We start from the raw sequence: 55,632 nt of genomic DNA on the forward strand, positions 1-55,632 counted from the left end.
TACGTGTTCGCCTATGTGCGTAGCCTCACCGTCGCCGTCACCGCGACCGCGCTGTTGCTTCTGATCGGCTATCCTATCGCCTACGGCATGGCGCGGCTGCCGGCGCGCTGGCAGGCCGTGGCGATGGTGCTGGTGATCGTGCCGTTCTGGACTTCGTTCCTGATCCGCATCTATGCCTGGATCAACATCCTCCAGCATGACGGGCTGCTCAACCAGATCCTGCTGGCGCTGCATCTGGTGAGTCAGCCGGTGGTGTGGCTCTCCACCGACAGCGCGATGTATATCGGCATCGTCTATTCCTACCTGCCGTTCATGATCCTGCCGCTCTACGCCACGCTGGCCAAAATGGAGCCGGTGCTGGAGGAGGCCGCCTCCGATCTCGGCGCACCGCGCTGGCAGGTGTTCTGGCTCGTCACCTTCCCGCTGTCGCTGCCCGGCGTCGGCGCCGGCGTGCTGCTGTGCTTCATCCCCATCGTCGGCGAGTTCGTCATTCCGGATCTCCTGGCCGGCTCCAATTCCCTGATGATCGGCCAGACCTTGTGGCTAGAATTCTTCACCAACAAGGACTGGCCGGTCGCCTCCGCCGCGGCCATCGTGCTGCTGGTGGTGCTGCTGGTCCCGCTGCTGCTGTATGAACGGCTGCAGAAGCGGCAGCTGGAACAGGGGCGGTGAGGCGATGCGCAAGGTCTCCCGCCTGTCCCGCTTCAACGTCGCCTCGCTCGCGCTGGGTCTGGCCTTCCTCTATCTGCCGATCCTGATCCTCGTCATCTATTCCTTCAATGCCTCGCGGCTGGTGACGGTGTGGGGCGGCTGGTCGCTGCGCTGGTATCACGAGTTCTTCAATGACCGCGCCATGATCGAGGCGGCCTGGATGAGCCTGCGCGTCGCGGTTTCGTCGGCGACCATTGCGACCCTGATCGGCACGCTCGCCGCATTGGCGCTGTCGCGCGGCGAGCGGTTTCGCGGCCGCACCCTGTTCTCCGGCATGCTCTACGCGCCATTGGTGATGCCGGAGGTGATTACCGGATTGTCGCTATTGCTGCTGTTCGTGGCGCTGAACGCCGAGCGGGGCTTCTGGACCGTGACGATCGCGCACACCACGCTGACGATGTGCTTCGTCGCCGTCGTCGTGCAGTCCCGCCTCGGTTCGCTCGACCGCTCCTTGGAAGAGGCCGCGATGGATCTCGGCTGCGATCCCGTGCGCGCGTTCGTGGCGGTGACGCTGCCGCTGATCGCGCCCGCGATCGTCGCGGGCTGGATGCTCGCCTTCACGCTGTCGCTGGACGATCTCGTGATCGCGAGCTTCACCACCGGCCCGGGCTCCGCGACGCTGCCGATCCGGATCTATTCAGAGGTACGGCTGGGGGTGAAGCCCGAGATCAACGCGATCTGCACGCTGGTGATCGCCTTGATCGCGGTCGTCATCGTGTTCGCCTCGCTCGCCTCGAAATTGTCGAGCTCGCAGGGCGAGAGCGCGGCGCCGTTGTGAGAAAGGCCTGCCTCTCAGAAAGCGGCCAACACCCATTTGGCTCCGTCGGCGCGCAAGATGTAGATTTTGCCGCGTGCCAACACGGTTTGGAAGTCGGTATTTCCCGTCCCAACGATGGCCTTGAGATCACCGTTGGCAGCGTCGACCGTCAGGACCTGGCGGGGCGCCAGTTCGATCCTCTGCGCAACGCCGCCGACAATGAACTGAAAGCCGAGCGGCTGACCGGCATCGTTGTAGAATCCGACGCTCGTTGCGCCGACTACGGGGTCGGCCAGCAGCCGAGACGGAAGAGACGCAGCGACATTCGTACCCATCGTGGCGCCGGGGGACGTGTGGCCCGGCGCCAAAGTCGGCAGATTGGGAGAGAATACGTGCGGCGCCAAATCAGGCCTGATCGCGTTTCTCTCAATCGTGGTCTGCAGATTGGGAGCACGCAAGCCGAGATTTCCGACTGACGGGGCCGATTGACCTGATGCGATCTGCGTCGACAGGATCAGAATGAGGCCGGCGGTTGTTATGGCGGTGCGTAAGCAGTCCATGACGATACCCTCTTGTCCGACGTTAACCTCTTGCTGCCGGCGCGGCGTTGCCGCCTGCCGGTGGTGCAGGTTGATTTGGAAGAGCCTCGTTGGCAGTATCTGGAGCCGGCGGACGGCTTGAGGATTCTTCGATCGCTCCCGGCGTCGACTTGCCGAAAATATATCCGACGATCGTGCCGAGAAGGCTGAATACGGGCGCTGTCTGCGTGTCGGTGTAACCGGCGACGATCAGGAACAGTGCGGCAAAAACCACGAGAAGGATCAGGAAGGCCTTGTAAAATTCCTGCGTGAGCTTGCTGATCGCCGCCATCACGCACAGCAGGATTGCCATGGCGACCACCAATGCGATCGCGAGGCCGGTTAACCAGAATTCATAGGGCGTCTTGTAGGTGACGTAGCCTTGAGGCTGCACGGTCTTGGCGGCCTCCGTTCCTGCGGATGATGATCCCGACGGTGGCGGTGCGTTGGTGATGCGCTCCTGGTTGAGGCCTGGAGCCGTCGCGGTGGCGCTTGGAGTCGGATTTTCAGGAAGCTGCTGCGCGTAGGCCAAGCTCCCGCCCGACAGAATCAGCACAATTGCGGCAAATCTCATCACTCTGCGAAGCAGCATTTCGCTATCCGTCAGGCAAATGGATGGGTAAATACGCGGTACCGACAATAGATAGAGAATATCGTGCGCGCACACTTAGGTTGTCAATCTGATTTTTATCGTTTCGCCTCGGTCAGGCATAGTGACGAAAGTCAATCATGAAGTTCGCGCTCGGCATCATCACTCATACGCCGCTCTGGGTCTTCGCATTGCTTGCCTATCTGGTCTGGCAGGGCATCAAGGCGATGCAGCCCCGCAGGGCGCCGATCTCGCGCGCGCTGATCGTGCCGGCCGTGTTCATCGTCTGGGGCGTCTCACGGATCGGCTTTGGACATCAGGACGGCACGTGGCCGCTGATCGCCTGGATCGCGGCGGCACTGGCGCTACTGCCGCTCGGCGTGCTGACGCCGCGTCCGTTCGATGTCGATCACACGACCGGGGAGATCATTCGTCCCGGCAGCGCGTTTGCGCTGGTCCGCAACCTCGTCGTGTTCTCCCTGCAGTACACGGTTGGCGTGATCTCGGCGATCGATGCGGGCGATCGCGCGGTGGCCTTCATCGCCGGCCGCGCCATTTCGGGCGCGACCGCCGGCTATTTCATCGGCTCGACGATCGCGCTTCTGATCGCGTATCGCCGCAAGAGCGCGGTGGGATGATCAATGTGACCGGGATGCGCGTTTCACAGCCTTGGTGCCTGTAGAACGCGATCGTGTCGCGGAAGCCGCGGCGGGCTCCGCGAATCGCGCGCGTACCGCGCCGTGGACGGCGGATCCAAGCTGCCGCAGCGCAAGGCTGTCGAGCGGAAATTCGAGCAGGATGTGGATCAGGCTCAGCGCCAGCAGGAAGGTGAAGCCGAAGGCGTAGTCGTAGAAGTACAGCGCGGTGGAGACGGCGCTGGCGCCGGCCATCGCCGCCAGCCGCGCCTTTGGCACAGCGGTCCAGCGGATCACGTCGGCTTTGATGAACCAGTTCAGATAATGATAGGTGTAGACGAAGGCGAGCAGGCTGGTCAGCCTGACGTCGAGGACGAGCCCGGGCACGCCGAACAGCCGGCCGAGGGCCGGACCGACATTGCCGAAGTAATCCTGTCCGACGCGGGCAAAGCTCGCGATCCGGATTTCGGCGGTGGGCGGCACCAGCAGGATCGTGGCGATCGCGACGAGGTAGACGGCCACCAGCGCGGCCTGCACGCGGCTGCCGGACCGGTAGGCACCGAGCACCATGAAGATCAGCGTGAACAGGCAGACGTGGATCAAGGTCGGAATCAGGATGCCGATGACCGCGAGTGACGACCCGCTCGAATACATGATCGCGGACAGCGCGATGGCCGCCATGAACAGCAGCATGCTTTCGATCGCCGAGGTGGTGGCTGCCAGCATGGCACATACGACCAGCGCGCCCCACATTGCGGAGCCGAACCATGACGCGTTGTCGATCAGGGCCGCGACCACGGCGACAATCGCCAGGACAGCGGCAATCCCGCGGTGAGGCAGATAGTAGCTGCGATCATGCAGCCACGAGATCTCGGTGAAATAATGCGCTGGGCCGAGCACGACATAGGCCAGCAGCAACAGCTCGAACGGCACCAGATAGGACGCGGCAAGCGCCCCGAGCATCAGGCCGAGATGGAGTGCATCGTTGCTGCGCATGATGAGCCCGCTGGCTTTGCGGGCTGCAAGTTAGAGCAGGCGCGGACAACTGGCAATTGTCCGCTAGTCTGCGCGAGCGCCGTGCTTGCGGCGTCCCGACCTGTCCTGCTGCGTCAGGACTTCACCGCACCCGCGGTGAGCCCGCCCACCATGTAGCGGCGGAAGGCGTAGTAGATCGCCGCCGGCGGCAGCGCGTAGATGAAGCCGGTCGTCATCAGCAGCTCCCACGGCGAGTCGTCGGCGGCCAGGAAGTTGCCGAGCGCGACGGGAAGGGTGAGCTCGCGGTCGTTCGAGAGCAGCAGGAACGCGTAGAGGTATTCGTTCCAGGCGAGCAGCACCGCATAGGTGCCGATCGCGACCAGCGAGGGCATCATCAGCGGCAAATAGACCAGGCGGAAGATCTGCAGGGTCGTCGCGCCGTCCATCACGGCGGCCTCGTCCAGTTCGACCGGCAGCTTGTCGGAGGCCTGCTTGAGCACCCAGATCGCATAAGGGCTGGCGATCGTCACCATGGCCAGGATCAGCGACCAATGATTGTTGAGCAGGCCGTAATTGCCCATGGTGCGATACATCGGCACCGCGAGGAACGCCGCCGGGATGAAATAGGTGAACAGCGCGAGGTTCATCACGATGCGCCCGCCGGGCACGCGCAGCCGCGAAATCGAGAACGCCGCGGCGGTCGCGATGACCAGCGTCAGCACGCCGACGGCCGCCGCGATCACCAGCGAATTCCAGAACTGCACGTAGAAGTCGCGCAGGAAATAATGCTGCTGCTTGAACACGATTTCGAAGTTGTGCAGTGTCGGATGATCCGGCCACAGCTTGCCCGAGAACGCGTCCTCCTTCGGCGAGATCGCAAACAGGAACATGTGATAGATCGGTATCATCGTCCAGAGCAGGACGGGAATGCCGATCAGGAGCAGCCGCGCCTCGGTCGCGACGTCACGGAGAGAGGGAAGCTTCATCGCGACAACCGTTTCATCATGAAGTACATCAGCGGCAGGACGAACGGTATCGCGCAGACGATGGAGGCCATCGCGAGCGAAAGCTGGTCGAGCCGAAGATAGCGGATGCCGAGCGTCGACAACACGTGCGTGAGGTCGGCCGGGCCGCCGCCGGTGAGCAGATAGACGCTGTTGAAGTCGCCGAGCGTCCAGATCATCGAGAGCAGCGTGCAGGTGATGTAGAGCATCTGCAGCGACGGCCAGGTGATGTAACGGAATTTCTGCCACCAGCTGGCGCCATCGACCTCGGCGGCCTCGAACAGATCTTGCGCGATCGCAAGCCGTCCGGTCATCAGGATCAGCGTCCAGAACGGCAGCGATTTCCAGATGTGGACGGCGATCGCCATGGTCAGCGCCACGGTCGGGTCGTTCAGCCAGTTCGGGCCGTCATCGCCGGTCAAGGAGAAGATGAAGTGGTTCACCATGCCCCATTCGGGGTTGAACATGAAGCGCACCGACAGGATGGTCGGGATCGACGGCACCGCCCAGGGCAGGATGAAAACCACCGAGAGCCATCTGATCCAGGTGCGCTGCTGCGCGAAGAAGCCGGACAGGAACAGCGCGATCAGCATCTTGATATTGATGCCGATGACCAGGAAGATAAGCGTGTTGACGGCGGCGCGCGCGAAGATCGGGTCGTTATAGAGCGCGACATAATTGGACGGAGCGCGCGCCAGCCATAGCCCGTAACAGACGGGGTAGACGACGAAGGCGAGGAAAACGAGCAAATAGGGTGCGAGCAGCACGATGCCCCAGATTTGCGTCGGGGTCAGCCGCGACGACAAGGGCGGTGCGGGGATCGACTGATCACCAGAGAGCGTAATCGCCATTCTTTTTGGACTCTTCAAAGAGTTGCCGGCCGCAAAACGCGGCCGGTACTGTTCTTATACCTTCACCCGCAGGGCGGGGCGAGGGGCGATGACTTAACCCGCGACCTGCTTGATGCGGGCGATCAGTTCGTCGACGGCCTTGTCGACCGGAACCTTCTCGCTGACCACCCGGTTCATCGCCTTGGCCCACACGTTCTCGTTGTTGAGAATCGTGAACTTCCAGTTCTTGGTGAAGTCGAACGGCGCGGTGCCGCCCGTGAACTGGGCGTAAACCGCCTTGCGGTGCTTGTCGGCCTGCCAGAACGGGCTGGCCTGGCTTTCCTTCGTCACCGGGAACCAGCGGCCGAGCGCGCCTTCGATATAGGGCCGCACGTTCTCTTCCTGGAGCAGGAAGCTGATGAACTGCTTGGCCTCGGCCTTGTTCTTGGCCACGCTGAACACCAGCCCGGTCTTGACGTCGGAGCGGTAGCGGATGGTCGACCCATCCGGCGCCTTCGGGAAGGACGCCGTGATGATGTCCTGTTCATAGGCTTTCTTGCCGGCGTCGCGCTGCTCTTGCGTGAGCGCCTGGTTCTGCGAGTCCTCGTACCACTTAGCCGCGATCGAGATCGTGAAGTTGTGGGTCATCACGATGGTCTTGTTGTGGAACGCGACGTTGTTGTCCGGATCCTTCCAGGTCGTGGAGGACGGCGGCGTGCAGCCCTTGATGTAGGTGTCGGTGTAGTCCTTCATGGCCTTGATCAGGTTCTCGCGGACCTTGGGATCGTCGACCGTGAGCTTGCCGTCGTCATCGACCAGCTTGACGTGGTAGGCGTCCATGAAGGTGTAGAACGACTGGAAGGCGTCGGTGGATTCCACGCCCATCGGCTGGCCGACGGCGTAGATGCGCTGGCCGGTGGCTTTGCGGATTCCGGGTTGCACCTTGTCGCACCAGAACGTCCAGTACCCCGCCCAGTCGGTCGGAATGTCGGCGAGCTTGAAGCCGGCCTTCTCCAGCATGTCGTTCCAGATCTGGACGTGCATGCTCTGCTGCTTCAGCGGGAAGCCGTAATAAGCTTTCTTCTTGGTGACGTCGTTGTAGAGGATCGAGGCGTCCAGCGTGTTCTGCACGAACCGGCCCTTGATCGGCTCCATGATATCCGAGAGGTCCTCGAGCTTGCCCTCGTAGGCCCACTTGCCCTGCGCCTGGACGTCATAGGAGTCGGAATAGGCGACGTCGGGCACGGTGCCGGCATCGAGCGCCGCGACCGTCTTCGGAATCATGTCCTGGATCGCGTACTGCGACAATTCGACCTTGATTCCCGTCTTGGCTTCGAACTTCTTGATCGTATCAAGCAGCGCGTCGTCTTCGGAGCGGTAGAAGCCCTTGCCCCACCAGACCGTAATCGTCTTCTGCTGCGCAAATGCGGGTGCAGCGGCTGCGAACAGCCCGGCCGCAGCGACCGCCAGTGATACTGCGCCAATAACCTTGGATTTCACGTTTTTCTCCCTCAAACGGCCGGTGTTTTTAACCGGTCGTATAAAACACTAGCGCATGGCCGTGGTACGATCTAGCGGCTTGTTGTCAGACATAGGTCGTGGGGGATCGCCCTGTGGAGATGCTTAATGTGCGCATCGATCTAAAGGCTGCATCAATTCGTGGCAATCAATTCGCTCTGGGCATCCCGGCTTCACCCCATCATCCGCCGGATTGCCGAAAGATCCGGCTATTGTAAGCGGTGTGACGGCCCAAGGCAACGCAACCGGCCGCGCCGCGGTGCTGCGGCGGTGATCCAGAAATGCCTTTGAGGACACGGCAGCGGCAGGAACAGTCTGGCAGCGCGCCGCGGGTGAGTTGTCAGCGTTTCCGCTTCAGGCCCGTCGAAGCAGCATTCGAGCTTGCCCCGGCGGTTCGGGCACGCGGCCTGCCTTGCCCGCTCGTTCCTAAGGGAGAGCGCCATGCCTCGAAAAGCATTTTGAGGAGCTGGCTTGCATGTGGAGATAGGGTCGCACCGTGCCTACGCACGATTCCGATCGTCCGCGATACCTCCGGCTCGACCAACGGAATGGTGTGGATGATCGGATGGCCGGCGGCTGGCGTCGCGAGCCTCGGTAGCACCGCGACGCCCAGTCCCGCTTCGACCAAGCCAAGCGAACCGGAGAGGTGAGCGACTTCGTAGGTCCAGTTGAGCTGCAAGCCGTGCCGCGCCATGGCGTTGTCGATCAACGCGCGATTGCCGCTGTTGCGGCCCACGGTGATGACACGGTGCGGCACTATCTCCGACCAGCTCACCTGCTTGCGCGATGCCAACGGATGATCATGGCGGCACGCCAGGACGAAAGGGTCTTCAACCAGTTTCTCAAACTCAATTTCGGCATGCGAAGCGCCGATGAAATTGATACCGAAGTCGGCCTCTCCGCGCGCGACCGCTTCCAATCCTTCATTGGCGCCGATGTCCAAAATCCGGATGCGAATGCGCGGATACGCTTCGGCGAATCGGCCGATCGCTCGTGGCAGGAAATAGAATACTGCTGTCGGGACCGCGGCCACCGACACAACACCTGAACTTCGCGCACCGATATCTTGGATGGCAAGCACCGACGTTTCGAACTCGTCGATGAGGCGGCGCACCTTTGGCAGGAAGTCGCGGCCGGTCATGGTGAGGTTGACGTGGCGCGTGGACCGTTCGAGCAACGGCGCGCCGAGGCTTTCTTCGAGTTTCTGAATGCGCCGGCTCAGCGCCGGTTGCGACAGGTTCAGCGCCTTCGCGGTGCGGACGAAGCTGCCCATCTCCGCCACGGTGATGAACGCCTTGAGGTCGAGCAGTTCTGCATTCATGGCAGACTCCGTTGTACCAATAACCGGAATAATACATCAGATATTTGCATTTCACAAAAGAGTTGGGCGGGTGGATGATCTCCTTCGAGCAAAGTTCCCGAACGGAAGAGCCTCATGAACGATCAGATCGCTATTCCATGCGTGGTAATGCGCGGGGGCACCTCGCGCGGGCCGTTTTTTCTGGCCAGCGATCTTCCAGCCGAACCCAGGCTGCGGGATGCGATCTTGTTGTCGGTGATGGGAGGGGGACACGATCTTGGGATTGACGGAATTGGCGGTGGCAACGCCGTCATCAACAAGGTTGCGATCGTCGGACCGGCATCCGTCGCGGGTGCCGATGTCGATTACCTCTTTGCCCAGGTACGGGTTCGTGAAGGGATCGTCGATACTTCGCCGAACTGCGGGAATATGCTGGCGGCGGTAGGGCCGTTCGCAATCGAAGCCGGATTGGTCGCCGCTACCGCAGATCGCACCCATGTGCGCATCCACAATGTCAATACCGGCAAGCTGATTGACGCGACGGTTGCCACTCCCGGTGGCCGCGTGACCTATGAGGGCGAAGCGCAGATCGACGGTGTACCGGGAACGGCCGCGCCTATCGAACTGTCATTCCCCAACGCAGCCGGCGCACGCACCGGCCGCCTGCTACCGACGGGACGTCCGGTCGACCGCATCGAAGGGGTGGACGTAACCTGCATCGACGCAGCCATGCCGGTCATGCTGGTCCGCGCGGCGGATATGGGATGGACCGGCCGTGAGGCACCCTCGGCGTTCGCCGACGGCGACTTCCGCGCGCGGCTCGAAAACCTGCGTATCGAGGCTGGACGCCGGATGGGTTTTCCGGATTCTCCGTCAATGGTGATTCCGAAGCCGGTCCTGATTTCGCCCGCGGTCGAGGCGACGTTGAACACCCGGTACTTCATGCCGCACGACTGCCATAGCGCACTCGCTGTGACCGGCGCTGTCGCGATCGCGACCGCGTGTGTGACGCCCGGAACGATCGCCGCAGAGATGGTCGGACTGCTGGCGCCGCCGGTGACGATCACACTTGCCCATCCATCCGGCCAACTCGTGGTTCGGCTGGAGCCTGGCCCAGTTGCCAAGGTGCAGCGGACAGCTCGGCGAATCTTCGAGGGCCACGTCTTCGCTCGCCGGTCGCACGTGCCTCTTTCAGTCATGGCGGCCTGAAGCTGGGCCGCCTCCGAAGCCATCGAGAAAAATCAGAGCCACAAATTCAGGGCCATAAACTCAGAGCCAAGGGAGCAACGAGAAATGCATAAGGAAGCGCTGGTCGGACACCCGAACATTCAGGTGCGAAAGCCATTCTACCGGGTTCTCTACGTCCAGGTCTTGATTGGCCTCATGCTGGGGATCCTCATGGGCCATTTCTGGCCCGAATTCGGCGCCGCGCTGAAGCCCCTCGGAGACGGCTTCGTCAAGCTGGTCAAGATGATGATCGCGCCGATCGTGTTCTGCACCATCGTGAGCGGCATCAACAGCATCAGCGATTCCCGCGAGGTTGCCCGCACGCTGGTGAAATCCATGGCGCTGTTTTACCTCTTGACCGCGCTCGCATTGCTGGCAGGCCTGATCGCCGTATCGTGGATCCAGCCGGGCGTGGGCATGCATGTTTCCCCCAGCACGTTGGATCCGTCGGTGGCCGCGAAATTCACCAAGCAAGCTGGCGTGTCCGGATTCGCGGACTTCGTGCTGCACATTATTCCGCATTCGTTCTTCGGAGCGTTTGCCGATGGTGAAGTTCTGCCGGTGCTGCTGGTCTCCGTCCTGGTCGCCTTTGGGCTGAGTCGCGCCGGCGACGGCGGTGCCGTCGTGACAAAGGCAATCGACTCGTTCTCACAGGTGCTGTTTGTGTGCTTCGGCTTCGTCATGAAGCTCGCTCCGCTCGGTGCCTTCGGCGCCATGGCTTTCACGGTCGGCCGCTACGGCGTCCGTTCGATCGGCTCGCTCGGACTGCTGATCCTGACATTCTATGTCGCCTGCTCGGTCTTTGTGATCGTCGTGCTCGGTACGCTGGCGCGGTTGAACGGTTTCAGCCTGTGGAAGACCATTCGCTACTTCAAGGAAGAACTGCTCATCGTGCTCGGCACGTCATCGTCGGAGCCGGCGCTCCCTGGGGCGCTGCGCAAGCTGGAGCAGCTCGGATGCCAAAAAGGCGTGTCCGGACTGGTATTGCCGATGGGCTATTCTTTCAACCTTGATGGCAGCGCCATTTATCTCACGTTGGCCTCCATCTTCATCGCGCAGGCCTGCGACATCCACCTGTCATGGGGGCAGATTGCGGCGATGCTCGGATTGATGCTGCTGACGTCGAAAGGCGCGGCCGGCGTTACCGGCAGCGGCTTCGTTGCCCTTGTCGCGACTCTCTCCGTCATGCCGGATCTGCCCGTGGCAGGCGTGGCGCTGCTTGTCGGCATCGACCGCTTCATGTCGGAAGCACGGGCGCTGACCAGCATGATCAGCAACTGCGTCGCGGCTATCACCGTTTCGCTGTGGGAGGGCGCTTGTGATCGCGAGGTGTTGGCACGCGAACTGGGACAGAGTGGCACTCTCAACGTCGCGGCCGGATCGAAGATCGGCGGGCGAGCAGTGGTGCAGGAGGACAAGGCGTGGATCTCGACGACGCAATCGGCCGCTTAACTCCACCTTTGGGATGAAATCGGCCGCAGTATTCAGTTGGCAAGCCGCTGGCAAGTCGAGCTTGTTGAGTGTGGGCTGCCGAAATCGGAAAGAGCGATGTCTATCAGCCTAGTTCGACTTCGCGCCTTGCTTGGCGTTCTCCGCCGTCGGCGATTCGGCCGGTGCGGGACGTTTCCCGGTGCCGGTGATGCGCTCGATCGCGGAGCGCACCGCGTCGCCCGGCTTGCGGTCTTTCAGCATGTCGAGCAGGGGCGCAGAGGCCGGCGAGCGGCGGATCAGGCTTTCCGGATCGGGAAAGACGAGGGGATCGTCCCAGGGGCCCTGCACCACGAAGGGCAATTCGAACCCCGACGCGCTGTTGAGGCTGGCCACGCCCTTCATGTCGTATTCGCGCGTCGGCACCGAGGCGGTGCCGGTCATCGTGATCTTCGCCGCCGGTCCTTCGACGCGGATGTCCTCGGCGGTGGCGACGCCATCGGAGAACTTCACCGCGATGGTGAGATTGTCGTAAGGGGTAGAGCCGTTGCGGAAATTGCCGCCGCCGGACAGCGGCCGCCGCTCGAGCCGCTTGAGGAGCTGCTCGGCATTGAAGCCCGAGATCGCGCCGTCATGCCCGGTCACGGTGGCGCTGCCGTCGAGCGACTGCACGAGGCCGAACGGGCTCGAGCCGGACGCGAGGAGCGAGACGTTGATGTTGCCGCGCCCGGACAGCTTGTTGATACCGAACAGCTCGGAGGCGCAGGCCTGAAGGTCGACGTCGGTGAACTGGAATTGCGCCTTGATGTCGGCGACGGTATCGGAGCGCGCGATGCCGAACGAGCCCTTGGCGATGCCGCCATAGACCTGGGCCTCGCCGACCGAGAGCGCCAGCGTGCCGTTGCGCAGATTCGCGCCGATCGCGGTGCGGCCGAGTTTCGACGCCCCGACCGTCAGCTTGGCGGCCGACAGGCGCATGTCGAGATCGGTGGTCGACAAGGCGTTGAGATCGAACAGCTGCCTGTTCCAGTCGCGCGCGCCGCTCGCGAGCAGGCGGAAGGTCGAGATATAGGGTGTGAAGTCGAGCGCGTCGGCCGCGAGCGTCGCCTGCAGCGTCTGCCGGCCGTTATTGGCGTAGGTCATCACGCCCTCGGCGGTGTTGCCGTCGAGCTCGACATTGACGTTGGTGAGCGCGATCGACGCGCCGACGACATTGGCCCGTGCCTTCAGCGCGAAGCGGCCGAAGCCGCCGCTGGCGGGCTGCGGTTGGCCGGTCCAGCGTAGCGCGTTGCGCAAGGACGGGCTGTCGATGGTGAGCGTGCCCTCCATCATCGGGCTGGTGCGGTTGGCGACGCTGCCGTCGAAGGCGAGCTTGAGCGGTGCGCTCGCGATCCGCGCCTTCAACCCCGAGCGCTCGCCGGAGAGCGCGGCGACGAAATCGGAAAAGCTGATCGAGCCGTCAACCCGTTCGCCGCGCCAGTCGAATTGTCCGGTCGCAGCGAAGGAGCGCGAGATCGAGGGCCAGGCCAGCGACAGGTCGATGTCCTCGAACTTCTCGGTGCCGTGTGTGGCAGCATCCTCGTAATCGAGCACGCCGTCCTGGATCCGGATCTCGGAGAACGACACTTGATTCTCGGCGCCGGGCTTCATGGTGCGCGCGATGGTCTGGATGAACGGCGTCCAGTTGCTTTCGCCGTCCGGCTTCAGGCTGACATGGATGCGCGGCCGGAGCAGCGTCAGGTCGGCGATCTCGAAACGTTGCAGCAGCAGCGGCAGCAGCCGCAGGTTCGCGGTCAGTACGTCGACGTGGAGCGCGGGGTCGCTGGTACCGCCGCCCTTCAGGCCGACGTCATGGAAGGAGATGTAGCTTGCCGGCAGCACCGAAATGTCGATCGCGCCTGCGACATTGACCTCGAGCCCGGTGACGTCGCGGATCTGCGTTTCCACCGCTTTGCGCAGCGCGTCGCGGTTGATGAGCCATGAGGTCGCGATCAGGGCGATCAGCGCCACGCCGAGCAGCGCCGCGATCGGCGTCCCGAGGCGCTTCATTCCTTGGGCCATGGTCAATGGCATGTCCTGATCGAGTTGGTCGCTGGAGCCAGAAGGCGGGCCGGGAAACCTGCGCGCCCCACGCCCAAGACCTATTGTGTTAAGTGCCGCAACTTGATGGGTTTTCTTGTCGCTTTCAAGGCCGCGGGAACGGTTGCGCCCACGGCTTGGGCAGCTTCTATCACCCAGGGGCGGAGCGGAGAACCCCGTATCATTGACGGCTTCGGACGATTTCGCCTAATAATCGCCGCCACTAAGGCGCGACGCCTGCAAGCCGAAGGTTCACTCGAAGGTAATTTGCATGAACAAGGTCTATCCCGACGCCAAGTCGGCTCTCGAGGGCGTTCTGAAAGACGGCATGATGATCATGTCGGGCGGCTTCGGCCTCTGCGGCATCGCCGAGACGCTGTCGGACGCGATCCGCGACTCCGGCGTCAAGGACCTGACGGTCGTCTCAAACAATGCCGGTGTCGACGGCATCGGCCTCAGCCGCCTGCTCGAAACCCGCCAGATCAAGAAGATGATCTCGTCCTATGTCGGCGAGAACAAGCTGTTCGCCCAGCAATTCCTCGCCGGCGAGCTGGAACTCGAATTCAATCCGCAGGGCACGCTGGCCGAGCGCATCCGCGCGGGCGGCGCCGGCATTCCGGCCTTCTATACCAAGACCGGTGTCGGCACGCTGATCGCCGAAGGCAAGGAAGTGAAGGAATTCGACGGCCAGAAATACCTGATGGAGCGCGGCCTGTTCGCCGACCTCGCCATCGTCCACGCCTGGAAGGGCGACACCGCAGGTAACCTCATCTACCGCAAGACCGCGCGCAACTTTAACCCGATGATGGCGACCGCCGCCAAGGTCACGGTGGCCGAGGTCGAGCATCTGGTTCCGGCCGGCGAACTCGATCCCGACCACATCCACACGCCCGGTCTTTTCGTCAAGCGCATCGTCGAGGTCGGAACGGCCAAGAAGCGCATCGAATTCCGCAACACCCGCCCGCGCACCGCCGCTTAAGCGTATCAGGAGAACCACATGGCCTGGACCCGTGAACAGATGGCTGCGCGCGCCGCGAAGGAACTGCGTGACGGCTATTACGTCAATCTCGGCATCGGCATCCCGACGCTGGTCTCGAACTACATCCCGGACGGCATGGACGTCAGCCTTCAGAGCGAGAACGGCATGCTCGGCATGGGCCCGTTCCCTTATGAGGGTGAAGAGGACGCCGATCTCATCAACGCCGGCAAGCAGACGGTGAGCGAGCTGCCGTCGACCTCGTATTTCTCGAGCGCGGATTCCTTCGGCATGATCCGTGGCGGCCACATGGATCTGTCGATCCTCGGCGCCATGCAGGTGGCCCAGAACGGCGATCTCGCCAACTGGATGATCCCCGGCAAGATGGTCAAGGGCATGGGCGGGGCGATGGATCTCGTCGCCGGCGTCAAGCGCGTGGTCGTGGTGATGGAGCATTCGGCCAAGGACGGTCCAAAGCTCCTGAAGCAATGCAATTTGCCGCTGACCGGCGAGCGCGTGGTCGACATGGTCGTGACTGACCTGGCCGTCTTCACGATCGACAAACACGGCAGCGGCGGCATGGCGCTGATCGAGCTCGCCGACGGCGTCTCGCTCGACGAGGTCAAGGCCAAGACCGAAGCCGAATTCCGCGTCGCGCTGAAGAACACGTAAGGCGCTTGCAAGTACCGCGAAATGGCCGGGGCTTCGCTCCGGCCATTTTCGTTTCAGCTTGGCGCCGCCGTGACCACATCTTCGGTCGTCCTGGCGAAGGCCAGGACCCATACCGCGAGGTCTATCGATCGCGGTCGGCGATAGTCCCAAGGGCTGTCAACGCGAGTCTTCGCCATACTTTGCTTGGTGGCAATGGGTCCTGGCTTTCGCCAGGACGACATTGTGGAGGCAGCGCGCACATTGCCACCTCAATCGCATCATGACTTAACCGACCATGCCCGAGCCCACCGCGCCGACACGCTTGCGACCCACGACGGCTCCTCGCGAACCAGGCGGAAGCCGAGATTGGCGGGCGCGACGCCTTGCGCGCAGCCGCCGGCGCGGGCGTCGCGGATGAAATCGGTGACATAGGCGCGGTGCGCACCCTCGGCGATACGCACGCCGCAATTCACGGTCGGTTTGCCGGCATTGCCGGCCGCGTCGATCCGCGAGCGCACGAAGCAGGTCGAGGTCCACTCCCAGACATTGCCGGCGAGATCTTCGATGCCATGCTCGTTCGAACCGAACTTGCCGAACGGATAGGCCGTCGTGTCGAAGAGGTCGCGTTCGGATTCACGTTCATAGCGGCCGATCCAGCGCTTCGATGGATCTGCTGCGTCCACCGGAAGGCCGTCATCCCTGAATCTGGAGCCGGCCGCAAAGGCCCATTCCGCGTCGCTCGGCAGGCGGTAACTGTGACCGGTCTTGCGCGAGAGCCAACCCGCATAAGCCTCGGCATCGTGCCAGCTCACCTGCACCGCGGGTCGATCGGAGGCGATTGCCACGCCGCGATCAAGCGCGCGACAAGCGCCCTCCTGCACGCAACTCTGATAGTCGGATGACGAGACCTGATGCCGCATGATGTTCAGCGGCTTCTCGAAACGCATCGCGCGCAGCGGCGCTTCCGCTTGCTGCCCGGCGCGCGTGAAATCGCCGGCCTCGCGATAGGACAGGCTGCCTGGCGCGACCCTGACGATGGCGGGCTCCGCCGCGGCGCCGTGGGTCCGGATGTCCGACACCAGCGGCGCTACCGCGATCGGCCCTGCAAGCCCGGCGGCGCAGGCGAGCAGCAGTTTCAGCTTGAATGCGATCAGCATGGTCGTTCCCCGAGGAAAAGGGGCCGGTCTTCACCGGCCCCTCGTCGCGTCTAGTTGGTGTTGGGGGCCGGGATATCGGCAGGGGCCTTCACCTGCGTCATCAGATCGTCGTTCCACTTGCCTTCGACCTTGAAGTGCGCGGTGGCGCCGAGGTCGGCGGCCTCGATCAGATTGTGCGTGACATAGGCGTAGATGCCGGGCTGCATGAACTTGTACAGCGCAGCTCCCGCCGAGCCGCCGCGGATGAACCAGGTCTCGAGCCCGGTCTCCGGCGCATTGGAGAACTTGCCGGTCTCCCAGACATAGTCGCCATGGCCGCCGATCAGATGCGGACGGCTGTCGCGATTGGCCTGCGAATGCACGATCAGCACGTTCTCGCCGACATTGGCGGTCAGCGCATTCTTGCCGGTGAGCGCGCCGACCTTGCCGTTGAACACGACATGGGAGGGGATCAGCTTCTTCATCACCTCTTCGGTGTCGGTGAAGGCTTCGCCCGGCGATTCATAGGACTTGAAGTTGCCCTTGTCGTCGCGCGGCACGTACATGTCCTGCTCGCCGACATAGTAGATCTTGTCGTATTTCAGTGCGTGGCCCTTGCCGTCGTTGAGGCCGTCGCGCGGCAGCACCATCACGGCGCCGTTCATGCCGGAGACGACGTGCCAGGGGATCATCGGGCCGCCCGGTGCGCAATGGTAGACGAACACGCCGGTCTTGGTCGCCTTCCAGCGCAGGACGACTTGCTCGCCGGGATTGACCAGCGTGAGCGCACCGCCGCCGAGCGCACCGGTCGCGGAATGGAAGTCGATGTTGTGCGGCATGGAATTGGTTGCAGGATTGACCAGCGTCGTTTCGACGTAGTCGCCCTCGTGCACGACCATCATCGGACCTGGCATCGAGCCGTTGAAGGTCATCGCCTGGAATGTGGTGCCCTTCTCGTCGATGACGACCTTCTTCTCCTCGATCGTGAGTCGGACCTCGACGATCTTGGGGCCCTGCTTGGTCGCTTGCTCGTGCGCATGCACGAAGGGCGGAGCGACCAGCTCGACCTTCTGGCGCGGCAGTTTGAGATCGTCGGCGGCCAAGGCGGGTGTCGCCAGCATCAGGGCGGTTGCGGCGGCGCTGATCAATGCGGCTCGGCGGGTGAACATCGGAAGCATCCTTCATCTGAAATGGTTTTGATGACGGAATGCAGTGTGCGCCGATCGCAGCAAGCGTGTTTGTGCTGCGACAAGCTTTTGCCCTATTCGCCTCCGGTAAAATCCTCAGGAGTTTGTCGAAGATCGCATCGGCGATGCGAAAGACGCGATGGCGCGCGACGTCAGCCGCGTCGGCCGCAAATCGTTCGCGTGTTCAGTTGCGGAATGGATTGTTGTCGATTAGAGCAACTGGATCACAATCCAGACCGTGCCCCAAACCGCGAGCGACAGCGCGGCGAGGACGGCGACCGTGATGACCATTACGCGTACGAAGTGGCCGGCGCCAACGGTGGGCGTGGAGGGGAGGGGACGAAAATCGTCAAAGCGCGGGATATGGCCGCGAACGCCGGTGAGCCACAGAACGAGATCGAGCGCGAACGACGCCATAACCTGTCTCCAGAGGGCAATATTCGAATGTCACCATGGCTCCGATCCGGTGCTCGGACTTTGAGCGAGCGCAAGGTTTCGCACCCGAAAACGGGTAATTTAGTGCCATCCGGGATGCGCCGCCCCGCTGCGCAGCATTGATTGACGAATGGGTACGATATGAGGGCCGATCTTGCGGTGAATTACGGCGAGGAACGACTGCCGCGCTACACGAGCTACCCGACCGCACCGCATTTCTCGCCGGCGATTGGTGCGGGTGCCTACGCCCTCTGGCTGGCGGAACTCCCGGCGGCGGCCAGCGCGTCGCTTTATTTGCACGTGCCGTTCTGCCGCGAGATGTGCTGGTATTGCGGCTGCCATACCCAGATCGTTCGTCGAGACGGTCTCATCGCGGCCTATCTGCGCACGCTGCGCAGCGAGATCGCGCAGGTGTCCGAAATGATCGGCCGGCGCATCAAGGTCGAGCACATCCATTTCGGCGGCGGCACGCCGACGATCATGGCGCCGGAGGCTTTTGCCGAGTTGATGGCGGCGATGCGCCAAGCCTTCTTCGTGCTGCCGTCGGCCGAGATTGCGGTCGAGATCGATCCTCGCACGCTGACTGCCGACATGGTCGAGGCCATGCGGCTCTCCGGGGTCAATCGCGCGAGCCTGGGCGTGCAGAGCTTCGACCCTGTCGTGCAGCGCGCGATCAACCGTGTGCAGAGTTTTGAGCAGACGGCTTCCGTGGTCGACATGCTCCAGCACGCCGGCATCAACGGGATCAACTTCGACTTGATCTACGGACTGCCACACCAGACCGTTGCCTCGTGCCTGGATACGGTGCGACGTTCGCTCGAGCTTGGGCCCGACCGCTTCTCGGTGTTCGGCTACGCGCATGTGCCTGCTTTCAAGAAGCACCAGCGCATGATCAACGAGGCCGTGCTGCCCGACGGCCTTGGGCGCCACGACCAGGCCTGCGCGATCGCCAATGCGTTGAAGGAGGCCGGCTATGTGCAGATCGGGCTCGATCATTTCGCGCGACCCGGCGATTCCATGGCCGTGGCCTTCGAGCAACGCACGCTGCGGCGGAATTTTCAGGGCTACACCACCGATAAGGGCGAAGTTCTGCTCGGCTTCGGCGCGAGCGCGATCGGACATTTGCCGCAGGGCTATGTCCAGAACGAGGTGCAGATCGACGCCTATGCGCAGAGCATCGCCGCGGGCCATTTGGCCACCGCGAAAGGCTATGGGCTCACCGACGACGATCGGCTGCGCGCCGACATCATCGAACGCATCATGTGCGAGTTCAGCGCCGATCTCGGCGACATCTGCGCGCGTCATGGCGCCGAGGCCGGGGCGGTGCTGAAATCGGCGTCGCGTCTGAAGCCGCTGATTTCCGATGGTGTCGTGAGACTGGACGGCGACCGCCTCGCAGTCGCACAGGACTCGCGCTTTCTCGTGCGCAGCGTCGCCGCCGCATTCGACGCGCATCTGGATCCGGCGAAGCAGTTGCACAGCCGGGCGGTGTAGTCTCTCTCTCCGTCATTCCGGGGCGCGCCCCTTGGCGCGAGCCCGGAATCCATTTCACCTCTTGGCCTGCTGCCCGATGGATTCCGGGCTCGCGCTTCGCGCGCCCCGGAATGACAAGGCAGCTTGCGCTCCAACAAAGAAACCACAGCCCGCTCCGCTATCGTGGTTTCCGAACGGAGTTGTTGCCCATGCCTTTTGGATCCGACGATCTGGTCGATGACATCATGCGCACGGCGCCGCACACGATCCGGGTGTTTCTCGCCTTCAGGATGGCTTGCGTGGGCTGTCCGATCGCAACCTTTCACACGGTTGATGACGCCTGCCGCGAGCATGGCATCGATCGTGACAAATTCCTCGCCGCGCTGTGCGATCGCGTGCCGGCGTGAAGCGGTCTGGAATTCGTGCGGGCCGCGCGCGGATTCCCGGGTGAGGGGCGCTTTCGCCGTAAGTGGAAGCGACCCTCAACCCTGGCCTATGCCGCGCCGCTGTCCGGGCTCCGTTCCGCCAGCACGACGATCCCATGCGGATCGCGCAGGATGATGCGCTGACGGCCGCTTTCGACCAGCCCCTGCTGTTCCCAGCCGCTCAGGATGCGGCTCACGGTGTGCAGCGTGGTGCCGGTCATCTGCGCGATGTCCTGGCGGCTGATCGGGAAATCGATCTCGATGCCGCGGTCGAGCTTTTTGCCGGATTGTTTGGCGAGGCGAAGCAGCGCATGCGCGACGCGCTGCTCGACCTGCTGCGTCGACATTTCCAGGATCCGGGTGTGGCTCTCCTGCAGCCGCGTGCCGACGGTCTGGAGCGTGTTGGCGGCGAGCGAGGGAAATCGCTCGACCAGCCGCGGCCAGGCCGAGGTCGGCCAGATCAGGGCGACGCTGTCGTCGACCGCGATCGCCGTGGCCGGATAGCGCGCGGCTCCGATCGCCATCGCGAGACCGAACGTTTCGCCTGGCGCGACATATCGCACCACGATCTGCTCGCCGGTCGGTGTGGTCTTGGCCGCGCGAACATGGCCGTGCAGCAGCAGGAAGAACGATTGCGCGTCCGCGCCCTGCTCGAAAATGGCGCTGTTCTTGGGATAGCGCGCCGAGCGGGCCTCGCGCAGGATCTCCTCGAGGTCCTCCGGCTTGACACCGCCAAACAGCGGCAAATGCGCAACCAGCGATGTGTCGACCTTGGCCATTCTGCCTCCTTGGCGCTGGAAGTGTGATGACACCTGCAATCGTCAGGGTGTTTGCGATAGCTCAAAAACGAGCCGGCCGGACGGCAGTATTTTTCCAGACGACGATTTGAATCGACTGGAGTTGACCCATGGCTGGCGCCCGATCCCGCAACTTTGAGGGCTGGCCGCTGTTTGCGAACAGCTTTCGGCCCTTTTTCCTGCTTGCCGCGATCCAGGCAGGGCTTTCGATCCTGGCCTGGCTGCCGATGTTCTACGGTGAATTGTCGGTGAGCTCCGCTTTCGCGCCGCGCGACTGGCACGTCCATGAGATGCTCTACGGCTTCCTGCCGGCGGTGATCACGGGCTTCCTGTTCACGGCGATCCCGAACTGGACCGGGCGGCTGCCGATCCAGGGGACGTCCTTGGGCGCGCTGCTGGCTGTCTGGATCGCCGGCCGGGTCGCGGTGACGGTGTCCGCCGATATCGGCTGGGCGTTTGCGCTTGCCGTCGATGCCGCCTTCCTGACGCTGGTCGTCGCCGCTGCAACGCGCGAGATCATCGCCGGAGGCAACTGGCGCAACCTGCCCGTCGTGGTGCTGGTACTCGTGCTGCTCGCCGGCAATGTCGCCTTCCATCTCGAAGCGCATGATGCGGGTGCGGCCGATGTCGGCATCCGCGTCGGCATCGGCGTGGTCGTTGTGATGATCTCGCTGATCGGCGGCCGCATCGTCCCGAGCTTCACCCGCAACTGGCTAGTCAAGTTCAACCCCGGCCGCCTCCCGGTGCCGTTCGGGCGTTTTGACGGGGTGGTGATCGGGTGCAGCGCGCTGGCGCTCGTCTTATGGATCATCGCGCCGTTGAGCACCTTCACCGGCGTGGTGATGGCGGTCGTCGGCGGGCTCCATCTGGTGCGGCTTGCGCGCTGGGCCGGTGACCGCACATTCCGCGAGCGGCTGCTCCTGATCCTCCATGTCGGCTATGTCTTCGTGCCGCTCGGCTTCCTCCTGCATGCTTTTGCCGTCTTCGGCGCGTTGCCGCCGAGCGCGGGCATCCACGCCTGGATGGCGGGCGCGGCCGGAACCATGACGCTCGCGGTGATGAGCCGTGCGAGTCTCGGCCATACCGGACAGGCGCTGACGGCTTCGCCGGCGACACAAGCCATTTACGGTGCGATAATCGTGGCGGCGCTGGCGCGGGTCGCGGCGGTGGTTTGGCCTGCGCAAAGCGACGCGTTGCTGCACATTGCCGCCTGCGGCTGGATCGTTGCGTTCCTCGGCTTTGCCCTTGCGTTCGGGCCGCTGCTCGCCGGCAGCCGTCGCCGCGCCCTCGCCATCATGGGCGTGCCCGTCCCGGCACGCTGAATTCAAGCCGCGGTCGCGACGATCGATGATCCCGGTGGCCTGACGCCTTTGCGCCATGCGGTGATGGTGCAGCCGAAATGGCCGCGGAACCAGCGGGCCATGGCGCTCTGTGCCGAGAAGCCGAGCTGCACGGCGATGTCGGCCAGTGGCCGGCCGGGGTCGTCGATCAGCTGGACCACGAGATCGGCGCGCTGCGCGTCGAGAATGGCCGAGAAGCTGGTGCCGGCTTCGGCGAGGTGGCGGTGGATGGTGCGGCGGGTGCAGGCAAGGTGCTCGGCCACGCGCTCGACCGTGCAGTCGCCGCCGGCGAGCAGGAGACGCACGACCTCGTCGACCTTCTCCTCCCAGCTTGCCGGCCGCGTCTCGATCGCCTCGATCCGCTTGCGCAGATAGCTCGCGATCAGCGGATGCGCGCTCGGGATGCGGCGCTCCATGTCGTGTGCCGACAACAGGATCGAATCGTCCTCCGCGTTGAAGGTCACACGGCAGCCGTAGAACTCGCGGTAGCGCTTGCGGTCGTGCGGCGGTGGATAATGCAGGTGCACTTCCTGCGGCCGCCAATCGCTGCCGAACAGCGACTGGATGATGCGGTGGACGCTGCCGAGCGCCATGTCGATCGACTGGCGCGGCGCGGTCGGCTGTCGGCCACGCAGGTGCAGCGTGACGGTCACGGTCTGCTTGTCGCGGGTGACGTCCAGCTTCATGCCGTCGTGGTGGATCGGGATGAAGCGCGAGAAGGCCTCGATGGCTTCACCAACGGTCGCCTGTTCGCGCACGATCAGGCCGACCGCGCCGAAATTGGTCAGCCCGCCGCGCTCGGCAAGCCGCAAGCCGAAATCTTCGGCTCCGGACGCCTCCGCCGACAATTCGAGCAGACGTCGCAGGCCGGTGACAGCAATGGGCGTATCGGGCTTGTCGAGGCAGGCCAGCGGCAGCCTCACCTTGCGCATCATCTGTCTGGGGTCGAGCCCGACCGACCGGGCGACCTCCGGGTAATAGCTCAAGCCCGCGCTGCGAATGAGGTCGGTCATGCGAACCGTTCCTGCCAGCCATTCCCGCAGATGTCCCGAAATGTAAAGTTTATGTCCCGATCCGTCAAATCCGGGAACCGGGTGGAACATACATAAGTGAAACCGAAGCACGGGCGTGAATGCCGTGCCTATGACGGCGCGGCGCGACGAGGCCCCGCTGCCGTCTCGGACCATTTGACCCAAAGACATTGCTGGATCGGAATTATGCCGGGGAACATGCTTTCCAAGGGTGAGGTATTCGTCATCGACACCGATGCCGCCTCCCGCGAACAATTGTCCACCGCGCTCCAACAGAGCGCATACAACGTGATCTGCTTCGCCGACGGCGCGTCTCTGCTCTCGGAAGCCAGGGCGCGGATGCCGGCCTGCGTGCTGCTGGAGATGCCGCCCGATCGCTCCGGTCTCGACGTGCTCAAGCGCCTGCGTGAGGAAAACTGCATGGCGCCGGTGCTGGTGACCGCGACAAACGGCAGCATCGCCATGGCGGTGGACGCCATCAGGAGCGGTGCGGCCGACTTCATCGAGAAGCCGTTCCGCACCCGCGACATCGTCGACCGGATCGATGCTGCGATTGACGAGTTCGCGCAGCCCGGCTCCAACCGGCAGCGCTGGCTGCCCGGCTGCGAACCTCTGACTGTGCGCGAAGGCGACGTGCTCGAGCATCTGGCCGCCGGCCTGACCAACAAGGAGATCGCCCGGCGCATGCATCTGAGCGCACGCACGGTCGAAGGCTATCGCGCCGGCATTCTCAAGAAAGCAGGCGCCAGGAACGTGACGGACCTGCTTCGCCGCATCTTCGGGCAGGGTTCGTCCCCTCAGGATTAAGCGCTCCGTGGCGGGCCGGCCACACGTCGCGGGCCTTGCTGCCGCCGCGGCGGCGCCCCACGGAAACCCCAATCGAACCAGTTCCTTCCCTGCCGCGTCCAACCAAGTTGGCGAGGCATTGGATCGCGCGTCCGGCTGGCGGCGGCGATGACTTGGAGGAGGGACTTGATGCGCATCACCGCAAAATGTTTGGCAACGACGAGCCTGGTTCTGGTGACCACGGCATTCGCGTCGCCGTCATGGGCCGCCGAATTGGACGCCACATCGGCCATCGATACCGTCACCGTTTACCCCGATGGCGCGACCGTTACCCGCGTCATCGCGGTGGACCTGCCGTCTGGCGACTCGACGCTCATTGCCAAGGACTTCCCGCTTGGTCTCGACACCTCGTCGATCCGGGTGGAGGGCGAGGGGGGAACGAAGCTCACCATCGGCACGATCGATGCGCGCACGCCACGTGCCTCGCCGGTCAATTTGCCGGAGCTGGACAAGCGCATCGAGGCGCTGAACGACCAGCGCGCCGACCTGCAAGGCGCGATCGACTCGGCCAATGCGCGGCGCAAATTCGCGGAGCATTTTGCGGAAGCATCGCCCGCCGGCATCGGCGACAAGGGCGAGGCGCGGCCGATTGCCGAATGGCGCACGGCCTTTGCCACGGTCGGCGAGGAAATTGCGAGCGCCGATACCGCCGTTCGCGACGCCACGCGCAAGATGCGCGAGATCGATCGGCAGATCGGCCAGCTCGAAGTCGAGCGCAAGGCCAAGCCGCCGAGCAAGCTCGAAGTCCGCATGGACATCGCCGCCCCGGCAGCAACCAAGGCGACGTTGAGGGTCACCTATAATGTGCGCAATGCGCGCTGGCTGCCGCTCTACGACGCCCGCCTCGACACCGGCGCGAAGGATCGCAAACCGCAGCTCGAGCTTGTCCGCCGCGCCGAAGTCACGCAATCGACCGGCGAGGACTGGTCCAACGTCACGCTCGGCGTCTCCACGGTCCGCATCGGCCGCGGCGGCAGCGCGCCGGAGCTGAATTCGCTGGTCGCACAATATCCGCAGGTGCCGAGGCCGCGAGCGCTGGGTTCGCTTTCGGATTCGGCAATGCCTGCGGCGGCGCCAATGCAGCAGCGAAAGATCGAAACGTCCGCGGCCAAGGCGGCCGAGGATATCCGCGAGCGCGCCGAAGAACAGCAGGCGGTCGCCGAAATCGGCGATTTCCAGGCCACCTACAAGATTCCTGGCCGCGTCAACCTCGGCGCAGCCGAGGGCGCCAAGAGCCTGCGCATCGCCTCGATGACCGTGCCCGCCGATCTCATGGTGCGCGCGGCACCGGTGATGGATCCCACCGCCTTCCTCGAGGCAAGCTTCAAGCAGACCGACGACGCGAGCCTGTTGCCAGGCAAGGTCGCAATCTATCGCGATGGAACCTTCGTCGGCCGCGGCAAGCTCTCAGCTTCGGCCAAGGATGATATCGTGCGGCTCGGCTTCGGCGCCGACGACAAGGTCAGGATCGAGCGCGCCGTGCTCAAGCGCAACGAAGGGTCGGCCGGTCTCCTGGTCACGACGTCCAAGACCGACGAGCGTGCATTCAAGACCACAATCCGCAACGGTCACGACTTCCCGATCAAGGTCGCGATCGAGGATCAGTTGCCGGTCAGCGAGAGCGAGGACATCCTCGTCGAGATGTTGCCTGCGACCACGTCGCCGACTGCGAGCAACATCCGCGACAAGCGCGGCGTGCTGGAATGGTCGTTCGATGCCAAGCCCGGCGAGGTCAAGGGCATCAATTTCGCCTGGCGCATTCGCTGGCCGAAGGACAAGAGCATGGTGATCGTGCCGGCGGGTTAGGGAGTTCTTTACCTCGCCCCGCTTGCGGGGAGAGGTCGGCGCGAAGCGCCGGGTGAGGGGGACTCTCCGCGAGTCGCACGCTCACCGTCTTCATGGATCGAGCCCCTCACCCCAACCCTCTCCTCGTAAGAACGGGGAGAGGGAGAGGAGAGAGCAGGGCTCACTTCGCCTTCAGAAAATCCGCGACATCGAGCAGCATGAACTCGTTGTCGTCGGCCTTGTTGGGATCGCGACTGGACGAGAACGGCAGATTGTTGTCATTGCCGACGATGATGTGGGTTTCGTCGACACGATCGACGTTCTCGATGGTGAAGAACGGGAAGGTGTAGACGCCGTCATTGAGCGGCTTCTTCGCCTTCTTGTCGGGATCCCTGATCTTCATCAGATCGATATAGCCGATCTTGCGCACGGGCTTGCCGACATTGGCCTCCGTGAGCTCGATCTTGTAGACGCGCTTGAACTTGGCCACGTCTGGGAAGCAGTTCTCGCCGCGGGTGCCTTGCGGGCAGGCCTTGTCAGGCGTGCCTTCGCCGTTGTCGCGTTCGATGATCAGGCCGGCGCTCGGGTCGATCATGTTGAAGTCGCCGATGGCATTGCCGTTCTGCTCGAACACATACTGCCAGTAGCGGCCGGTGAACTTTTCAGCAGCGACGTCGAATTCGAGGATGCGCGAGGCTTCCTTGCCGTCGACCTTCTCCCAGTCCTTCTTCTCGGCATCCCAGAGCGGCCCCTCGAGCAGACCGTAGAGAAACTTGCCGTCTTTCGAGGAGGCGAAGCCCTCATAACCCTTGGAGCGGCGGAGGTTGACGTTGCTGTAGGTCGCGCCCGGTGCTCCCGGCGTCGCCACCGCCCAGTGATCCGGCGAGCGCACCGGCTTGCCGTCGGCGACCGTCTCGAACAGCCCGAGAATCTTGCCGGTCTTGTCGGCCTTCAGGATATAGGGGCCGAATTCGTCTCCGATCCAGAAAGTGTCGCCGATGATCTGAAAACCTTCGGTGTCGAAGTCGGAGCCGGTGAGATAGCGCCTCTCGGTGTCCTCGTGCACGATGCGGAACGGCACGCGTCTGTCGGGATCGTGCAGGAACACGGTTTCCAGCCGCTCGATCTTGCCGCCACCCCAATCCATCTTGTAGCGGTTGAGGTACAGCATCGAATCCGGCGAATTGGCGCGCGCGCCCATGCCGTTGTCGGTGATGACCCAGAAGGTGCCGTCGCCCATCGACTTGATGCCGGAATGGCCCTGCAACGGCTGGCCCTTGAACGGCAACGATACGCCGGTCGGCCGCTCATAGGACTTGCCCATCACCGTGCCGAGCGCGTCGACGCGCTTCCCGGTGGTGTATTTGCCGGATGTCTTGAGATCGGCGGGGGCATCAGCCGGCGCGTCGATGAAGGTGGCAGCCGGCATCACCAAATGGCCGGCGAGCTTAGCGGGGAATTCGCCTTCGCTCTGTGCGAGCGCGGAGCTCGCGGTAAGAATGATCGTTGCGACGGTGCCAAGAAAAGTCGCGCGCATGTGCGTCTCCTGTTAACGGAGGACATCTTATGCGGACCGCGCATTGCAGTTTTGTGAAGCCGGGCCAAACGCCGCAGCCGATGGCTATTTTTTTAAGGGTGTTGGAATCTCGAAGCTGACGGTCTTGCTGTCGATCACGTGGTGCGTGGGATCGGCCAACTCCAACAGAACCTTGTGGGGGCCCGGCTTCAGTCCGACCACGATCACGGTCTCGCCACTGGCATCGACAAAATGCCATGGCGCATCGTCGACCGTGATATGGACGTGGCCGATGCGCGGCGATACGTCGAGCGCGCCCTTGCCGAACACCGGCACGACGCGGAGATTCTCCGTGCTGTACTGGATGAAGACGAGACCCTGCACCAATTGTTCGGCGAGCGGCGGATCGACGATCAACCGCGCGGGCGCCTCGTTTTCGATTGCGACCAGCGGCGATGGGCCGCGCGCGTCTCTGGCGGTTTGGGCGATGGCGGCTGTTGCGAACAGAGTTGAGGCCGCCAGAACGGCCATGCAGTCGAGAGCGGCATACATGTCCGTTTCCTTCCGGGACGATCAGGCGATCTTGCGGGAGAGGAAGTTGCGGATCAACGGGACCATTTCGTCGAACTTGTCCTCAAGCGCAAAATGGCCGGTGTTGATGAGGTGAAATTCCACCTGGGGCAGGTCGCGTTTGTAGGGATGGGCGCCATCGGCGGGGAAGATAAAATCGTTCTTGCCCCAGACGATCAGTGTCGGCGGCTTGTGCTTGCGGAAGTAGGCCTGCACCGCGGGATACAGCGGCAAATTGGTCCGATAGTCGTAGAACAGGTCCATCTGGATGTCGCTGTTGCCGGGACGGTCGAGCAGCGCCTGATCCTGCACCCAGTTGTCGGGTGAAATCCGGCTGACGTCGGACATGCCGTCGGTGTACTGGAATTTCGTCGTTTCCAGCGTGACCAGCTTCATCAATGCCTGCCGGCTGGTCTCGGATCCGTCGGCCCAGTATTGCTTGATCGGATTCCAGAACTCCTTCAACCCTTCATCATAGGCGTTGCCGTTCTGCACGATCAAGCCGCTGATGCGCTCTGGATTCTTGAGCGCCAGCCGCCAGCCCACGGGAGCTCCGTAATCCATGACATACATCGCATAGCGGGTGACGCCGAGCTGGTCGAGCAGGCCGCCGACAAGCTCGCCGAAACGGTCGAAAGTGTACTTGAATGTCGCGCGCGGTGGCATCTCGCTCTGGCCGTATCCGGGATAGTCGGGAGCGATCACGTGGTACCTGTCGGCCAGTGCCGGGATCAGGTTGCGGAACATGTGCGAGGAGGTCGGGAAGCCGTGCAGCAACAGCACGACCGGCGCGTCCTTCCGCCCGGCTTCGCGGTAGAATATCTTGATGCCATCGACGGTCGCGGTTCGATGATAGGTGACCGGATAGGCACCTGCGGTGTGTTCGTCGCCCTCCGGCTTCGCGGATGCTGCCGTCGAAGCAACTGCGACAGCCGCTCCGGACAACCCAAGAACGAGACGGCGACGATCGAGGAGCGGTGGCTTGCCTGCGGTCTCTGCGGTTTTCATGTCAATGTCCTTTTCAAAACGATGAGTTCGCCGACGGCGCGAGGGGTTTTTCAAACGCCTTGGTAGACCAGTCGGGTGAAGAAGCCGGGATCGATCACGAACTGCCCCCATATCGCGTCGAACGCCGCTGTCGGCTTCGCCGCAACGGTTTCATCCCGCGTTCGTCCCTGCTTTTTGAGCCGGGCGACGTTGTCGCGGATCCCTACGAGCATGTCGCGAAAGGCCTGGAATTCGACTTTGTTGCCGACCGGCTTGCCATGCCCGGCGATGACGATCGTGTCCTTGTCCATCGTCGCGAGGTTGGCGTCGCATGCCGCGATCATCCCGCCGATGCTGCCGCCGGTCGAATAGTCGATGAACGGATAGATGCCGTTCCAGAACATGTCGGCGACGTGAACGATGTTGGCTTCTGCGAAAGTGACGGAGATGTCGCTGTCGGTGTGCGCGGGCCCGTAATACTTCAGGCCGATCGAGGTTCCGTTGAGCTTGAGCTCGCGGCTGTCGGCAAAGACTTCGCTGGGGATTCCGCCGGCGCCGAGCGGAAGGAAATTGTAGTCCCAGTCCTCGACCCGCTGCACTTCGGCAAGGTGTTTGCGGGTGTTTTCCTGCGCAATGATTTTGGCGCCGGCTGCATGCAGCCATTCGTTGCCATCGGCATGATCGAAATGCCAGTGGGTGTTGACGAGATGGGTCACGGGATCGGCGCCGAGATCAGCCAGCGCTTTGGCGAGCTGCGGACGTGAGACGCGGATGCCGGCGTCGATCAGCACCTTGCCGTCGGGCCCGGTCAGCACGGCAATGTTGCCGCCGGAGCCTTCCAGCACAGTGATGTTGTTTCGGAGCTTATGCGTGACAATCGGCGATACCGCAGCACTGTCCTTGATCAGGCTGACGATGCCTCGCGCTTCCGCGTAGGCTTGTCTCGGGCTGAGCCATCCCGAAGCGGCGGCGGACGCGGCGGCGCCGACGCAACACAGGCAGAAACCGCGTCGAGATAACGATGGGAGCTTTGGCGAACGCATGCAATTCTCGCTTTCTCGAGCGACAATCGGCGGCGCCAATGATCGACCCCGCTGTCACGATGGAGCGTGGGGCCAATGCAGCAAGCAGTCTATCACGATAGCACGATCGACTGCGCGCTTGCGCGCAGCCGCGAGCTACTCCTTTACCGCGCCGGTCAGCGACGACACGTAGTAATCGACGAACAGCGAGTAGAAGATCGCGACCGGCAGCGAGCCGAGCAGCGATCCCGCCATCAGCGCGCCCCACTGGTAGACGTCGCCGGTGACGAGCTCGGTCAGGATCGCGACCGGCACCGTCTTGTTGGCGCCGCTCTGGATGAAGGCGAGCGCGTAGATGAACTCGTTCCAGGACAGCGTGAAGGAGAAGATGCCGGCCGAGATCAGGCCGGGCACCGCCAGCGGCAGCGTGATCCGGCGCAGGATCTGGAGCCGTGTGGCGCCGTCCACCAGCGCGCACTCCTCGAGCTCGTAGGGGATCGATTTGAAATAGCCGATCAGGAGCCAGGTGCAGAACGGCACCAGGAAGGTCGGGTAGACCAGGATCAGGGCGAGCGGGCTGTCGAACAGGCCGAACTGCACGACCACGGTTGCCAGCGGAATGAACAGGATCGACGGCGGCACGAGATAGGCGAGATAGATGCCGAGGCCGACATAGGGGCTGCCGCGGAAGCGCAGGCGTTCGATCGCATAGGCGGCCAGCGTGCTCGCGATCAGCGACAGCGTGGTCGCGCCGATAGCGACCAGCATCGTCGTCCACAGCCAGCGCGGATAGGCGGTGTCGAACAACAGGTGCTTGATGTGGGCCAGCGTCGGCGAGGAGATCCAGAACGGGTTGTGCTCCCGGTAGTTCATCAGCTCGGCGTTCGGCTTGAACGACGTGATCGCCATCCAGTAGAACGGAAACAGCAGGATCAGCACGAAGCAGCCGAGCGGCAGGTAGATCATCATCAGCCGCCGCAGCCCGGAATCCCAGGCCATGGTGTCCGGCGGTGTGGTGGCGACGGCGGCCGGCTGGGCAGCGGTATCAGTCATTGCTCTCTCCCTGCTGCCATTTGCGGCGCGCCAGGCCGAAATAAGAGAACAGCGTCGCGAACACCAGGAACGGGATCATCGACACGGCGATCGCCGCGCCTTCGCCGAGCTCGCCACCGGCAATGCCGCGTTGGAAGGCCAGCGTTGCCAGCAAATGGGTCGAGTTGCCGGGTCCGCCACGGGTGATGGCGTAGACCAGCTGGAAGTCGGTGAAGGTGAAGATGATCGAGAAGGTCATGACGATGGCGAGGATCGGCATCATCATCGGGAAGGTGATGTAGCGGAACCGCTGCCAGGCGCTGGCGCCATCGAGCATCGCGGCTTCATAGAGCGAGGGCGAAATGGTCTGCAGGCCCGCCAGCAGCGAGATCGCGACGAAAGGAATGCCGCGCCAGATGTTGGCGGCGATCAGCGAGAAGCGCGCCGGCCAGGGCGAGCCGAGAAAGTCGATATTGGTCGTGCGCCAGTGCAGCACGTCGACCAGAAGGTAGGAGATGATCGAGAACTGCGGATCGTAGATCCACCAGAACGCCAGCGCCGAGAGCACCGTGGGCACGATCCAGGGCATCAGGATGATCGCACGCAACAGGCTCTTGAACGGAAAATGGTTGTTGAGCAGCAGCGCGAGCCAGAAGCCCAGCGCGAACTTCCCGAAGGTCGCGATCCCCGTGTAGACCACGCTGTAGAATACCGCGTTCCACCACAGGGAATCGGTGAGCAGATACTGGAAATTCTCGAAGCCGACGAAGACGCCTTTTCTGCCGATCGTGGTGTCGGTGAAGGCGAGCCAGATGCCGAGGCCGAGCGGATAGGTCAGGAACACCGCGAGCAGCCCGATCGCGGGTGCGAGGCACATCACGATCAGGAACGGCTTGTAGTCGAACAGGCGTACCAGCCAGGAGGGCTGCCGTCGTGCGAGGGCGAGAGTGGGAAGTGTGGTCACGGACATCGGGTCGTTGTCCTGTCTCTGGAAGTCACCACGCCCGTCATTGCGAGGAGCGAAGCGACGAAGCAATCCAGGCTGTAAGCGCGGAGACAGGCTGGATTGCTTCGCTTCGCTCGCAATGACGAACTTCTGTCCAGCGCTACTTCTGCCGCCGGAAGTACCGCTTGCAGCGCTGCTCGGCTTCCGCGGCCGCGGCTTCCGGTGTGGCAGCGCCGGTCGCAACCGACGCGAACATCTGAATCAGCACGTAGTCGGCGCTCACGGCGCCGGTCGCGGTCGAGATCGGACCCGCATAGCCGTCGTAATAGGTGCTGTTCATGGTGTTCTTGAACAGCTGCACCTTGGGATCCTGCGACCACACGGCCGCTTCGGCATAGGCGGCGAGCGGCTGGGACCAGTAGCCGGAATTGGCGTTGAGCCAAGGCTCGTACTGGTCCTTTTCCAGCATGTATTGCAGGAAGGCCTTTGCGGCATTGGGGTACTGGCTGTGCTTGAACACCATGGCGTTCAGCGTCAGGCCCGCCATCGGCGAGACCTTGGCGACACCTTTCGGCAGCAGTTGATGTTCACTGTCGTCGGCGATCGCCTTGGTCGCCGGATCGTTCTTCAGCGAAAAATACAGCGAGACGCCGTTGGCGGTCAGCGCGATCTCCTGCGCGGCGTAGGCGCGGTTGTTGCTGACGTCATTCCAGGACGTCGTGCCGGCGATGAAGGTCGGGTAGAGCTGCTTGACCCAGTTCAGCGCGGCGATCGTCTCCTTGCTGTTGATGATGACGTTGCCCTCTTCGTCGAGCAGGGCCGCGTTGTGCGACCATAGCGCCCAGCTTGCGAACCCGTTGCCGTCTCCCTTGGCATTGCCGAGGGCGAAGCCCGCCGGCTTGCCGGCCTTCTGGAGCTTCTGGCAGAGGTCGAGGATTCCGGCATGGTCTTCCGGCACCTTGTCGAAGCCGACCGATTGCAGGATCGACTTGCGGTAGATCAGCGGACCCGCGGTGGCGCCGAACGGCAGCCCGATCCAAGTGGGGCTCTTGTTCTTCTTGCCGTAGCGCTGCGCCAGCGGCAGCCAGCCGCCGTACCGTTTGCCGAGATAATCGGCGACGTCGGTGAGCTCGATCAGCTTGTCGACATAGATGTGCGGTGCGTCGGAGAAGCCGATGATGATGTCGGGACCCGCGCCGGAATTCGAGGTCACCGCGGTTTGCTGGTTGATGTCCTCCCAGCCGACGAAATCGACCTTGACCTCGACGCCGGTCTCCTTGGTGAATTTTGCCGCATTGGCGCGGAACACGTCCTCGTCGGCCTGGACGAAGCGTACCGGTCGCAGCATGCGCAGGGATGCGCCTTTCTCGATCGGCAGTTTCGGTGCGGGGACGTCCGCGGCCTTGATCGCGGATTGCGCATTTGCCGGAGCACCGGTGGCCGCGATTGCCGCAGCGGACAGGCCCAGCGCCAAGGCATCACGACGTGTGATGTCGTTCCTCATCGGTTCCTCCCTATGTGTTTCCCTTCCCGGCGTTGATCGCCGGTGAAGGGTCGTTTTCAGTCTTTTGCCGGTTGCCGGCGCGCCTTCGCGGCCGTCCCGCCTAGCTGTTCGGGCCGCGGTCCATGCTGACAGGCTGCCAGCGGCGGAGCGCGGTGTCTTGCAGCACCGACGGATTGACGCAGCTTACCGGCCACATGCCCTGAAGCACCAGTGACAATTCGTAGCCCACCCGGCGCTTGCGCGCCTCGTCAAACCGTGCCGAGGCGGAGGCGACATGGGCGGTCAGGGTGACGTTGTCCATGCCGAGCAGCGGATTGTTGTGCGAGGGCGGCTCCTTCTCCAGCACGTCGAGGGCGGCATGGGCGATCCAGCCCTCCTGAAGCGCCTTGATCAGGCTTTCCTCGTCCACGGTGGCGCCGCGGCCGGTGTTGACGAAGACCGAGCCCTTCTTCATCTGCCGGAAGTGCTTCTCGGTGAGCATGTGATGCACCTCGGGCCGGGCGGGGGCGTGCATCGAGACGAAGTCGGATTGCGACAGCACCTCGTTCAGCGTCGCCGGAATCACGCCGTGGTCGGACATCAGCGTTTCCTGGATGAAGGGATCGTAGGCCATCATCCGCAGCCCGAACGGCGCCGCGCGTTTCGCAACTGCACGCGCCACGCGGCCGAACGAGATGAAGCCGAGCGTCTGGCCCATCAGCCGTGGAATCTTCGACAACGCCGGCCTGCCCTCGGCCCAGCGGCCGCTGCGCACCATCCGGTCCTGCTCGACCAGCCGGCGGAAGCCTGCGAGCAGCAGCATCATGGCATGGTCGGCGACCTCCTCGATGAAGGTGTCGGGGATGTTGGTGACAGGAATGCCGCGCGCGGTTGCAGCCTTGATGTCGACGCTGTCGACGCCAACCGAGCCCAGCGTGATGACCTTGCAGCTCTCCAGCGCGTCGATGATGGTCTTGGTGATCGGAATGCCCTTGGCGTAGATGGCGTCCGCTGTCTTCGCGACGGCGATGAACCCGGCCTCGTCGGCCGGCGCCTCGACGATCTCGGCGTCGATCGGATCGAGCGCCTCACGCTCATAGGAATAATCGCTGCTCGCGACCGTGAAGCTCGCGCCCTTCGGCGTCACGATCCTGTATTTCGGCATGTCCTGCTCCCGATTTGGTTTCTTGTTGCGACCCGCCTTCGCGCGGGCCTTTGCGTCTTTTACGCGAAATCGGGGCGGTTGCGTACAATCGGCGGTTGCCGTGGCGGCGATTTGTGCGACGGCCCCGACGTTTCCTCCGGGCTTTTACGGGGCGCTCCGTAACAGGTTGCTAAGGGCTCGCCACTAAAAGTTGATTCAATTGAGATCGATTCCCTCGCGCATCCTTATCCCTTTGTTGCCGGAGCATCCCGTGAAATTGAGCAATCTGAAGATCGCCCCTAAGCTCGGCATTCTCGTCGGCGTCACCTTGTTCGGCCTGTGCATCTCCGGATTTCTGGCCGGCTATTTGATGAAGCAGGAGATGGTGAACGCGCGTATCGAGCAGGCCAAGGCCATCGTCGACATGGGCCGCAACTATGCGTTGGCGCTGAAGAAGCGGGTGGATGCGGGCGAGATGACGAAGGACGCCGCGATGGCTGATCTTCGCCGCTACGGCAACGCGATGACCTATGACAAAGGGGCCGGTTATCTATTCGGGACGTCCTATGACGGTATCACGCAGCTGGCGCCAGATCCAAAGCAGATCGGCACCAACCGCATGGAAGTTCTGACCAATGGCCGCAAACTGTCCTTGGAGCTGATGAACGGCGCGAAGGCCAACGGTTCGATCCTTTTGACCTATGAATACGCGAAACCGGGCCACGAAGGCTTGATCCGGAAGATGGGCTACGCGGTGGCCGTCCCCGAACTCGAGATGTATCTCGGCACCGGCGCCTATCTCGACGACATCGACGCAAAGATGGGCCCGGTCTACTGGCTGCTCGGTCTCGCCATGTTCGGTATCGTCATCGTCGCCGGAAGCGTCGCCTGGCTGCTCGGCCGCAGCATCAGCCGTCCCTTGGCGCTGCTCGGCGCCCGCATGAAGGATCTCGCCGAGGGCAAGCTCGAGGGCGACATTCCCGGCGTCGGCCGTGGCGACGAGGTCGGCGCAATGGCCTCGACCGTCCAGATCTTCAAGGACAACGCACTGCGCATTCGCGAAATCGAGAAGAGCGAAGCCGATGCCAAGGATCGTGTCGCGGCGGAACGTCGCAGCGCGATGGAGGGCATCGCCAGCGACTTCGAACGCAGCGTCAACGGCATCGTCCGCTCGGTCTCCTCGGCCGCGACGGGTATGCAAGCCACGGCGCAATCGATGACCGCGACCGCCAGCGACGCCTCTTCGCGTGCGGCGACGGTCGGCGCCGCCTCGCAGAGAGCGTCGGGCAATGTCGGCACGGTTGCCGCCGCCGCCGAAGAGCTGTCGAGCTCGGTTGCGGAGATCTCGCGCCAGGTCACCCGCTCGACCGAGGTGGCGAGCCGCGCCGTCAACGACGCCGAGCGCACCAATGCCACGGTGCAGGAGCTCTCCACCGGCGCCGAGAAGATCGGCGAGGTGGTCAAGCTGATCCACTCGATCGCGGCGCAGACCAATCTGCTCGCCCTCAACGCCACCATCGAGGCGGCGCGTGCCGGTGAATCCGGCCGCGGCTTCGCCGTCGTCGCTTCCGAAGTCAAGGCCCTCGCCAACCAGACCGCCAAGGCGACGGAGGAAATCTCCGCCCAGGTCGCGGCGATGCAGACCTCGACCAGCGATGCGGTCGCCGCCATCGGCGGCATCACCCAGACCATCGCCGAGATGAGCCAGATCACCGCGGGCATTTCCGCCTCGATCGAGCAGCAGGGCGAGGCGACCCGCGAGATCGCCCGCAACATCCAGTCGGTCGCCGCCGGCTCGAGCGAGATCAACGCCAATATCGGCAGCGTCACGTCGGCCGCGGAAGCGACCGGCACGGCGGCAGCCGACGTGCTCACCAACGCCCGCGAGCTCGACAGCCAGTCCGGCGCGCTGCGCAGCGCAGTCGACGGCTTCCTCGCCAAGATGCGCGCGGCGTAAGTTCTTGCACTGAATTCGTAGGGTGGGCAAAGACGCGAAGCGTCGTGCCCACCCTTTTTCTTTTTGAGTTCGCGGTAACTTCTCGGTGGGCACGTTTCGCTTTGCCCACCCTACGAGACCGTCCTACTGCTTCTCGATCCCCGCCTCCCGGATCAGCTTCTCCCACAACACCAGCTGTTCGTTCACGAACGTACCGAGCTGCTCCGGCGTGCCCGAAAACGCGTCCATGCCGAGGGTGGCGAGCTTGGCCTTGATCTCCGGCTGCTCGATGATCTTCCGGATCTCGCCATTGAGTCGCGTCACGATCTCCTTGGGCATGCCGGCGGGTCCGAAATAGCCCTGCCACGACGAGATGTCGAAGTCCCGCACGCCGGCCTCCTGCATCGAGGGCAGGTTCGGCACCAGCGCCGAGCGGTCCTTTGTCGTGACGGCGAGCGCGCGCAGCGCGTTGCCCTGGACATGCGGCAGGCCGGTCAGGATGTCCACGAACATCATCGAGACGCGTCCGCCCATGACGTCGTTGAGCGCCGGCGGCGAGCTCTTGTAGGGCACGTGCAGGAGGTCGAGGCCGGCATTGTGCGCGAAGGTCGCACCCGACACGATCGCCGAGGACGAGCCCGAGGCGTAGCTCAGCTTGCCCGGATTGGCCTTGCCGTAGGCGATGAGTTCGCCGACCGTCTTGGCCGGCACCTCCGGGTGGATCACCAGCATGAAGGGCAGGTCGCCGGTGCGCGCGATCGGGGTGAAGTCCTTGACCGGATCGTAGGTTAGGCTTTTGAGCAGGTAGGGATTGGCCGAATGCGTGGTGTTGGTGGTCACCAGCAGCGTGTAGCCGTCGGGCGCGGCGCGCGCGACATAGGTGGCGGCGATCATGCCGTTGGCGCCCGCCTTGTTCTCGATCACGATGCCGACGCCGAGCGCCTGCGACAAATGCTGCGAGATCAGCCGCGTCGTGGTGTCGGTGCCGCTGCCGGCCGCGAACGGCAGCACCAACGTGATGTTGCGGCTCGGATAGTTGTCGGCCTGCGCAGCGGACGCGGCGGCGAGACAAAGGACGGCCGTGCCGATGGCACGCAGGTTTCGGATCAACGCTGAAAGCATGTCGGTTCGTTCCCTCTTTTTTCGTTGGCGGGGAACCTAGCGTCTCCTCGTCGAAATCGGAAGGCGCGAGTTTGTCGCTTCGTCTCGCGCTGCGGAATTACTTCACCGCAGACCCCTGGCGCGAGGCGATCACGACGCCGGCGAGCACCAGCAGGTAGCCGATCAAGTGGAATGGCTGAATCTTTTCGCCGAGCAGCAGGATCGCCATCGCCGAGCCGAACACCGGCACCAGATGGAAGAACGGCGCGGCGCGGTTCGGGCCGATCAGCGCCACGCCCCGGTTGAAGAAGAGATAGGCCAGCGTCGAGGGAAAGATCAGGATGTAGCCCAGCGTCGCCAGCGTCACCCCGTCGAGTTGCAGGACGCGGCCGCTCCAGGCCTCCCAGATCGCGGTCGGCAGCAGCATCGTCGCGCCGCAGCAGGTGGTGAAGGAGAGAAAGGAGAGTTGGTGGATCTTCGGTCGCCGCGGGATGAAGGCGGAGTAGATCCCGAACGCCACCAGCGAGGAGGCGAACATGATGTCGCCCCTGTTGAAGCTGATGCTCGCGAGCGCGGCGAGATCGCCGCGCAGGATGATGATCAGCACGCCGAGAAGCGAGATCCCGATGCCTGCGAGCTGCGCACCGGTCAGCCGCACGCCGAACAGCACCAGCGACCACAGCGCCACGAACAGCGGCCCGGCCGACTGGATCAGCAGCGCGTTCAGCGCTTCCGTGTACTGCATCGCCCAGTACGAGATCGCGTTGTTGAAGGCAAAGCCCACCAGCGACAGGAACAGCATCAGCGGCAGGCTCTTGCGCAGATTCGGCCAGTCGCGCTTCAGATGCGGCCAGGCGAACGGCAGGAGGATCAGGAACACGCCGAACCAGCGGATCGTGGTCACCGTCAGCGGCGGCACATGCGCGCCGACGTGGCGCGCGAGCACGATGTTGCCGGCCCAGAACAGCGAGCTCAGGCTGAGCAGCAGATAAGGCTGGTTGTTGAGCCAACTGGCCGGATTGGAGGCCGGTGGCGCGGGCGAAGCGATCGTCATTGGCGTTGGATACGAGCTTGCGCCGGATTTACGTCGTGGCACAAGTCACGCGGCCGCAATGCTACAATGCAGGCATGACCAGAGGAGGCGGCATTGGCGGTTAATATGTTGAACATCGACGGCCTGGAGCGGCTCGATCGGGATGCACCGGTGGTGATGTTGAACCTGATGCGCTTCCACGTGCGCTCCGGCGACGGCGACGGTTCCGGCTGGGACGCCTATTTGCGCTACAGTGCGGTCACAGTGCCGATGATCAAGGCGCGCGGCGGCACGCTGCTCTGGACCGGCGACGCCAAGGCGGTCGCGCTCGGCCCGCAGCAGGGCAACAACTGGGATTTCGTGGCGCTGGTCCATTATCCCACAGTTGCGGCTTTCGTCGACATGATGACGTCGGAGGCCTACGAGACCGAGGCTGATCCGCATCGCGTCAATGCCTGCGCCGAGCACGTCATCATTGCGATGAACGAAGCGTACAGCAAGTTCAAGACGAAGTAGGCTTGGCTGCAGCGCGGCGCTTTTCCCCCTCTCCTGCGGCGGAGAAGGAGGACCTATGCCGCCTGCTTCCGTGACGCCACGAACACGCCGGCCAGCACCAGCGCGAAGCCGATGAAGTGGAACGCCTGCGGGTGCTCGCCCAGAAACGCCATTGCCATGATCGAGCCGAACACCGGCACGACATGGAAGAACGGCGCGGCGCGGTTGGCGCCGATCAGCCGGACACCGCGATTGAAGCAGAGATAGGCGAGCGTCGAGGGGAACACCGCGACATAGAACAGGGTCAGGAGGTTAGGCCCGTCGAGCTTCATCACGGGGCGCGCGGACAGCTCCCAGATCTCCAGCGGAATGAGACAGGCAGCACCGCAGCCGAAAGTGAAGGCGAGGAATGACAGGCCGTGCATCGGCGGCCGCTTCAAGGTCAGCACCGAATACAGCGCGAAGATAACGAGCGCGACGACGAAGATGAGGTCGCCCTTGTTGAAGTCGATGTTCGACAGCGTGGTGAAATCGCCATGCAGCAGGATGATCAGCACGCCGCACATCGACAGGAGCACGCCGAAGGCCTGCGCCACGGTGAGCCTGATCCCGAGGATGGCCAGCGACCACAGCGCCACGACGAGCGGCGCGGCGGATTGCAAGAGCAGCGTGTTGAGCGCCTGCGTATGCTCGAGCGCCCAATATTGCAGCGTGTTGAAGGCGCCGATGCCGGTGATCGAGAGCGTGACCATCAGGCCGAGCTTGCCGCGGATCGCGGGCCAGTCCTGCGCAAGGTGTTTCCAGGCGAACGGCAGCACCAGCAGAAAGGCGAAGAACCAGCGCAGGAACGACAGCGTCACCGGCGGGATGTGACCGGCGGCGAGCCGTCCGACAATCGCATTGCCGGCCCAACACAGCGCGGTGATGCTGAGCAGCAGATAAGGCTGGTTGGCGATCCAGTTGTGGCCGGACGTGGCGGCCCCGGTGGTCTCGTCGGTGGCGGACATTGTGGTTGTTGTGGCCCCGCGTCATGCGCCAAGCCTCCAGCCCGGCGGCACCCGGGCCGGTTCAGACCCGGCCCGTTCAAAGACACGGAAATCCGGCCGATATCAACGGCGCGAGGCGCATCGCGTCCATGCATGGCAGCGGCCGGAACCCGCTCAACGCTTCAGCCCGGCACGGATCGCGAACGGCTTCAACAGTTCGGCACAGGCGAGATAGACGGCAACCAGAACCGCGATGCCGCCCATCATGACCGGTGGCGGTGCAACAAAGCCGAACCAGGCACCGACCGGCGTGAAAGGCACCACCATCGCGACCAGCAGGGCGACCAGCGAGGAGGCGGACAGCACCGGATCGGGCCAGCTGCGCCACGGTCGGCCATTGGTGCGAATGATGAAGATTACGAGGATCTGCGTCGCCATGGATTCGATGAACCAGGCGGTGCGGAATTCGTCCGGCGACGCATGAAACAGCATGATGAGAGCGCCGAAGGTCAGGAAGTCGAAGACCGAGGACAACGGCCCCATGATCGCGGCGAAACGCGCCAGCCGCGTCATGCTCCAGACCTGCGGCTGCGCGGTGGCCGCGCGCGAGACCTGGTCGAAGGGGATGCCGAGCTCGGAGAGATCGTAGAGCAGGTTGTTGAGCAGGATCTGCGTCGGCAGCATCGGCAGGAACGGCAGCGCCATCGAGGCGATCGCCATCGACAGCATGTTTCCGAAATTCGAGCTCGCGCCCATCCGGACGTATTTCATGATGTTGGCGAAGGTGCGCCGGCCCTCTTCGACTCCGTCGGCGACGACTTCGAGATCCGAGGCGAGCAGGATGATGTCGGCGGCGGCCTGCGCCACGCCGGTCGCGCCTTCGACCGACAGGCCGATATCGGCGGCCTTTAGTGCCGGAGCGTCGTTGATGCCGTCGCCGAGAAAGCCGACCACCGCGCCGCCGGCCTGAAGGGCCTTCACGATGCGCGACTTCTGATCGGGCGCTAGCCGGCCGTAGGCGTCGGTCGATTGAACCTGGACTGCCAGTGCTTCGTCGCTGAGTTCGGCGATGTCGGCTCCCGACAGGACGCGGTCGGCATTCAGCCCGACCAGGCCGGCGAGCCGCTTCACCACCACCGGATCGTCGCCCGACAGGATCTTCAGCGTGATGCCGGTTGCCGCGAGCCGTGCGATCGCGGCCGCGGCCGTCGGCTTCGGCGGGTCGGCGAAGGCGCAAAAACCTTCGAAGACGAGATCGGTCTCGTCGGCGGTCTCGACCTCGCGCGTTGCGCCGGTCCAAGGGCGCGAGGCGATCGCGATGCTGCGGAGCCCTTCGCTCGCGAGCTCGTGCACGCGGGCGATCGCGCGGGTCCGGGCGCCGTCATCCATCACGCACAGCTCGAGCACCGCCTCCGGCGCGCCCTTGACGATGAGCAGCGCGCCTTCGGGGCCGGTCGCGAGCACGGATCCCAGCCGCCGTGAAAAGTCGAAGGCCTGCCTGCCGGCAAGCGTCCAGTCCTGTGCGGCATTCGGCTGGCCGGCAACCAGCGCCGCGTCGAGCGAGCCGCGATCGCCGCCGAGTTTCGCGGCGATGGCGCCGAGCCGCGCGGCGCGGGCATCGTCCTTGCCGGCGGCATCGAGACTCTTGGCCAGCGTGATCTCGGCCGAGGTCAGCGTGCCCGTCTTGTCCGTGCACAAGACGGTCATGGCGCCGAGATCGTGGATCGCGGCGAGGCGCTTGACGATCACCTTGCGGCCGGCCATGCGCAGCGCGCCGCGCGACAGCGTCACCGTGGTGATCATCGGCAGCAGTTCCGGCGTCAGCCCGACCGCGAGCGCGACGGCAAACAGCAGCGAGTCCATCACGGGGCGGCCGAACACCACGCGGACGGTGAGCACGACCAGCACCAACGCGAGCGTGGCCCGCGCGATCACGAGGCCGAATTCGCGCAAGTCGCGTTCGAACGGTGAAGGCGTCTGGGCCTCGGCAAGTGCGGAGGCCGCCGCTCCGAACACGGTGTCGCGTCCGGTCCTGACGACGAGCGCGATCGCCTCGCCGGTTTGCGCGACGGCGCCGCGAAACAGTGCATTCGACGTGTCGTCCGGGTCGGTGGTGGCGCCGGCGCGCTTCTGTACCGGATAGGGTTCGCCGGTGAGCGCCGCTTCGCCCGCGGTGAAGGCTGTGCACTCCAGGATGAGCGCGTCCGCGGGAATGATGTCGCCTGAACGGACGCGCAGGATGTCGCCCGGCACGAGCCGATCGACGTCGATCTCGCGGAACTCGTTGTCGCGTCTGACTTCGGCCTTGAGCGCCACCGATCGGCGGAGCACTTCCGCGGCCTGCAACGCATGGCCTTCCTGGACGGTGTCGAGCCCGATCGAGAGCACGAGTATCAGGACAATGATGAGCCCGCCGATATCATCGCCGGTGAGCATCGAGACGATGCCGGCAACCAGCAGGATCAGAGACAGCGGCTCTAGCAGCCGGCGCGTGATCGCACGCGCCGCCCCCTCGACGCGCGGCCGCGCGTCGCTGTTCGGCCCAAAGCGATCGAGGCGCTCGGAGGCGTCCGCGGCGGTCAGGCCGGTGAGGCCGCAGCCCAGGCGCTTGCATAGCTGATCGGGTGAAAGATGCCAGAAGCGGTTGTCGGCGTGCGCTGGACTGTCCGACAAGCAAGGCTCCCGTTTCGAAGTGTCTCGTCAGGCAGATGCCTCGAAATTCGGCGCAACCTGTTGACCTACCGCAATCTGGAATGCCGAGGGCACGCTAGCTTCATCGGCATCAAGCCCGGCTTTCGCCGGGCAACGATCGAAATCGAGATGAGGACGAATCCGCCGGCCGGTCCGGCGCGATTCGGATAGCGTTATGGTCGAGCAAGCGATGATCCTGCCGCCGCCTGACAGGCGGGTCTCCGTCACGGCGCTATGGTCGGGATTTCTCAGTCACAAATGGTTCATCCTGGTTGTCGTCGTTTTGCTCGGCCTCGGGGTCTGGCAAAGCGCGCGGACGATCCTCGGGCCCGCCATGGTGGTCGACCAGGTCAAGCGCGGCCGCCTGGTCGAGACGGTGGTGGCAAGCGGCCACGTCGAGACGCCGTTCCGGGTCGAGATCGGCAGTCAGCTCACTGGCACGGTGCAGGATGTGCTGGTGCAGCAAGGCGAAAAGGTCACCAAGGGCCAGCCCCTGATCTCGCTGGAATCGCGCGAACTGAAAGCGAGCGTGGTGCAGACGCAGGGCGCGGTGGCCCAGGCCGAAGCGCGCATCAGACAGATCGAGGAATTGACGCGGCCCTCGGCTGACGAGGCGTTGACCCAGGCCAAGGCGACGCTGCTCAACGCCCAGCAGACCTACGACCGCACCGCGCAGCTTGAACACAACGGCTATGCCACGCGCGCCGCGCTCGACGATGCGCAGAAGACGCTCGACGTCGCCCGCGCCCAGATGCGCTCGGCGCAATTTCAGGTCTACACGGCAAGCCCGGGCGGCAGCGACTACGTGATGGCCCAGACCCTGCTCAATCAGGCGCGCGCCAATCTCGACACCGCCGAATCCCGCCTCGATTACGCGACGATCACCGCGCCCCGTGACGGCGTCCTGATCACGCGCAGTGTCGAACGCGGCACCGTGGTGCAGCCGGGCAAGACGCTGCTGGTGCTCGCGCCGGCCGGCGACGCGCAACTCGTGCTGCAGATCGACGAACGCAATCTCGGCAAGATAGCGCTCGAGCAGAAGGCGCTCGCCTCGGCAGACGCCTATCCGGACCGGCGCTTCGCTGCCGAGATCACCTACATCAATCCCGGCATCGACATTTCCCGCGCATCGGTCGAGGTGAAGTTGACGGTCGCCGATCCCCCGGACTATCTGCGCCAGGACATGACGGTCTCGGTGGATATCGAGGTCGCCGCAAAGGACGATGCGCTGGTCTTGCCGGTGCGCTCGGTGCACGACGCCCTGTCGGGCGCTCCCTGGGTGCTCGGCATCAGGAACGGCCGCGCCAGCCAGCGGCCGGTCCGGATCGGCCTGCACGGCAACAGCCATATCGAGATCACCGACGGACTCGCTGCCGGCGATGTCGCGATCCCGCAAAGTTCCGGCGTCCTGACCGGTCAGCGCGTGCGTCCTGTATTGCCATGAACCGCTGGCTGCCCTTCGAATGGACCATGGCCGTGCGTTTCCTGCGCGAAGGCCGGCTCCAGACCGCCTTCATCATCGGCGGCATTTCGATCGGCGTTGGCGTCATCGTCTTCATGTCGGCGATGCTGGCGGGGTTGCAGGCCAATTTCATCAAGCGCGTGCTGACCTCGCAGCCGCAGATCCAGCTTCTCGCGCCCGACCAGGTCGCGCGCCCTCTGCGCAATGGCGCAAGCGAGTTCGAAGACGCGGTGGTGCAGCGCCCGAGCCAGCGGGTGATCTCGATCGATCAATGGCCGAAGATCAGGAACCAGATGCAGGCGATGCCCGAGGTCGTCGCTGTATCGCCGACCATCCTTGGCTCCGTGCTTGTGGTGCGCGGCGACGCCAGCCGTTCCGTGACGCTGTCCGGCGTCGAACCGGATTCCTATTTCAAGATCGTCAAGGTGCCGGACTATATCGTCGCCGGCGAGCCGCGCCTGACCAGCGAGGACATCATCATCGGTATCGAACTCGCGAAGGATCTGGGCGCCACCGTCGGCGACAAGCTCAACATTCGCGCCGCATCCGGTGCCACGCGCGTGCTCACGGTCTCCGGCCTCGTCGACCTCGGCAACAAGAGCGCCAACCAGCGCATCTGCTATGCCGCGCTGCGCACCGCGCAGTCGCTGCTCGGCATGATCGGCGGCATCACCACCATCGATATGACCGTCGGCGACATCTATGCGGCCGAGGAGATCGCCCAGCGCATCCAGGCCTCCAACGTGGTCGAGGCCGACAGCTGGATCAAGACCAATGCGCAGTTCTTCACCGCGGTACAGGCCCAGCAGAACACCAACACCCTGATTCGCCTGTTCGTCGGCCTTTCCGTGGCCTTCGGCATCGCGGCCGTGCTGGTCGTCTCGGTGATCCAGCGTTCCAAGGATATTGGCATCTTGCGCGCAATGGGCACCTCGCGCGGCCAGATCCTGCGCGTGTTCCTGGTGCAGGGCGGACTGCTCGGCTTCGTCGGCTCGCTGTTCGGCGCGGCCATGGGCGCCTTTGCGCTGGTCTATTGGCATTCGGTGGCGCGCCAGGCCGACGGCACGGAATTGTTTCCGTTGGTCCTGGAGCGAAGCCTGTTCATCTATACGGCGCTGCTCGCCACCATCACCGGCCTGCTCGCCGCGATGGCGCCGGCGGTGCGGGCGGCCAAACTCGATCCGGTGGTGGCGATCCGTGGCTAGCGAAATCCTCCGCCTCGAGAAGGTGTGCAAGGCCTACAATGTCGGCCTGCCGACTGAAACCGAGGTGCTGCACGGTATTGACCTTGAGCTCGACCACGGCGAGTTTCTGGCGCTGATCGGCCCGTCCGGCTCGGGCAAGAGCACGCTGCTCAACATCGTCGGCCTGCTCGACCGGCCGACCTCGGGCCGCCTTCTGATCAAGGGACAGGACACGGCTGCGCTCGGCGACGCCGAGATCACCCGATTGCGCGGCCACACCATCGGTTTCGTCTTCCAGTATCATCTCCTGATCTCGGCCTTCACGGCGCGGGAAAACGTCATGATGCCGATACTGGTCGATCGCGGCTTTCCATCTGCGGAGATCGAGGAGCGGGCGAACCGGCTGCTGGCGCAGGTCGGGCTGGAGAAATTCGCCGGCAACCTCGCCAACAACATGTCGGGCGGCCAGCAGCAGCGGGTCTCGGTAGCGCGCGCGCTCGCCATGAATCCGGATCTCGTGCTGGCGGACGAGCCGACCGGCAACCTCGACACCAAATCGGCCGATGCCGTGTTCGAGCTGATGAGGCAGGTCAACCGCGACAGCGGCACGAGCTTCCTGCTGGTGACCCATAATATGGATCTGGCGCGGCGCTGCGACCGCATCATCGAAGTAGTCGACGGCCGCATCCGGGCCTAACGTCGTAGAGCCCGTCCGGGAAGCGGATTTTTAGGGGATATCAAGGGCTTGGATAGAGCATTGGGCCCCGAAAAAGCCCCGTTCTTGCTTGCTTACAGAGGCTGCATCCTTTATCCGGTTGGCTGCCTCGCGTTCGAGCGGCCCCGGCCGTGATTGGGCTGGGCGCATCTAACAGATTGCATAGGGATTACCCGCGAATGGCCAATGTTGTCGTCGTCGGCGCCCAGTGGGGCGACGAAGGAAAGGGCAAGATCGTCGACTGGTTGTCGGAGCAGGCGGACATCGTCGTCCGTTTCCAGGGCGGCCATAACGCCGGCCACACGCTGGTGATCAACGGCAAGACCTACAAGCTGGCGCTGCTGCCCTCGGGCGTGCTGCGCGAGCAGAAGTTGTCGGTGATCGGCAACGGCGTCGTGTTCGATCCCGCCGCCTTCCTCGACGAGGTCACCAAGCTGCGGTCGCAGGGCGTCGCGGTCGGCCCGGACAATCTGCGGGTCGCCGAGAACGTCACCCTGATCCTGCCGCTGCACCGCGAACTCGACGCGCATCGCGAATCCGCCAATGCGGCGACCGCGATCGGCACCACCCGCCGCGGCATCGGCCCGGCGTACGAGGACAAGGTCGGCCGCCGCGCCATCCGCCTGATGGACCTCGCCGATCTCGACACGCTGCCGCACAAGATCGACCGGCTGCTGGCGCATCACAACGCATTGCGCCGCGGCCTCGGCCTGCCGGAGTTCGACGGCAAGGAGATCGTGCAGGAATTGACCGCGCTCGCGCCGCAGCTCCTGCCCTATGCCGAGACGGTGTGGCGGCTGCTCGACATCAAGCGGCGCGAGGGCAAGCGCATGCTGTTCGAGGGCGCGCAAGGCGCGCTGCTCGACGTCGATCACGGCACGTACCCGTATGTGACGTCGTCCAACACGGTGGCGGCGCAGGCCGCGACCGGGTCGGGCCTCGGCCCCGCCGCGGTCGGCTATGTGCTCGGCCTCTGCAAGGCTTACACGACCCGCGTCGGCCAGGGCCCGTTCCCGACCGAGCAGGACAACGAGACCGGCCGCAAGATCGGCGAGCGCGGCCGCGAGTTCGGCACCAATACCGGACGGCCCCGCCGCTGCGGCTGGTTCGATGCGGTTCTGGTTCGCCAGGCGGTCCGGACCTGCGGGATCAACGGTCTGGCGCTGACCAAGCTCGACATTCTCGACGGCTTCGACACGATCGAGGTCTGCACCGGCTACAAGCTGGACGGCAAGGAGATCGATCATTTCCCAGCGGGCGAGGGCGCCCAGGCCCGGGTCGAGCCGATTTACGAGACCATCGAGGGCTGGAAGGAGCCGACCGCCAATGCGCGGTCCTGGGCCCAGCTGCCGGCCCAGGCGATCAAATATGTCCGCCGGATCGAGGAATTGGTGGGGTGCCCGGTCGCACTGCTTTCCACCAGCCCCGAACGCGAGGATACTATCCTCGTACAAAATCCGTTTGAGGCTTAACGATCTCTTACCGGGACGCGCGTATAATTGAGTAGAAATGGCTGATTACTATCCGCTGATCGCCCGCGCTATTGCCGCCCTGGACCCCAACGCTCCCGGCGAGAGCCGTCGCGCGCTCTACGAGCGGGCGCGCACGGCGCTGATCGCGCAGCTCCGCAGCGTACAGCCGCCGCTCTCCGAATCCGAGATCACCCGCGAGCGCCTCTCGCTGGAAGAGGCCGTCCGCAAGGTGGAATCGGAGGCTGCCCAGCGTGCCCGCGAGGCCTCGCGCCCCGGTGGCGGCACCCGCAGCAGCGGCAGCGGCGATGCCTTCCGCCGCGCCAGCACCCGCGCCACCGAGGGCAACGCGCCAGCGCCCCAAACCGCCGCCCCGCCGCGCACCCGTCCGGCTCCGCCGCCGCCGCGCGCCGACCGGCCCTCCTTCAATGTCGATGACCAGGGCGAGGCCCCGCGTGCGCCGCGGGCTCCGCGTTTCGACGCGCCGCGGCAGCCGGGTCCGTCGGCACCGCCGTCGATGCCGGAGCCTCCGCCGGCCGGACGTGATCGCGCCGGTGGCCGCCGTCCGCCGGACATGGGACCGCCGCTGCCGCCGGCACCGGGCGTGCGCGGCTTCCGCGACATCACGGCCGACGCCAATGATCTCGGCGGTGCCGCCGCGCAAGCCAACCGCGCGGCGCGCCGCACCTACGCCAACGTGCCCTCGCCCTCGCCGGAATTCGACCGGCTCGAGCCGAGCCTGGAGAATCGCGCCGCCGGGGCGGACGCGCCGTATTCCTACGACGAATCGATTGAGGAGGCCGAGCGCTACGCGCCGCAGTCGCAGCCGCCGTCGCAACGTCCGCACATCCCCGTTCTCGATCGCGACACGAAGAAGAAGCGCGCCCGCACCGGCTCCGCCTTTCCGTTCAAGAGCGCGATCGCCGTCGGCATCGTGCTGATCCTGGTCGGTGCCGGTATCCTCTGGGGCAAGCAGCTGGTCCAGACCGCGACCAACCTGCTGAAGTCTTCGCCGACGCAGGTGGTGGAGGCGCCCAGGGATTCGTCTCAGCCGCAGAGCAAGCCCAAGATTCCGGATCGCGTCGGCCAGCCCTCGGCCAGCGACCAGCCGGTCGCGCCGGTGGCGCAGAAGGTCGTGCTCTATGACGAGGATCCATCCGATCCGAAGGGCAAGCAATATGTCGGCTCGGTGGTGTGGCGGCTCGAGCCGATCAAGGCGTCGGGCAACCAGAAGGCCGACGTCGCCGTGCGCGCCGACATCGAGATCCCCGACCGCAAGTTCAAGATGACGATGTCGTTCCGCCGCAACACCGACTCCTCGCTGCCGGCGAGCCACACCGCGGAGCTGACCTTCGTCCTGCCGGCGGACTTTTCGGGCGGCGGCGTCGCCAACGTGCCGGGCATCCTGATGAAGTCGAACGAGCAGGCACGCGGCACGCCGCTCGCGGGCCTCGCGGTCAAGGTCACCGACGGCTTCTTCCTGGTCGGCCTCTCCAACGTCGACGCCGACCGCAGCCGCAACGTCCAGCTCCTGAAGGAGCGCTCCTGGTTCGACGTGCCCCTGGTCTACGCCAACCAGCGCCGCGCCATCATCGCCATCGAGAAGGGCGCTCCCGGCGAGCGCGCCTTCAACGACGCCTTCGCGCAGTGGGGCGACTAGATCTCTACTCCGTGAGACCTCGGCCTGCATGGTTCGAGACGCCCGCCTTGGTGGGCTCCTCACCATGAGGGTTTGATATCTCGCCGCGAAACGAGACCTCATCCTGAGGGCCCGCCCCTTGGGCGGGCGTCTCGAAGGATGGCCGCAGGTACGCTCTCTCTACTGCGCCGTGGCTTCCCGCTTGCGCGATGTCGCGGCTGCGTGCTCGCGGTCCATCACGGCGCGACAGCCGGGGCTGACCTGAGCCTTTTTCTGCACCATGCAGGCCCTGATTCTGGGGATGTCGGGGATCTCACTCGAGCACAGCCGCATGGCATCGCCGGAGCACATCTGTTGCGCTTCGGAGGAGAAGGCGAGGCCGGGCGATGTCTGGAATGCGATGGCTGCGGTTGTGACGGCGAAGAGAGTTGCGATCGTCTGATTGCGTGTCATGCAGAATGCGTCCCCGAGTTCCGTGGGCTTGAGCCACTTGATTTTGGGGCGCCGCACGCGGCTTGATCTGCCGCATGTCACAGCCTTCACGCCGGGACCTCAATCCCGCATGTGGTCGCTCGATCTCTCGTGATGTTCGAATCGAAAAGTGCTGCGCCGCCCGAATCAAGTATGCGCCATTGTCGCGCGGCCGCAATGGCAAGCGAAAAGGAATTCGCAATTGTTGCGCGCACGTCACGCACAATGCGACTCGCGTGCGATCAGATCAATCGATCGGAGGATACGCTCGCTTGCTCCGCATCGCTTGCGCCAAGCGCTGCGTGCTCCTCGACAGCCGTAACGCCCTTTGCCGTGAGCTCGAACAGATCGCCGTCCTTCATCACGTAACCGTCGGCGATCAGCTCGCCTATCTTGCCGTGCCGGTCGTCGGCAAAGGCGATGGATTGGCTGATGTCCCTGAGAATCGAGAGCTGTTCGTCGCGTAACATGGCTTCACTCTCCGTTCGCCGGGATGGTTCCGGTCCTCACATGCCGTGGCTCTGAAAGACCTTGCTGCAGGACCGCGACAGTTTGGCCCGGTTGGCTTGCAAGCAGCCTTGTACGGCCATGTCGTTGCCGAGGTCCTTGCGGCAGAATCGCGAGGCGTCCCGCGAACAGGCCTTCTGCTCCTGCGGCGAACCCATATGGCCTTGTGCGAAAGCGGGCGCGTTCGACAGGCCGCTCACGGCCGCCAGCGCGATCGTCGCCAGGAAGAACAGTTTGCGGGACATCGGGGGCTCCAAATCTGACAGGTGAGTTTCAAGTCCGTCGCTATGCCGCTTGTTCCCAGCGCAGAGCCCGTACCCCGCTATTCAAGGTTCCCGCAGCACTGCTATAACGGGGCGAAGGATGAGGGTGCCTGATGAAACGCTATCTCGTGTTTGCGCTGGTTGGCCCGTTCGTGGGCGGGTTCCTGCTGCTGCTGACGACCACCTATCAGTCCGGCTATTGGACCCAGACCAATCTCGCTGAGGTCGGCAAGCTGTTCGCGGTGTTCTTCAAGTCCCTGCAATACAGCTATCTGTTCGGCTTCCTGCCCTCGCTGATGATCGGTGCGGTCGACGACATCCTGGTCCACATCCGCCGGATCGGCCCGGTGCTGCGGATGCTGCTGGTCGGCGTGTTCGCCTTCATCCTGGCCTCGCTGACCTACAGCTCGCGCGGGCCGGACTCGGGCGCGGTGCAATTCATCCTGTACGGCCTCGTCGGGTTTGTGCCGGCGGTGCTTTCATCCTGGCTCGTGCATAAATATGTCCCGGAGCCGCAGCCGGCGGCAGCACAGACTTGAGGGCGCGACCTTCGATCACGCCGCAGCAACCTCCGCCGCGCTGGCGCGTTCCCTACAGGCCATGACCATGCCCGATGACAATATCCTTGCTCCGCGTCGCTCCCGTTCGGGAAGCCGCCCGGGTGCGGCCTCTTCGGGCACCGAGGGGCGTGGACCGATCATCGATCAGGACGGTCACGAGATCCGGCCCGAAACGCTGGAGCAGGGCTTTCGCGAGTTTCGCTTCGAGTTCGGCAAAGATAGTCCATTTGCTGGCAACCCGTTCGGCAATCTGACGCGCGAGCAGCGGATCGCGCGGATCGAGGCGATCGCAAAGCTGCTCGACGTCGCCTTCGTGCTTCCCGGAACCAATATCCGCTATGGCATCGACGGCTTGATCGGGTTGATCCCCGTCGTCGGCGACATCATCACCACCGCGATCTCGCTCTGGCTGGTGCGAGAGGCGAGGGCGCTCGGGGCGCCCTGGTACATCACCGCGCGCATGCTCGGCAATGTCGCCCTCGACGGCGTCGTCGGCATCGTCCCGTTCGCGGGCGACGCCTTCGACGTCATGTTCCGTGCCAACATGCGCAACGTGCGCCTGCTCCGCCGCTGGCTCGACAAGCAGCCGCGCATCTGACACGCCCCAAAACGCAAAAAGCGCGACGGCCTTTCGGCCATCGCGCTTTCAGCGCACATCGGAGTGCTTTACGAAAACTTATGCCGCGTCGGCGGCGTCGGTGCTGGCTTCCACCGGCTTGCGGTGGCGGGGCAGCGGGAAGGCTTCGCTCTCATAGAGCGAGCGGATGCCGTTCTGGTCGAAGCGCGCTTCCTCGACCTGGAGATAGGCGCCGTTCAGCGAATCCGTCGGCAACTGCTCCATCGCGAACTGCACGGCTTCGGCCGCGGTGCCGAACCGGCGATAGGTGAATCCTGCACGCTTCTTCTTGCGGATCGCAGCGGGGAAGAGTTCGGCGGAAGTGTTGAAGTTGAACGGACGCAGTGGACGCATGGTCAAAGACCTCGTGATCTCTCTGGGGCTTTAAGCGCGTGGGGTTGGGACCGGCAGAGGCCACCATTGAGTGGGCGCCGCACATGTCATTTTCGTCCTCTAATATAGCCCGTTTTGACAAAATTGCGACCCCCGCGATGCGAGATGATGAATCCGCGCATGGCAGCTCCGCAACTGTGAAAGTTACAACGATATCAATGGCTTGAATGGCTTATAGCTTGCCAAGGAGCAGCAGCACGAGCAGCACCACCAGGACGAGGCCGCCGATCCCCATGCCGGAATGACCCATTCCGTAACCGTATCCACCGATGCGGCCCGACAGGCCGCCGACGAGATAAATGATCACCAGGATGATCAGGATGGTCCCAAGCGTCATGGCATCCTCCCTGGCGGCCGCCGCAACGCCATGGCCGGCCGCACCACCAAGTGAGAAAAGCACATCGCGGCGCCGGGTTCCATGACGGAACCCGGCGCCGCGTGAGGTTTATTTGGGCTCGAGCTTCAGCGCTGCGGAATTGATGCAGTAACGCAAGCCCGTCGGCCCCGGGCCGTCTGGAAAGACATGGCCGAGATGGCCGCTGCACTTGGCGCACAGCACCTCGGTGCGGACCATGCCGTGGCTGACGTCCCGCTCCTCGTCGATATGGCCCTCGACGGCGGGCTGGGTGAAGCTCGGCCAGCCGCAGCCGGAATCGAACTTCGCGTCGGACTCGAACAGCTCGTTGCCGCAGCCGGCACAGGTATAGATGCCGGCGCGGTGGTCGTGTTCATATTCGCCGGAGAAGGGACGCTCGGTCGCCTTCTCGCGCAGCACCGCGTATTGCATCGGCGACAACTCGCTGCGCCATTGCTCTTCGCTCTTGATGACCTTGTCGTCCGTGGTTTTCGTCTTGGTGTCGGGCATGGGTCTCCCGTTTTCGATGATCTTGTTTTCGGTGATCTTGTTCAGTGATCTTGCGATCAGTTGGTGGCCTTGCTGGCGCTCACCAGCGTCGGCTTCTCGATATAGTTATCCGCGAACAGCTTTTTCAGGTTCTCGACCTTCGGAAGGTCGTTGTAGGCGATATAGGGCTGGTTCGGGTGCAGCGTCAGATAATCCTGGTGATAGGCCTCCGCCGGATAGAAAGCCTCCAGCGCGCCGACCTTGGTCACGATCGGCTTGCTGAAGACCTTGGCGCCGTTGAGCTGGGCGATATAGGCCTCGGCCACCTTCTTCTGCTCGTCGGAAGTGGTGAAGATCGCCGAGCGATATTGCGTCCCGCTGTCGGGGCCCTGCCGGTTGAGCTGGGTCGGGTCGTGCGCCACCGAGAAGTAGATCTGGAGGATCTTGCCGTAGGAGATCTTCTTGGGGTCGTATTTGATCTCGACGGATTCCGCGTGGCCGGTCCGGCCGCTCGAGACGGTCTGGTAGTCGGCCGACGCCTTGGTGCCGCCGGCGTAACCGGAGACCGCGTTGACGACTCCCGCGGTGTGCTGGAACACGCCCTGCACGCCCCAGAAGCAGCCGCCGGCGATCACGGCGGTCTGGATCCCGCTTGCGGGCGCCGCGTCAACGGCGGGAGCGGGGATCACGACCGCATCCTCTGCGGCCCGGGTCGGCGCGGCAAAAGCCAGCGTCAGGGCGGTGGTGGCGGCGAGCAGGGACAGGATGGCGGGTCGGCGCATGGCAATCCTCTTTCGGAAGGTCTGACAGTCTAGGGCGATTGGGGCCGGGCGAACAGCCTGCCCGGCAATTTCGGATAGTCCAGATACGGGCGGACCGGGCGATTGTTACGGCCGGACGGACACGAGTCTGTGAAACGCGCCGCCTGGAAGAGCCGGCTTGGCGAGGACCGGAACTCCGCGCTAGATGAACCGGTGCGATCGGTGATCGACCTAAAGAATGATGGCTGGAGCTGACCTGACAACATGCTGCGCGTCGTATCCCTGACCCTCGTCCCCGTGCTCGCCATCCTGGCCAGCTGGAGTTCGATCGCGGCGGCCGATCCGAAACTCGGCGACGACCTCGCCATCTGTCGCGACCGCCAGGCGGATGCGCAGGCGAGGGCGCAGGCCTGCGACAATTTACTCAACGCCGACCGGCTCACCGGCAAGGACAAGGCCATCGCGCTCTCCGTGCGCGGCAATACGCTGATCAACAAGCGCGACTATGTCCACGCGATCGAGACCTTGTCCATGGCCGTGGACCTCGATCCCGACAACGTCGTCACGCTCAATTTGCGCGGCCTCGCCTATGAGCGGACGGGCCAGGACGACCTTGCGATGGCGGACTACAACCTCGCGCTCCAGAAGCGCCCGACCTACGGTGTGCCCTACAACAACCGCGGCATCATCCAGGTGCGCCGGGGGGCGCTGCAAAGCGCGCTCGACGATTTCAACCTGTCGATCAAATACGCGCCCAAGTTTCTGCTCGGCTACACCAACCGCGCCCGCGTGCGCACGCTGATGCAGGATTTTGATGGCGCGCTCGCCGATTTCGCGGAGGCCGAGAAGATCGAACCGGCCGCGCCGCAGATCACCAGCAATCGTTGCATCACCTACGGCATGATGGGCAAGTTCGACCAGGCCTTCGCCGATTGCAACGGCTTGATCGAAAAGCAGCCCAAAAATGTGTACGCGATCAACAATCGCGCCGACGTCAACATGTTGAAGGGCGATCTCGACGCCGCGCTGAAGGACTACAACATTGCGATCCAGATCAACCCGAACAATGTGCGGGCGCATTCGGGGCGCGGCCAGATCTACGAGCGCAAGAAGGACCTCGCCCAAGCCCGCGCCGACTATCGCGCGGCGGCCTATTCGCTGACGAAGTTCGACGAGTTCGATGTCGCGCGCGCCCGCGCGATCGCGCAGGAGCGATTGGCCGCGCTGACCCCGCAGCCGTCCGCCGGATCCACGGGACGCCGTGTGGCGCTGGTGATCGGCAACGGCGCCTACAAGAACGTCCACGCCTTGCCCAATCCGCCACGCGACTCGAAGATGATCGCAAGCGTGCTGCGCGATGTCGGCTTCCAGACCGTGATATCCGTCAGCGACCTGACCCGCGACAAGTTCTTCGAAGCGTTGCAGACGTTTGCGGCCGAGGCGGAAAAGGCGGATTGGGCGGTGGTCTATTACGCGGGCCACGGTTTCGAGATCGGCGGCGTCAATTACCTCGTTCCCGTCGATGCCAAGCTTGCCGCCGACAGGGACGCCGAGACCCAGGCGGTCGCGCTGGAGCAGGTGATCGCGGCGGTGGGCGCTGCGCGAAAAGTGCGTCTGGTGATGCTGGATGCCTGCCGCGACAATCCGTTCGCGCCAACCATGCAGCGCACGCTGTCGCTCAAGCTGGTGGACAAGGGCTTTTCCAACATCGAGCCCGGCGCCGGCTTCATGGTGGTCTACGCCGCCAAGCACGGCGAGACCGCGATGGACGGCGACGGCGGCGCCGACAGCCCGTTCGCCACCGCGCTCGCCCGCGAGATCAAGGTGCCGCGCGTCGAGATCCGAAAGCTGTTCGACATCGTCCGCGACGACGTCTGGCTTGTGACCAAGCACGTGCAGCAGCCGTTTTCCTACGGCTCGCCGCCGGGGCGCGAGGATTTTTATTTCGTCGCGGGGAAGTGAACGCCGCGCTCGAATTTGTAGCCCGCATGAGCGTAGCGACATGAGGGTCCGTCTGTCCCGGATATCGCTTCGCTCATCCGGGCTACGGCAGCTACCCCAGCGTCACACCACAATGCTCAGCCGCTTCGCAG

55 protein-coding genes (2 of these 55 running past the window's edge) are annotated in these 55,632 nt (G+C 64.1%); 22 read left to right on the forward strand and 33 right to left on the reverse strand.

The features are described from left to right. Together AC0L2F_RS21640 and AC0L2F_RS21645 are read left to right on the forward strand one after the other, a co-directional pair. A protein-coding gene (locus AC0L2F_RS21640) for an ABC transporter permease (protein WP_473249778.1) crosses the window boundary here: on the forward strand, positions 1-672 show its 3' portion. The gene continues 243 nt to the left of window position 1, outside the view; 672 of the gene's 915 nt are visible here — the last part of the coding sequence; the start codon falls outside the window, past its left edge; its stop codon occupies positions 670-672. Positions 673-676: 4 nt separating this feature from the next. Further along, entirely contained in the window at positions 677-1,489 is an 813-nt protein-coding gene (locus AC0L2F_RS21645; RefSeq protein WP_473249779.1) for an ABC transporter permease, read from the forward strand. A gap of 14 nt (positions 1,490-1,503) precedes the next feature. On the opposite strand, the gene AC0L2F_RS21650 is transcribed toward AC0L2F_RS21645, so the two are convergent. Both AC0L2F_RS21650 and AC0L2F_RS21655 read right to left on the reverse strand, forming a co-directional pair. Continuing rightward, the gene (locus AC0L2F_RS21650) at positions 1,504-2,028 is read right to left on the reverse strand and encodes a hypothetical protein (RefSeq protein ID WP_473249780.1); all 525 of its coding nucleotides are present in this window, start codon (positions 2,026-2,028) and stop codon (positions 1,504-1,506) included. Between the two features lie 22 nt (positions 2,029-2,050). Continuing rightward, a complete protein-coding gene (locus tag AC0L2F_RS21655) occupies positions 2,051-2,578 on the reverse strand; it encodes a hypothetical protein (RefSeq protein WP_231170987.1) in 528 nt (175 codons plus the stop codon). Positions 2,579-2,775: 197 nt separating this feature from the next. On the opposite strand from AC0L2F_RS21655, the gene AC0L2F_RS21660 reads away from it, so the two are divergent. Then, complete coding sequence (locus AC0L2F_RS21660) at positions 2,776-3,273, forward strand: DUF6622 family protein (RefSeq protein ID WP_473249781.1); 498 nt, start codon at positions 2,776-2,778, stop codon at positions 3,271-3,273. Here the strand turns inward: AC0L2F_RS21660 and AC0L2F_RS21665 are convergent, their stop codons facing one another. The 5 genes from AC0L2F_RS21665 to AC0L2F_RS21685 form a co-directional block, all read right to left on the reverse strand. Next, on the reverse strand, positions 3,274-4,266 hold the full coding sequence (locus tag AC0L2F_RS21665) for a hypothetical protein (RefSeq protein WP_473249782.1): 993 nt from the start codon (positions 4,264-4,266) through the stop codon (positions 3,274-3,276). It abuts the gene before it with no gap. Between the two features lie 113 nt (positions 4,267-4,379). Beyond that, positions 4,380-5,231 carry a carbohydrate ABC transporter permease gene (locus tag AC0L2F_RS21670; protein WP_007614196.1) on the reverse strand — a complete coding sequence of 284 codons (852 nt, stop codon included), beginning with the start codon at positions 5,229-5,231 and terminating at the stop codon, positions 4,380-4,382. After that, positions 5,228-6,100, reverse strand: a complete 873-nt coding sequence (locus AC0L2F_RS21675) for a carbohydrate ABC transporter permease (RefSeq protein WP_007614195.1) — start codon at positions 6,098-6,100, stop codon at positions 5,228-5,230. The genes AC0L2F_RS21670 and AC0L2F_RS21675 overlap by 4 nt, the downstream gene beginning before the upstream one ends. A gap of 93 nt (positions 6,101-6,193) precedes the next feature. After that, complete coding sequence (locus AC0L2F_RS21680; RefSeq protein ID WP_007614194.1) at positions 6,194-7,579, reverse strand: ABC transporter substrate-binding protein; 1,386 nt, start codon at positions 7,577-7,579, stop codon at positions 6,194-6,196. A gap of 358 nt (positions 7,580-7,937) precedes the next feature. Then, entirely contained in the window at positions 7,938-8,918 is a 981-nt protein-coding gene (locus AC0L2F_RS21685) for a LysR family transcriptional regulator (protein WP_473249783.1), read from the reverse strand. 114 nt (positions 8,919-9,032) lie between these two features. On the opposite strand from AC0L2F_RS21685, the gene AC0L2F_RS21690 reads away from it, so the two are divergent. Next, positions 9,033-10,106: a 4-oxalomesaconate tautomerase gene (locus AC0L2F_RS21690; protein ID WP_473249784.1), complete on the forward strand. Its 1,074-nt coding sequence runs from the start codon at positions 9,033-9,035 to the stop codon at positions 10,104-10,106. 84 nt (positions 10,107-10,190) lie between these two features. Continuing rightward, positions 10,191-11,576: a C4-dicarboxylate transporter DctA gene (dctA, locus tag AC0L2F_RS21695; RefSeq protein WP_473249785.1), complete on the forward strand. Its 1,386-nt coding sequence runs from the start codon at positions 10,191-10,193 to the stop codon at positions 11,574-11,576. 108 nt (positions 11,577-11,684) lie between these two features. On the opposite strand, the gene AC0L2F_RS21700 is transcribed toward dctA, so the two are convergent. Beyond that, entirely contained in the window at positions 11,685-13,613 is a 1,929-nt protein-coding gene (locus AC0L2F_RS21700; RefSeq protein WP_473249847.1) for an AsmA family protein, read from the reverse strand. Between the two features lie 289 nt (positions 13,614-13,902). Here AC0L2F_RS21700 and AC0L2F_RS21705 point away from each other — a divergent pair, with 289 nt between their 5' ends. Continuing rightward, positions 13,903-14,610 (forward strand): CoA transferase subunit A, encoded by a 708-nt coding sequence (locus AC0L2F_RS21705; protein WP_007596238.1) that lies wholly within the window; start codon positions 13,903-13,905, stop codon positions 14,608-14,610. Positions 14,611-14,628: 18 nt separating this feature from the next. After that, positions 14,629-15,279, forward strand: a complete 651-nt coding sequence (locus AC0L2F_RS21710; RefSeq protein ID WP_007596236.1) for a CoA transferase subunit B — start codon at positions 14,629-14,631, stop codon at positions 15,277-15,279. A 257-nt stretch (positions 15,280-15,536) separates the two neighbouring features. Here AC0L2F_RS21710 and AC0L2F_RS21715 read toward each other — a convergent pair whose 3' ends face one another. From AC0L2F_RS21715 to AC0L2F_RS21725, 3 genes are all read right to left on the reverse strand, one after another. Then, positions 15,537-16,415: an SUMF1/EgtB/PvdO family nonheme iron enzyme gene (locus AC0L2F_RS21715; protein ID WP_473249786.1), complete on the reverse strand. Its 879-nt coding sequence runs from the start codon at positions 16,413-16,415 to the stop codon at positions 15,537-15,539. Positions 16,416-16,465: 50 nt separating this feature from the next. After that, a complete protein-coding gene (gene nirK, locus AC0L2F_RS21720; RefSeq protein ID WP_473249787.1) occupies positions 16,466-17,563 on the reverse strand; it encodes a copper-containing nitrite reductase in 1,098 nt (365 codons plus the stop codon). A 228-nt stretch (positions 17,564-17,791) separates the two neighbouring features. After that, entirely contained in the window at positions 17,792-17,998 is a 207-nt protein-coding gene (locus AC0L2F_RS21725; protein ID WP_473249788.1) for a hypothetical protein, read from the reverse strand. A 159-nt stretch (positions 17,999-18,157) separates the two neighbouring features. On the opposite strand from AC0L2F_RS21725, the gene hemN reads away from it, so the two are divergent. Both hemN and AC0L2F_RS21735 read left to right on the forward strand, forming a co-directional pair. Continuing rightward, a complete protein-coding gene (gene hemN / locus AC0L2F_RS21730; protein ID WP_473249789.1) occupies positions 18,158-19,510 on the forward strand; it encodes an oxygen-independent coproporphyrinogen III oxidase in 1,353 nt (450 codons plus the stop codon). Between the two features lie 188 nt (positions 19,511-19,698). Next, positions 19,699-19,896, forward strand: coding sequence for a DUF1858 domain-containing protein (locus AC0L2F_RS21735; RefSeq protein WP_007596228.1), 198 nt, complete (start codon positions 19,699-19,701; stop codon positions 19,894-19,896). An 86-nt stretch (positions 19,897-19,982) separates the two neighbouring features. On the opposite strand, the gene AC0L2F_RS21740 is transcribed toward AC0L2F_RS21735, so the two are convergent. Then, positions 19,983-20,693: a Crp/Fnr family transcriptional regulator gene (locus AC0L2F_RS21740; RefSeq protein WP_063994810.1), complete on the reverse strand. Its 711-nt coding sequence runs from the start codon at positions 20,691-20,693 to the stop codon at positions 19,983-19,985. Positions 20,694-20,821: 128 nt separating this feature from the next. Here AC0L2F_RS21740 and AC0L2F_RS21745 point away from each other — a divergent pair, with 128 nt between their 5' ends. Then, positions 20,822-22,033, forward strand: a complete 1,212-nt coding sequence (locus AC0L2F_RS21745) for an NnrS family protein (protein WP_473249790.1) — start codon at positions 20,822-20,824, stop codon at positions 22,031-22,033. A gap of 2 nt (positions 22,034-22,035) precedes the next feature. On the opposite strand, the gene AC0L2F_RS21750 is transcribed toward AC0L2F_RS21745, so the two are convergent. Further along, the gene (locus AC0L2F_RS21750; protein ID WP_473249791.1) at positions 22,036-23,064 is read right to left on the reverse strand and encodes an AraC family transcriptional regulator; all 1,029 of its coding nucleotides are present in this window, start codon (positions 23,062-23,064) and stop codon (positions 22,036-22,038) included. Positions 23,065-23,268: 204 nt separating this feature from the next. Here AC0L2F_RS21750 and AC0L2F_RS21755 point away from each other — a divergent pair, with 204 nt between their 5' ends. Together AC0L2F_RS21755 and AC0L2F_RS21760 are read left to right on the forward strand one after the other, a co-directional pair. Beyond that, complete coding sequence (locus AC0L2F_RS21755; protein ID WP_473249792.1) at positions 23,269-23,889, forward strand: response regulator transcription factor; 621 nt, start codon at positions 23,269-23,271, stop codon at positions 23,887-23,889. A 168-nt stretch (positions 23,890-24,057) separates the two neighbouring features. Beyond that, positions 24,058-25,734, forward strand: a complete 1,677-nt coding sequence (locus AC0L2F_RS21760; RefSeq protein ID WP_473249793.1) for a mucoidy inhibitor MuiA family protein — start codon at positions 24,058-24,060, stop codon at positions 25,732-25,734. A 160-nt stretch (positions 25,735-25,894) separates the two neighbouring features. On the opposite strand, the gene AC0L2F_RS21765 is transcribed toward AC0L2F_RS21760, so the two are convergent. From AC0L2F_RS21765 to AC0L2F_RS21800, 8 genes are all read right to left on the reverse strand, one after another. After that, on the reverse strand, positions 25,895-27,250 hold the full coding sequence (locus AC0L2F_RS21765; RefSeq protein WP_473249794.1) for an esterase-like activity of phytase family protein: 1,356 nt from the start codon (positions 27,248-27,250) through the stop codon (positions 25,895-25,897). Between the two features lie 84 nt (positions 27,251-27,334). Further along, positions 27,335-27,781 carry a DUF6130 family protein gene (locus tag AC0L2F_RS21770; protein WP_063994816.1) on the reverse strand — a complete coding sequence of 149 codons (447 nt, stop codon included), beginning with the start codon at positions 27,779-27,781 and terminating at the stop codon, positions 27,335-27,337. A 21-nt stretch (positions 27,782-27,802) separates the two neighbouring features. Next, positions 27,803-28,807, reverse strand: a complete 1,005-nt coding sequence (locus AC0L2F_RS21775; RefSeq protein ID WP_007614170.1) for an alpha/beta fold hydrolase — start codon at positions 28,805-28,807, stop codon at positions 27,803-27,805. Positions 28,808-28,857: 50 nt separating this feature from the next. Then, entirely contained in the window at positions 28,858-29,829 is a 972-nt protein-coding gene (locus AC0L2F_RS21780) for an MBL fold metallo-hydrolase (RefSeq protein ID WP_473249795.1), read from the reverse strand. Positions 29,830-29,964: 135 nt separating this feature from the next. After that, a complete protein-coding gene (locus tag AC0L2F_RS21785; protein WP_007614166.1) occupies positions 29,965-30,861 on the reverse strand; it encodes a carbohydrate ABC transporter permease in 897 nt (298 codons plus the stop codon). Next, positions 30,854-31,810, reverse strand: coding sequence for a carbohydrate ABC transporter permease (locus tag AC0L2F_RS21790; protein ID WP_007614164.1), 957 nt, complete (start codon positions 31,808-31,810; stop codon positions 30,854-30,856). The genes AC0L2F_RS21785 and AC0L2F_RS21790 overlap by 8 nt, the downstream gene beginning before the upstream one ends. A gap of 136 nt (positions 31,811-31,946) precedes the next feature. Next, positions 31,947-33,290 (reverse strand): ABC transporter substrate-binding protein, encoded by a 1,344-nt coding sequence (locus AC0L2F_RS21795; RefSeq protein ID WP_473249796.1) that lies wholly within the window; start codon positions 33,288-33,290, stop codon positions 31,947-31,949. A gap of 100 nt (positions 33,291-33,390) precedes the next feature. Next, positions 33,391-34,434 carry a C-terminal binding protein gene (locus tag AC0L2F_RS21800; RefSeq protein WP_473249797.1) on the reverse strand — a complete coding sequence of 348 codons (1,044 nt, stop codon included), beginning with the start codon at positions 34,432-34,434 and terminating at the stop codon, positions 33,391-33,393. Positions 34,435-34,684: 250 nt separating this feature from the next. Here AC0L2F_RS21800 and AC0L2F_RS21805 point away from each other — a divergent pair, with 250 nt between their 5' ends. After that, positions 34,685-36,370: a methyl-accepting chemotaxis protein gene (locus tag AC0L2F_RS21805; RefSeq protein ID WP_473249798.1), complete on the forward strand. Its 1,686-nt coding sequence runs from the start codon at positions 34,685-34,687 to the stop codon at positions 36,368-36,370. Positions 36,371-36,493: 123 nt separating this feature from the next. Here the strand turns inward: AC0L2F_RS21805 and AC0L2F_RS21810 are convergent, their stop codons facing one another. Both AC0L2F_RS21810 and AC0L2F_RS21815 read right to left on the reverse strand, forming a co-directional pair. Continuing rightward, positions 36,494-37,471, reverse strand: coding sequence for a Bug family tripartite tricarboxylate transporter substrate binding protein (locus AC0L2F_RS21810; protein WP_007614156.1), 978 nt, complete (start codon positions 37,469-37,471; stop codon positions 36,494-36,496). A 97-nt stretch (positions 37,472-37,568) separates the two neighbouring features. Beyond that, positions 37,569-38,504, reverse strand: coding sequence for a DMT family transporter (locus AC0L2F_RS21815; protein WP_007614154.1), 936 nt, complete (start codon positions 38,502-38,504; stop codon positions 37,569-37,571). Between the two features lie 105 nt (positions 38,505-38,609). Here AC0L2F_RS21815 and AC0L2F_RS21820 point away from each other — a divergent pair, with 105 nt between their 5' ends. Beyond that, positions 38,610-38,999 carry a DUF1330 domain-containing protein gene (locus tag AC0L2F_RS21820; RefSeq protein ID WP_473249848.1) on the forward strand — a complete coding sequence of 130 codons (390 nt, stop codon included), beginning with the start codon at positions 38,610-38,612 and terminating at the stop codon, positions 38,997-38,999. 53 nt (positions 39,000-39,052) lie between these two features. Here the strand turns inward: AC0L2F_RS21820 and AC0L2F_RS21825 are convergent, their stop codons facing one another. Then, positions 39,053-39,985 carry a DMT family transporter gene (locus AC0L2F_RS21825; protein WP_473249799.1) on the reverse strand — a complete coding sequence of 311 codons (933 nt, stop codon included), beginning with the start codon at positions 39,983-39,985 and terminating at the stop codon, positions 39,053-39,055. Between the two features lie 153 nt (positions 39,986-40,138). After that, positions 40,139-42,637: a magnesium-translocating P-type ATPase gene (mgtA, locus tag AC0L2F_RS21830; protein WP_473249800.1), complete on the reverse strand. Its 2,499-nt coding sequence runs from the start codon at positions 42,635-42,637 to the stop codon at positions 40,139-40,141. Positions 42,638-42,830: 193 nt separating this feature from the next. Here mgtA and AC0L2F_RS21835 point away from each other — a divergent pair, with 193 nt between their 5' ends. The 5 genes from AC0L2F_RS21835 to AC0L2F_RS21855 all read left to right on the forward strand — a co-directional run bounded on the left by AC0L2F_RS21835 (position 42,831) and on the right by AC0L2F_RS21855 (position 49,145). Beyond that, positions 42,831-44,099: an efflux RND transporter periplasmic adaptor subunit gene (locus AC0L2F_RS21835; RefSeq protein ID WP_473249801.1), complete on the forward strand. Its 1,269-nt coding sequence runs from the start codon at positions 42,831-42,833 to the stop codon at positions 44,097-44,099. Continuing rightward, positions 44,096-45,322 (forward strand): ABC transporter permease, encoded by a 1,227-nt coding sequence (locus tag AC0L2F_RS21840; protein WP_473249802.1) that lies wholly within the window; start codon positions 44,096-44,098, stop codon positions 45,320-45,322. The genes AC0L2F_RS21835 and AC0L2F_RS21840 overlap by 4 nt, the downstream gene beginning before the upstream one ends. Then, the gene (locus AC0L2F_RS21845; RefSeq protein WP_473249803.1) at positions 45,315-45,998 is read left to right on the forward strand and encodes an ABC transporter ATP-binding protein; all 684 of its coding nucleotides are present in this window, start codon (positions 45,315-45,317) and stop codon (positions 45,996-45,998) included. The genes AC0L2F_RS21840 and AC0L2F_RS21845 overlap by 8 nt, the downstream gene beginning before the upstream one ends. Before the next feature lie 197 nt (positions 45,999-46,195). Further along, complete coding sequence (locus AC0L2F_RS21850) at positions 46,196-47,488, forward strand: adenylosuccinate synthase (protein WP_473249804.1); 1,293 nt, start codon at positions 46,196-46,198, stop codon at positions 47,486-47,488. A 37-nt stretch (positions 47,489-47,525) separates the two neighbouring features. After that, a complete protein-coding gene (locus AC0L2F_RS21855; protein ID WP_473249805.1) occupies positions 47,526-49,145 on the forward strand; it encodes a hypothetical protein in 1,620 nt (539 codons plus the stop codon). Positions 49,146-49,304: 159 nt separating this feature from the next. Here AC0L2F_RS21855 and AC0L2F_RS21860 read toward each other — a convergent pair whose 3' ends face one another. The 3 genes from AC0L2F_RS21860 to AC0L2F_RS21870 form a co-directional block, all read right to left on the reverse strand. Then, positions 49,305-49,667, reverse strand: a complete 363-nt coding sequence (locus AC0L2F_RS21860) for a hypothetical protein (RefSeq protein ID WP_007614126.1) — start codon at positions 49,665-49,667, stop codon at positions 49,305-49,307. A gap of 170 nt (positions 49,668-49,837) precedes the next feature. Further along, complete coding sequence (locus AC0L2F_RS21865; RefSeq protein ID WP_007614124.1) at positions 49,838-50,065, reverse strand: hypothetical protein; 228 nt, start codon at positions 50,063-50,065, stop codon at positions 49,838-49,840. 36 nt (positions 50,066-50,101) lie between these two features. Then, positions 50,102-50,347, reverse strand: coding sequence for a hypothetical protein (locus AC0L2F_RS21870; RefSeq protein WP_007614121.1), 246 nt, complete (start codon positions 50,345-50,347; stop codon positions 50,102-50,104). Between the two features lie 131 nt (positions 50,348-50,478). On the opposite strand from AC0L2F_RS21870, the gene AC0L2F_RS21875 reads away from it, so the two are divergent. Together AC0L2F_RS21875 and AC0L2F_RS21880 are read left to right on the forward strand one after the other, a co-directional pair. Then, positions 50,479-50,904: a DUF5413 family protein gene (locus tag AC0L2F_RS21875; protein WP_063994824.1), complete on the forward strand. Its 426-nt coding sequence runs from the start codon at positions 50,479-50,481 to the stop codon at positions 50,902-50,904. A gap of 61 nt (positions 50,905-50,965) precedes the next feature. Continuing rightward, complete coding sequence (locus tag AC0L2F_RS21880; RefSeq protein WP_473249806.1) at positions 50,966-51,523, forward strand: DUF4112 domain-containing protein; 558 nt, start codon at positions 50,966-50,968, stop codon at positions 51,521-51,523. A gap of 78 nt (positions 51,524-51,601) precedes the next feature. Here the strand turns inward: AC0L2F_RS21880 and AC0L2F_RS21885 are convergent, their stop codons facing one another. From AC0L2F_RS21885 to msrA, 4 genes are all read right to left on the reverse strand, one after another. Beyond that, positions 51,602-51,895, reverse strand: a complete 294-nt coding sequence (locus tag AC0L2F_RS21885; RefSeq protein ID WP_007596188.1) for a hypothetical protein — start codon at positions 51,893-51,895, stop codon at positions 51,602-51,604. A 211-nt stretch (positions 51,896-52,106) separates the two neighbouring features. Continuing rightward, complete coding sequence (locus tag AC0L2F_RS21890; protein ID WP_007596187.1) at positions 52,107-52,271, reverse strand: DUF3309 family protein; 165 nt, start codon at positions 52,269-52,271, stop codon at positions 52,107-52,109. Positions 52,272-52,379: 108 nt separating this feature from the next. Further along, positions 52,380-52,799, reverse strand: a complete 420-nt coding sequence (gene msrB / locus AC0L2F_RS21895; RefSeq protein WP_007614118.1) for a peptide-methionine (R)-S-oxide reductase MsrB — start codon at positions 52,797-52,799, stop codon at positions 52,380-52,382. Between the two features lie 56 nt (positions 52,800-52,855). Continuing rightward, positions 52,856-53,560 (reverse strand): peptide-methionine (S)-S-oxide reductase MsrA, encoded by a 705-nt coding sequence (gene msrA, locus AC0L2F_RS21900; protein WP_063994825.1) that lies wholly within the window; start codon positions 53,558-53,560, stop codon positions 52,856-52,858. A gap of 243 nt (positions 53,561-53,803) precedes the next feature. Here msrA and AC0L2F_RS21905 point away from each other — a divergent pair, with 243 nt between their 5' ends. Further along, the gene (locus AC0L2F_RS21905) at positions 53,804-55,501 is read left to right on the forward strand and encodes a caspase family protein (RefSeq protein WP_473249807.1); all 1,698 of its coding nucleotides are present in this window, start codon (positions 53,804-53,806) and stop codon (positions 55,499-55,501) included. A 102-nt stretch (positions 55,502-55,603) separates the two neighbouring features. On the opposite strand, the gene AC0L2F_RS21910 is transcribed toward AC0L2F_RS21905, so the two are convergent. Beyond that, positions 55,604-55,632 carry the final stretch of an ATP-dependent DNA helicase gene (locus AC0L2F_RS21910; protein ID WP_007596183.1) on the reverse strand. It continues 1,087 nt past the right edge of the window, so the window shows 29 of its 1,116 coding nt (coding positions 1,088-1,116); its start codon lies off the right edge, out of view; its stop codon occupies positions 55,604-55,606.

It is taken from the genome of Bradyrhizobium sp. Ken64, assembly GCF_055807555.1.

Coding starts and splice junctions, on each gene's coding strand:
- AC0L2F_RS21670 (WP_007614196.1), bottom strand. CDS start 5,231: ATGAAGCTTCCCTCTCTCCGTGACGTCGCGACCGAGGCGCGGCTGCTC.
- AC0L2F_RS21810 (WP_007614156.1), bottom strand. CDS start 37,471: ATGCTTTCAGCGTTGATCCGAAACCTGCGTGCCATCGGCACGGCCGTC.
- AC0L2F_RS21850 (WP_473249804.1), top strand. CDS start 46,196: ATGGCCAATGTTGTCGTCGTCGGCGCCCAGTGGGGCGACGAAGGAAAG.
- AC0L2F_RS21905 (WP_473249807.1), top strand. CDS start 53,804: ATGCTGCGCGTCGTATCCCTGACCCTCGTCCCCGTGCTCGCCATCCTG.
- AC0L2F_RS21660 (WP_473249781.1), top strand. CDS start 2,776: ATGAAGTTCGCGCTCGGCATCATCACTCATACGCCGCTCTGGGTCTTC.
- nirK (WP_473249787.1), bottom strand. CDS start 17,563: ATGTTCACCCGCCGAGCCGCATTGATCAGCGCCGCCGCAACCGCCCTG.
- AC0L2F_RS21865 (WP_007614124.1), bottom strand. CDS start 50,065: ATGTTACGCGACGAACAGCTCTCGATTCTCAGGGACATCAGCCAATCC.
- AC0L2F_RS21795 (WP_473249796.1), bottom strand. CDS start 33,290: ATGAGGAACGACATCACACGTCGTGATGCCTTGGCGCTGGGCCTGTCC.
- AC0L2F_RS21890 (WP_007596187.1), bottom strand. CDS start 52,271: ATGACGCTTGGGACCATCCTGATCATCCTGGTGATCATTTATCTCGTC.
- hemN (WP_473249789.1), top strand. CDS start 18,158: ATGAGGGCCGATCTTGCGGTGAATTACGGCGAGGAACGACTGCCGCGC.
- AC0L2F_RS21755 (WP_473249792.1), top strand. CDS start 23,269: ATGCCGGGGAACATGCTTTCCAAGGGTGAGGTATTCGTCATCGACACC.
- AC0L2F_RS21775 (WP_007614170.1), bottom strand. CDS start 28,807: ATGAAAACCGCAGAGACCGCAGGCAAGCCACCGCTCCTCGATCGTCGC.
- AC0L2F_RS21750 (WP_473249791.1), bottom strand. CDS start 23,064: ATGACCGACCTCATTCGCAGCGCGGGCTTGAGCTATTACCCGGAGGTC.
- AC0L2F_RS21715 (WP_473249786.1), bottom strand. CDS start 16,415: ATGCTGATCGCATTCAAGCTGAAACTGCTGCTCGCCTGCGCCGCCGGG.
- AC0L2F_RS21870 (WP_007614121.1), bottom strand. CDS start 50,347: ATGTCCCGCAAACTGTTCTTCCTGGCGACGATCGCGCTGGCGGCCGTG.
- AC0L2F_RS21665 (WP_473249782.1), bottom strand. CDS start 4,266: ATGCGCAGCAACGATGCACTCCATCTCGGCCTGATGCTCGGGGCGCTT.
- AC0L2F_RS21855 (WP_473249805.1), top strand. CDS start 47,526: ATGGCTGATTACTATCCGCTGATCGCCCGCGCTATTGCCGCCCTGGAC.
- AC0L2F_RS21880 (WP_473249806.1), top strand. CDS start 50,966: ATGACCATGCCCGATGACAATATCCTTGCTCCGCGTCGCTCCCGTTCG.
- dctA (WP_473249785.1), top strand. CDS start 10,191: ATGCATAAGGAAGCGCTGGTCGGACACCCGAACATTCAGGTGCGAAAG.
- AC0L2F_RS21685 (WP_473249783.1), bottom strand. CDS start 8,918: ATGAATGCAGAACTGCTCGACCTCAAGGCGTTCATCACCGTGGCGGAG.
- AC0L2F_RS21800 (WP_473249797.1), bottom strand. CDS start 34,434: ATGCCGAAATACAGGATCGTGACGCCGAAGGGCGCGAGCTTCACGGTC.
- AC0L2F_RS21705 (WP_007596238.1), top strand. CDS start 13,903: ATGAACAAGGTCTATCCCGACGCCAAGTCGGCTCTCGAGGGCGTTCTG.
- AC0L2F_RS21840 (WP_473249802.1), top strand. CDS start 44,096: ATGAACCGCTGGCTGCCCTTCGAATGGACCATGGCCGTGCGTTTCCTG.
- AC0L2F_RS21885 (WP_007596188.1), bottom strand. CDS start 51,895: ATGCGTCCACTGCGTCCGTTCAACTTCAACACTTCCGCCGAACTCTTC.
- AC0L2F_RS21760 (WP_473249793.1), top strand. CDS start 24,058: ATGCGCATCACCGCAAAATGTTTGGCAACGACGAGCCTGGTTCTGGTG.
- AC0L2F_RS21710 (WP_007596236.1), top strand. CDS start 14,629: ATGGCCTGGACCCGTGAACAGATGGCTGCGCGCGCCGCGAAGGAACTG.
- AC0L2F_RS21690 (WP_473249784.1), top strand. CDS start 9,033: ATGAACGATCAGATCGCTATTCCATGCGTGGTAATGCGCGGGGGCACC.
- AC0L2F_RS21725 (WP_473249788.1), bottom strand. CDS start 17,998: ATGGCGTCGTTCGCGCTCGATCTCGTTCTGTGGCTCACCGGCGTTCGC.
- AC0L2F_RS21820 (WP_473249848.1), top strand. CDS start 38,610: ATGTTGAACATCGACGGCCTGGAGCGGCTCGATCGGGATGCACCGGTG.
- AC0L2F_RS21825 (WP_473249799.1), bottom strand. CDS start 39,985: ATGTCCGCCACCGACGAGACCACCGGGGCCGCCACGTCCGGCCACAAC.
- AC0L2F_RS21675 (WP_007614195.1), bottom strand. CDS start 6,100: ATGGCGATTACGCTCTCTGGTGATCAGTCGATCCCCGCACCGCCCTTG.
- AC0L2F_RS21650 (WP_473249780.1), bottom strand. CDS start 2,028: ATGGACTGCTTACGCACCGCCATAACAACCGCCGGCCTCATTCTGATC.
- AC0L2F_RS21735 (WP_007596228.1), top strand. CDS start 19,699: ATGCCTTTTGGATCCGACGATCTGGTCGATGACATCATGCGCACGGCG.
- msrA (WP_063994825.1), bottom strand. CDS start 53,560: ATGCGCCGACCCGCCATCCTGTCCCTGCTCGCCGCCACCACCGCCCTG.
- AC0L2F_RS21815 (WP_007614154.1), bottom strand. CDS start 38,504: ATGACGATCGCTTCGCCCGCGCCACCGGCCTCCAATCCGGCCAGTTGG.
- AC0L2F_RS21785 (WP_007614166.1), bottom strand. CDS start 30,861: ATGACTGATACCGCTGCCCAGCCGGCCGCCGTCGCCACCACACCGCCG.
- AC0L2F_RS21740 (WP_063994810.1), bottom strand. CDS start 20,693: ATGGCCAAGGTCGACACATCGCTGGTTGCGCATTTGCCGCTGTTTGGC.
- msrB (WP_007614118.1), bottom strand. CDS start 52,799: ATGCCCGACACCAAGACGAAAACCACGGACGACAAGGTCATCAAGAGC.
- AC0L2F_RS21745 (WP_473249790.1), top strand. CDS start 20,822: ATGGCTGGCGCCCGATCCCGCAACTTTGAGGGCTGGCCGCTGTTTGCG.
- AC0L2F_RS21790 (WP_007614164.1), bottom strand. CDS start 31,810: ATGTCCGTGACCACACTTCCCACTCTCGCCCTCGCACGACGGCAGCCC.
- AC0L2F_RS21700 (WP_473249847.1), bottom strand. CDS start 13,613: ATGGCCCAAGGAATGAAGCGCCTCGGGACGCCGATCGCGGCGCTGCTC.
- AC0L2F_RS21770 (WP_063994816.1), bottom strand. CDS start 27,781: ATGTATGCCGCTCTCGACTGCATGGCCGTTCTGGCGGCCTCAACTCTG.
- AC0L2F_RS21780 (WP_473249795.1), bottom strand. CDS start 29,829: ATGCGTTCGCCAAAGCTCCCATCGTTATCTCGACGCGGTTTCTGCCTG.
- AC0L2F_RS21765 (WP_473249794.1), bottom strand. CDS start 27,250: ATGCGCGCGACTTTTCTTGGCACCGTCGCAACGATCATTCTTACCGCG.
- AC0L2F_RS21835 (WP_473249801.1), top strand. CDS start 42,831: ATGGTCGAGCAAGCGATGATCCTGCCGCCGCCTGACAGGCGGGTCTCC.
- AC0L2F_RS21875 (WP_063994824.1), top strand. CDS start 50,479: ATGAAACGCTATCTCGTGTTTGCGCTGGTTGGCCCGTTCGTGGGCGGG.
- AC0L2F_RS21645 (WP_473249779.1), top strand. CDS start 677: ATGCGCAAGGTCTCCCGCCTGTCCCGCTTCAACGTCGCCTCGCTCGCG.